Annotated in this window: 53 protein-coding genes and 2 pseudogenes (1 of these 55 only partly in view); 27 read left to right on the top strand and 28 right to left on the bottom strand. The window is 43.6% G+C overall.

The features are described 5' to 3' along the window. On the bottom strand, positions 1-286 hold the start of the coding sequence (mlaF, locus tag Xvie_RS04480) for a phospholipid ABC transporter ATP-binding protein MlaF (RefSeq protein ID WP_086108162.1). It extends 518 nt beyond the left edge of the window; only the first 286 of its 804 coding nucleotides appear in the window; it begins with the start codon at positions 284-286; its stop codon lies beyond the left edge, outside the window. Positions 287-519: 233 nt separating this feature from the next. On the opposite strand from mlaF, the gene Xvie_RS04475 reads away from it, so the two are divergent. The 15 genes from Xvie_RS04475 to rnk all read left to right on the top strand — a co-directional run bounded on the left by Xvie_RS04475 (position 520) and on the right by rnk (position 13,188). After that, a complete protein-coding gene (locus Xvie_RS04475) occupies positions 520-1,497 on the top strand; it encodes a calcium/sodium antiporter (protein ID WP_086108161.1) in 978 nt (325 codons plus the stop codon). A gap of 35 nt (positions 1,498-1,532) precedes the next feature. Beyond that, a complete protein-coding gene (gene kdsD, locus Xvie_RS04470; RefSeq protein WP_086108160.1) occupies positions 1,533-2,501 on the top strand; it encodes an arabinose-5-phosphate isomerase KdsD in 969 nt (322 codons plus the stop codon). A 60-nt stretch (positions 2,502-2,561) separates the two neighbouring features. Further along, entirely contained in the window at positions 2,562-3,125 is a 564-nt protein-coding gene (kdsC, locus tag Xvie_RS04465) for a 3-deoxy-manno-octulosonate-8-phosphatase KdsC (protein WP_086108159.1), read from the top strand. Between the two features lie 18 nt (positions 3,126-3,143). Further along, a complete protein-coding gene (gene lptC, locus Xvie_RS04460) occupies positions 3,144-3,737 on the top strand; it encodes an LPS export ABC transporter periplasmic protein LptC (RefSeq protein WP_086108158.1) in 594 nt (197 codons plus the stop codon). After that, positions 3,718-4,266, top strand: coding sequence for a lipopolysaccharide ABC transporter substrate-binding protein LptA (lptA, locus tag Xvie_RS04455; protein ID WP_086108157.1), 549 nt, complete (start codon positions 3,718-3,720; stop codon positions 4,264-4,266). The genes lptC and lptA overlap by 20 nt, the downstream gene beginning before the upstream one ends. Positions 4,267-4,300: 34 nt before the next feature. Beyond that, positions 4,301-5,026 carry an LPS export ABC transporter ATP-binding protein gene (gene lptB, locus Xvie_RS04450; protein ID WP_086108156.1) on the top strand — a complete coding sequence of 242 codons (726 nt, stop codon included), beginning with the start codon at positions 4,301-4,303 and terminating at the stop codon, positions 5,024-5,026. Between the two features lie 69 nt (positions 5,027-5,095). Next, on the top strand, positions 5,096-6,535 hold the full coding sequence (rpoN, locus tag Xvie_RS04445; protein WP_086108155.1) for an RNA polymerase factor sigma-54: 1,440 nt from the start codon (positions 5,096-5,098) through the stop codon (positions 6,533-6,535). Positions 6,536-6,558: 23 nt separating this feature from the next. After that, positions 6,559-6,846, top strand: a complete 288-nt coding sequence (gene hpf, locus Xvie_RS04440; RefSeq protein ID WP_086108154.1) for a ribosome hibernation promoting factor — start codon at positions 6,559-6,561, stop codon at positions 6,844-6,846. Positions 6,847-7,047: 201 nt separating this feature from the next. Continuing rightward, positions 7,048-7,515: a PTS IIA-like nitrogen regulatory protein PtsN gene (gene ptsN / locus Xvie_RS04435; protein WP_086108153.1), complete on the top strand. Its 468-nt coding sequence runs from the start codon at positions 7,048-7,050 to the stop codon at positions 7,513-7,515. 39 nt (positions 7,516-7,554) lie between these two features. Then, on the top strand, positions 7,555-8,406 hold the full coding sequence (rapZ, locus tag Xvie_RS04430) for an RNase adapter RapZ (RefSeq protein ID WP_086108152.1): 852 nt from the start codon (positions 7,555-7,557) through the stop codon (positions 8,404-8,406). Positions 8,407-8,477: 71 nt separating this feature from the next. Continuing rightward, complete coding sequence (gene npr / locus Xvie_RS04425) at positions 8,478-8,750, top strand: PTS phosphocarrier protein NPr (protein WP_086108151.1); 273 nt, start codon at positions 8,478-8,480, stop codon at positions 8,748-8,750. Positions 8,751-8,907: 157 nt separating this feature from the next. Beyond that, the gene (locus Xvie_RS04420) at positions 8,908-9,744 is read left to right on the top strand and encodes an adenylate/guanylate cyclase domain-containing protein (RefSeq protein WP_139838806.1); all 837 of its coding nucleotides are present in this window, start codon (positions 8,908-8,910) and stop codon (positions 9,742-9,744) included. A 30-nt stretch (positions 9,745-9,774) separates the two neighbouring features. After that, positions 9,775-11,073: an LLM class flavin-dependent oxidoreductase gene (locus Xvie_RS04415; RefSeq protein WP_086108149.1), complete on the top strand. Its 1,299-nt coding sequence runs from the start codon at positions 9,775-9,777 to the stop codon at positions 11,071-11,073. 266 nt (positions 11,074-11,339) lie between these two features. Then, positions 11,340-12,572 (top strand): alanine racemase, encoded by a 1,233-nt coding sequence (gene alr / locus Xvie_RS04410; protein WP_086108148.1) that lies wholly within the window; start codon positions 11,340-11,342, stop codon positions 12,570-12,572. 205 nt (positions 12,573-12,777) lie between these two features. Continuing rightward, entirely contained in the window at positions 12,778-13,188 is a 411-nt protein-coding gene (gene rnk, locus Xvie_RS04405) for a nucleoside diphosphate kinase regulator (RefSeq protein WP_086108147.1), read from the top strand. A 50-nt stretch (positions 13,189-13,238) separates the two neighbouring features. Here the strand turns inward: rnk and pmbA are convergent, their stop codons facing one another. Further along, positions 13,239-14,582, bottom strand: a complete 1,344-nt coding sequence (pmbA, locus tag Xvie_RS04400; RefSeq protein WP_086108146.1) for a metalloprotease PmbA — start codon at positions 14,580-14,582, stop codon at positions 13,239-13,241. A gap of 199 nt (positions 14,583-14,781) precedes the next feature. Here pmbA and yjgA point away from each other — a divergent pair, with 199 nt between their 5' ends. Further along, positions 14,782-15,318: a ribosome biogenesis factor YjgA gene (gene yjgA, locus Xvie_RS04395; protein WP_086108145.1), complete on the top strand. Its 537-nt coding sequence runs from the start codon at positions 14,782-14,784 to the stop codon at positions 15,316-15,318. 214 nt (positions 15,319-15,532) lie between these two features. Further along, a complete protein-coding gene (locus Xvie_RS04390) occupies positions 15,533-16,486 on the top strand; it encodes a D-2-hydroxyacid dehydrogenase family protein (protein WP_086108144.1) in 954 nt (317 codons plus the stop codon). Positions 16,487-16,833: 347 nt separating this feature from the next. Here the strand turns inward: Xvie_RS04390 and Xvie_RS04385 are convergent, their stop codons facing one another. The 10 genes from Xvie_RS04385 to mreB form a co-directional block, all read right to left on the bottom strand. Next, the gene (locus Xvie_RS04385) at positions 16,834-17,103 is read right to left on the bottom strand and encodes a barstar family protein (protein ID WP_086108143.1); all 270 of its coding nucleotides are present in this window, start codon (positions 17,101-17,103) and stop codon (positions 16,834-16,836) included. A 13-nt stretch (positions 17,104-17,116) separates the two neighbouring features. Further along, positions 17,117-17,920, bottom strand: coding sequence for a ribonuclease domain-containing protein (locus Xvie_RS25110; protein ID WP_086108142.1), 804 nt, complete (start codon positions 17,918-17,920; stop codon positions 17,117-17,119). Positions 17,921-17,962: 42 nt separating this feature from the next. Beyond that, positions 17,963-19,408 carry a metalloprotease TldD gene (tldD, locus tag Xvie_RS04375; RefSeq protein ID WP_086108141.1) on the bottom strand — a complete coding sequence of 482 codons (1,446 nt, stop codon included), beginning with the start codon at positions 19,406-19,408 and terminating at the stop codon, positions 17,963-17,965. Between the two features lie 18 nt (positions 19,409-19,426). Next, positions 19,427-20,275, bottom strand: coding sequence for a deaminated glutathione amidase (nit1, locus tag Xvie_RS04370; RefSeq protein ID WP_086108140.1), 849 nt, complete (start codon positions 20,273-20,275; stop codon positions 19,427-19,429). Next, the gene (gene yhdP / locus Xvie_RS04365) at positions 20,272-24,090 is read right to left on the bottom strand and encodes an AsmA2 domain-containing protein YhdP (protein ID WP_086108139.1); all 3,819 of its coding nucleotides are present in this window, start codon (positions 24,088-24,090) and stop codon (positions 20,272-20,274) included. Before yhdP ends, nit1 begins: the two co-directional genes overlap by 4 nt. A 147-nt stretch (positions 24,091-24,237) precedes the next feature. Beyond that, positions 24,238-25,707: a ribonuclease G gene (rng, locus tag Xvie_RS04360; protein ID WP_086108138.1), complete on the bottom strand. Its 1,470-nt coding sequence runs from the start codon at positions 25,705-25,707 to the stop codon at positions 24,238-24,240. After that, positions 25,704-26,291, bottom strand: coding sequence for a Maf family protein (locus Xvie_RS04355; protein ID WP_086108137.1), 588 nt, complete (start codon positions 26,289-26,291; stop codon positions 25,704-25,706). Before Xvie_RS04355 ends, rng begins: the two co-directional genes overlap by 4 nt. A gap of 181 nt (positions 26,292-26,472) precedes the next feature. After that, complete coding sequence (gene mreD, locus Xvie_RS04350) at positions 26,473-26,961, bottom strand: rod shape-determining protein MreD (protein WP_086108136.1); 489 nt, start codon at positions 26,959-26,961, stop codon at positions 26,473-26,475. Next, the gene (gene mreC, locus Xvie_RS04345; protein WP_086108135.1) at positions 26,958-28,004 is read right to left on the bottom strand and encodes a rod shape-determining protein MreC; all 1,047 of its coding nucleotides are present in this window, start codon (positions 28,002-28,004) and stop codon (positions 26,958-26,960) included. The genes mreD and mreC overlap by 4 nt, the downstream gene beginning before the upstream one ends. Positions 28,005-28,111: 107 nt before the next feature. Next, positions 28,112-29,155 (bottom strand): rod shape-determining protein MreB, encoded by a 1,044-nt coding sequence (gene mreB / locus Xvie_RS04340; protein WP_086108134.1) that lies wholly within the window; start codon positions 29,153-29,155, stop codon positions 28,112-28,114. A gap of 867 nt (positions 29,156-30,022) precedes the next feature. On the opposite strand from mreB, the gene acuI reads away from it, so the two are divergent. The 4 genes from acuI (at position 30,023) to accC (ending at position 33,449) form a co-directional block, all read left to right on the top strand. After that, complete coding sequence (gene acuI, locus Xvie_RS04335) at positions 30,023-30,997, top strand: acrylyl-CoA reductase (NADPH) (protein WP_086108299.1); 975 nt, start codon at positions 30,023-30,025, stop codon at positions 30,995-30,997. 154 nt (positions 30,998-31,151) lie between these two features. Continuing rightward, positions 31,152-31,604: a type II 3-dehydroquinate dehydratase gene (gene aroQ / locus Xvie_RS04330; RefSeq protein WP_086108133.1), complete on the top strand. Its 453-nt coding sequence runs from the start codon at positions 31,152-31,154 to the stop codon at positions 31,602-31,604. Positions 31,605-31,631: 27 nt separating this feature from the next. Beyond that, entirely contained in the window at positions 31,632-32,087 is a 456-nt protein-coding gene (accB, locus tag Xvie_RS04325) for an acetyl-CoA carboxylase biotin carboxyl carrier protein (RefSeq protein ID WP_086108132.1), read from the top strand. Between the two features lie 12 nt (positions 32,088-32,099). Further along, positions 32,100-33,449 carry an acetyl-CoA carboxylase biotin carboxylase subunit gene (accC, locus tag Xvie_RS04320; RefSeq protein WP_086108131.1) on the top strand — a complete coding sequence of 450 codons (1,350 nt, stop codon included), beginning with the start codon at positions 32,100-32,102 and terminating at the stop codon, positions 33,447-33,449. A 127-nt stretch (positions 33,450-33,576) separates the two neighbouring features. Here the strand turns inward: accC and Xvie_RS04315 are convergent, their stop codons facing one another. Further along, the gene (locus Xvie_RS04315; protein WP_086108130.1) at positions 33,577-37,995 is read right to left on the bottom strand and encodes an inverse autotransporter beta domain-containing protein; all 4,419 of its coding nucleotides are present in this window, start codon (positions 37,993-37,995) and stop codon (positions 33,577-33,579) included. 703 nt (positions 37,996-38,698) lie between these two features. On the opposite strand from Xvie_RS04315, the gene Xvie_RS04310 reads away from it, so the two are divergent. The 5 genes from Xvie_RS04310 (at position 38,699) to fis (ending at position 42,863) form a co-directional block, all read left to right on the top strand. Then, entirely contained in the window at positions 38,699-38,941 is a 243-nt protein-coding gene (locus Xvie_RS04310; protein ID WP_086108129.1) for a YhdT family protein, read from the top strand. After that, the gene (panF, locus tag Xvie_RS04305) at positions 38,931-40,376 is read left to right on the top strand and encodes a sodium/pantothenate symporter (RefSeq protein WP_086108128.1); all 1,446 of its coding nucleotides are present in this window, start codon (positions 38,931-38,933) and stop codon (positions 40,374-40,376) included. Before Xvie_RS04310 ends, panF begins: the two co-directional genes overlap by 11 nt. Positions 40,377-40,408: 32 nt before the next feature. Then, positions 40,409-41,290: a 50S ribosomal protein L11 methyltransferase gene (gene prmA / locus Xvie_RS04300; protein ID WP_086108127.1), complete on the top strand. Its 882-nt coding sequence runs from the start codon at positions 40,409-40,411 to the stop codon at positions 41,288-41,290. Between the two features lie 283 nt (positions 41,291-41,573). Beyond that, a complete protein-coding gene (gene dusB / locus Xvie_RS04295) occupies positions 41,574-42,536 on the top strand; it encodes a tRNA dihydrouridine synthase DusB (RefSeq protein ID WP_086108126.1) in 963 nt (320 codons plus the stop codon). 30 nt (positions 42,537-42,566) lie between these two features. After that, positions 42,567-42,863, top strand: coding sequence for a DNA-binding transcriptional regulator Fis (fis, locus tag Xvie_RS04290; protein WP_010847912.1), 297 nt, complete (start codon positions 42,567-42,569; stop codon positions 42,861-42,863). 314 nt (positions 42,864-43,177) lie between these two features. Here the strand turns inward: fis and Xvie_RS04285 are convergent, their stop codons facing one another. Beyond that, the gene (locus Xvie_RS04285; RefSeq protein WP_086108125.1) at positions 43,178-43,435 is read right to left on the bottom strand and encodes a helix-turn-helix domain-containing protein; all 258 of its coding nucleotides are present in this window, start codon (positions 43,433-43,435) and stop codon (positions 43,178-43,180) included. A gap of 451 nt (positions 43,436-43,886) precedes the next feature. Here Xvie_RS04285 and Xvie_RS04280 point away from each other — a divergent pair, with 451 nt between their 5' ends. Beyond that, positions 43,887-45,191 carry an SIR2 family protein gene (locus Xvie_RS04280; protein WP_244175464.1) on the top strand — a complete coding sequence of 435 codons (1,305 nt, stop codon included), beginning with the start codon at positions 43,887-43,889 and terminating at the stop codon, positions 45,189-45,191. Positions 45,192-45,537: 346 nt separating this feature from the next. Here the strand turns inward: Xvie_RS04280 and Xvie_RS04275 are convergent. From Xvie_RS04275 to Xvie_RS22485, 14 genes and pseudogenes are all read right to left on the bottom strand, one after another. Continuing rightward, positions 45,538-47,201: pseudogene (locus tag Xvie_RS04275) on the bottom strand (terminase large subunit). Continuing rightward, positions 47,198-47,551: a phage terminase small subunit P27 family gene (locus Xvie_RS04270; protein ID WP_086108298.1), complete on the bottom strand. Its 354-nt coding sequence runs from the start codon at positions 47,549-47,551 to the stop codon at positions 47,198-47,200. The pseudogene Xvie_RS04275 and the gene Xvie_RS04270 overlap by 4 nt, the downstream one beginning before the upstream one ends. Before the next feature lie 116 nt (positions 47,552-47,667). Then, the gene (locus Xvie_RS04265; protein ID WP_086108123.1) at positions 47,668-48,099 is read right to left on the bottom strand and encodes an HNH endonuclease; all 432 of its coding nucleotides are present in this window, start codon (positions 48,097-48,099) and stop codon (positions 47,668-47,670) included. Then, on the bottom strand, positions 48,099-48,401 hold the full coding sequence (locus Xvie_RS04260; RefSeq protein WP_086108122.1) for a head-tail connector protein: 303 nt from the start codon (positions 48,399-48,401) through the stop codon (positions 48,099-48,101). Before Xvie_RS04260 ends, Xvie_RS04265 begins: the two co-directional genes overlap by 1 nt. Beyond that, a complete protein-coding gene (locus Xvie_RS04255) occupies positions 48,398-48,733 on the bottom strand; it encodes a phage head closure protein (protein WP_086108121.1) in 336 nt (111 codons plus the stop codon). Before Xvie_RS04255 ends, Xvie_RS04260 begins: the two co-directional genes overlap by 4 nt. Next, positions 48,730-49,947, bottom strand: a complete 1,218-nt coding sequence (locus tag Xvie_RS04250) for a phage portal protein (RefSeq protein WP_086108120.1) — start codon at positions 49,945-49,947, stop codon at positions 48,730-48,732. Before Xvie_RS04250 ends, Xvie_RS04255 begins: the two co-directional genes overlap by 4 nt. Positions 49,948-49,949: 2 nt before the next feature. Beyond that, positions 49,950-50,498, bottom strand: a complete 549-nt coding sequence (locus Xvie_RS04245) for an HK97 family phage prohead protease (protein ID WP_086108119.1) — start codon at positions 50,496-50,498, stop codon at positions 49,950-49,952. Positions 50,499-50,541: 43 nt separating this feature from the next. Next, complete coding sequence (locus Xvie_RS04240; protein WP_086108118.1) at positions 50,542-51,696, bottom strand: phage major capsid protein; 1,155 nt, start codon at positions 51,694-51,696, stop codon at positions 50,542-50,544. Positions 51,697-51,860: 164 nt separating this feature from the next. Further along, the gene (locus Xvie_RS04235; RefSeq protein ID WP_086108117.1) at positions 51,861-52,244 is read right to left on the bottom strand and encodes a hypothetical protein; all 384 of its coding nucleotides are present in this window, start codon (positions 52,242-52,244) and stop codon (positions 51,861-51,863) included. Positions 52,245-52,246: 2 nt separating this feature from the next. Continuing rightward, positions 52,247-53,455 (bottom strand): hypothetical protein, encoded by a 1,209-nt coding sequence (locus Xvie_RS04230; RefSeq protein WP_086108116.1) that lies wholly within the window; start codon positions 53,453-53,455, stop codon positions 52,247-52,249. A 4-nt stretch (positions 53,456-53,459) separates the two neighbouring features. After that, positions 53,460-54,203: an Hcp family type VI secretion system effector gene (locus tag Xvie_RS04225; protein WP_244175452.1), complete on the bottom strand. Its 744-nt coding sequence runs from the start codon at positions 54,201-54,203 to the stop codon at positions 53,460-53,462. Positions 54,204-54,689: 486 nt separating this feature from the next. Further along, positions 54,690-57,104: a primase-like DNA-binding domain-containing protein gene (locus tag Xvie_RS04220; protein WP_086108115.1), complete on the bottom strand. Its 2,415-nt coding sequence runs from the start codon at positions 57,102-57,104 to the stop codon at positions 54,690-54,692. 2 nt (positions 57,105-57,106) lie between these two features. Continuing rightward, positions 57,107-57,325: a hypothetical protein gene (locus Xvie_RS04215; protein WP_086108297.1), complete on the bottom strand. Its 219-nt coding sequence runs from the start codon at positions 57,323-57,325 to the stop codon at positions 57,107-57,109. Positions 57,326-57,408: 83 nt separating this feature from the next. Beyond that, positions 57,409-57,671, bottom strand: a pseudogene (locus Xvie_RS22485) (hypothetical protein); the annotation flags it as partial.

Raw genomic sequence — 57,671 nt, 5'->3', positions numbered from 1 at the left:
AAGCACCTGACTGAAATAACATGCTCATTTTCTTACGGGCGGCGTAAAGGCGTGAGCGGGACAATGCCGGAATATTATCGCCATCAAACCAGATCTCACCGCGTTCAGGGCGAATTTGCCCCCCAATCAGACGCAGTAATGTGGTTTTTCCTATACCAGAAGGCCCCATAATGGCGGTAATTTTTCCTTTCGGAACGGTCAGATTAATATCAGCAAAAATTGAACGTTGGCCTCGGGTGAAATGCATTCCGCAGATTTCAATGAGATTTGCTGTTTGTTGACTCATTATTCATATCCCTTAACCGTTAATAGAACTGTCTTCATTTACTGTATTTAAACCATGAATAGTGCATACTACAAAAAAATTGCCCAATTTGCGTTAGCAAAATTGTGACAAATTTTACTTTTTATCTCTTGAGCGTCAGACTAAATAAGTTTAGCTGAACAAACGTTCCATGTTTAAAAAATCAACCATCATTAGCGTTATGCTCGGAATAAATTTTATTTAAGGGACACTCCATGTTTCTGACTATTGTATTGCTTATTACTGGGTTGATTTTACTGGTATATAGTTCCGATAGATTAGTTTATGGTGCGGCCGTTTTTGCCCGTGCCATGAAGATTCCCCCCTTTATTGTCGGCTTAGTCATCATAGGGATAGGCACTTCGCTACCAGAACTGATGGTGTCTGTCACAGCAATTTTAGACGGGCGGTCAAATATGGCCGTGGGCAATGCAATTGGTTCCAATATTACTAACTTGCTGCTAATTGTGGGAGCAGCAGCCATCATTAGGCCAATCAAGGTAAAATCAGAAATTCTACGACAAGAAGTTCCCCTGATGTTGGTGATTACCGCATTTGCAGGGTATCTGTTATCCAGTGGATACCTGAGCCGTCTGGATGGCATCCTTTTAGTGCTGTCAGCCCTTTTATTCCTTTCTGTGATGATAAAAAAGACCGCTTTATTACAATATAGTGGTGTTGATAGCTATACCCAAGAACGAAACTCAGAATTGCCTGTTGAAGGCAATAAAGGAATTGCACTTCTTTGGGTTGTCTTGGGCTTAATTATTCTTCCTATTTCCACCCGCATGGTCATTGACAATGCAACTGCCATTGCTCGTATTTATGGCATCAGTGAGCTGGTTATTGGCCTGACAATTCTTGCTGTAGGAACCAGCTTGCCTGAACTTGCCACCACCATTGCTGCGGCCATAAAAGGCGAGAATGACATGGCGATAGGCAATATTGTTGGCTCGAACGTATTCAATGCGACACTTGTTTTGGGTATTCCCGCCATACTTTCCCCTAGCACCGTTACGGATGCAGCATTTTATCGGGATTTTTGGGTCATGATGGCAGCTAGCATACTATTCACGGTATTTTGTCTGGGAAGAAAGCAGAGATTGAACCGATTGAACGGCATCTTGCTACTGGGCTGTTTTATCGCTTATTTTGTCGTACTTTTTGTTTTTAATTATCACGGTACTGAGTAATTACCGATTGAATGGGAAAAGAGTGGGAAGTGAAAATGCCTAAAATCGATTTTCAGCAAGCAGGTAAAAAAGTATTACACATTGAACTCGAAGGGCTGGTTGGCCTAGAGCAATATATTAATGACGATTTCAGCCAAGCTTGTGAATTAATGTTTAGCTGTGAAGGGAAAGTTATTGTAATGGGAATGGGCAAATCCGGCCATATTGGGCGAAAAATCGCTGCAACATTTGCCAGTACCGGTACGCCTTCTTTCTTTGTTCATCCTGGCGAGGCCAGCCATGGCGATCTCGGTATGGTAACATCAAAAGACATTGTTCTGGCTATTTCCAATTCGGGTGAATCGAATGAAATTCTGGCTTTAATTCCCGTTCTCAAGCGGCAGAAAGTCCCGCTTATCTGCATGACAAACAATCACGACAGCAACATGGGTAAAGCCTCAGACGTTCACTTATGCATTAAAACCCCACAAGAAGCCTGTCCGTTGGGGTTGGCTCCCACTACCAGCACCACCGCAACACTTGTCATGGGAGACGCATTAGCCCTTGCCCTTTTGCAAGCCCGCGGCTTTACTGCCGAAGATTTTGCCCTCTCTCATCCGGGTGGTGCACTCGGGCGTAAACTTCTGCTGTTGGCCAGCGATCTGATGACCACTGGTGATGACATTCCTCATGTTCCCCGCACAGCAACTCTGCGTGAAGCTTTGGTGGAAATCACCCGTAAAAAGCTGGGCATGACGGTTATCTGTGATGATGACATGCAAATCAGCGGTATTTTTACCGATGGTGATTTGCGCCGTGTTTTCGATATGGGCATCGATTTAAACAATGCAAAAATTTCTGATGTCATGACTGCGGGGGGCATCCGTATCAAACCGAATGCACTGGCAGTTGATGCCTTAAATCTAATGCAATCACGTCACATTACCTCATTATTAGTCACAAAAGATGACAGATTACTTGGTGTACTGCACATGCACGATCTTTTGCAGGCCGGGGTTGTATAAAGTCAGTAAACTAATAACTTATATAAGTAAGCATGATATAAATCTTAAGAGAATTTCTTAATGAGTCAAAAAGAGTATCTGGACACCTGTTATGGCCCAGTTAACAAAGCAATTATTGAAAAAGCCCGCCAAATCCGTCTTCTAATTTGTGATGTTGATGGTGTAATGTCTGACGGGCTTATCTATATGGGCAATGAAGGCGAAGAACTGAAAGCCTTTAACGTTCGTGATGGTTATGGCATCCGTTGTTTAATCACTTCTGGTATTGAAGTTGCCATCATTACTGGCCGCAAGGCAAAATTGCTGGAAAACCGAGCAGAAACACTGGGTATTACACACCTTTACCAAGGTCAAAACGATAAGGTTTTGGCGTATAAAGAACTGTTGGATAAACTAGCATTGCAGCCAGAACAAGTCGCCTATATTGGTGACGATCTTATTGACTGGCCTGTTATGGCAAAAGTTGGATTATCTGTTGCAGTTGCTGATGCCCATCCATTACTGTTGCCGAAAGCAGATTATGTAACTCAGATTGCCGGTGGTCGTGGCGCAGTCAGGGAACTTTGTGATTTGGTGCTCTTCGCTCAAAGTAAGCTAGAAGACGCCAAAGGGTTATCCATATAAACTTGAACTGAATAAACAATGAGCAAAATTCAACTCTGGCTGATCACAATACTGGCATTGATCGCGCTTGCGCTGATTGGCTGGAATTTATCGAATGTCAATGATGATGTTTCATCGCCTATTGTGGATGATGGCTATCCCACTTATCAAACCAAGGAAGCCGTTACTTTTGTCTATGATCCGGCAGGTAAACTGACTTACAAACTGGACGCTGACGATGTTAAAAACTATACGGAAACGAAACTGACTTGGTTTACCAATCCGGTGTTAACAACATTTGATCTAAATGCTCCCACTGGAACTCAGACAGCCACATGGATAGTGCGCGCCAATAAGGCCAAACTGACCAAAGATCAAATGCTCTATCTGTATGGGGATGTCCAAGTGAATAGCCAGATTGACGCATCGCAATTGCAGCAGATCATAACAGACAATGCGACCGTCAATCTCACAACACAAGATGTCGCATCCGATGACCAAGTTACTCTCACTGGCATTGATTTAAAATCTGTTGGCATGAAAATGCGTGGCAATCTGCGAAACAAAACTGCTGAACTGATTGAAAAAGTGTCCACTCGATATGAGATTCCACATGAACAAACTAATCCGTAATACCGTTATTGCCAGTACACTGTTTGCAGTCAGCCTGCCCGTACTGGCTTTGAAAGATGATACAAAAAAACCCATTACCATCGACTCAGCAAAACAGTCCCTGGATTTAACGGGAAACATTGCCACATTTACGGATAATGTTATCGTAAAACAAGGCTCAATCGATATTCATGCAGATAAAGTCGTTGTTACTCGCCCGGAAGGTGATTCTAACAAGACCGTCATTGAAGCTTACGGTAACCCAGCCACTTTTTACCAATTGCAAGATGATGGAAAGCCTATCAAAGGTCATGCATCAAAGATGCGCTATGAAATGGGTAAAGAGCTGATCACCTTGACAGGCAACGCCTATCTTGAACAACTAGACAGCAATATCAAAGGCGATAAAATTACTTATTTGGTACCGACACAACAGATGGAAGCCTTTAGTGATAAAGGTAAACGTGTCACCACTGTCCTGTTACCTGCCCAGCTACAGGAAAAAGGCCCGGGAGCTCACGGTGCTGATGCTCATAAAAAGAATAAATAACGACTGATGGCAATACAATTATGGCAATACTAATATGGCAATATTAAACGCAGAAAATCTGGCGAAAGCATATAAGGGCCGTAAGGTCGTTGAAAACGTCAGCCTGAACGTAAAGTCAGGGGAGATTGTTGGCTTACTTGGCCCTAATGGTGCAGGTAAAACTACCACTTTCTACATGGTTGTCGGCATTATTCCACGTGATGCTGGCTCTATCACCATTGATGAAGAAGACATCAGTCTTCTGCCCTTGCATGAACGTGCACGCCGCGGGATAGGTTACTTACCTCAGGAGGCCTCTATCTTCCGTCGCCTGAGTGTATTCGACAATTTGATGGCTGTACTGGAGATCCGCAAGGATCTGACCCAAGAACAGAGAAAAGAACGAGCAGAAGAGTTGATGGAGGAATTTCACATCTCTCACCTGCGTAATAGCCTTGGACAATCACTTTCCGGTGGTGAACGTCGTCGTGTGGAGATTGCTCGTGCACTAGCGGCCAATCCTAAATTCATCCTGTTGGATGAACCCTTTGCGGGTGTTGACCCAATTTCCGTACTGGATATTAAAAAAATCATTCAGCACCTACGGGATTGCGGATTGGGTGTACTGATTACCGACCATAATGTCCGTGAAACACTGGATGTCTGCGAACGTGCCTATATCGTCAGTCAAGGTCACTTGATTGCCCACGGTGCCCCGAATGACATCCTGAATAACGAGCAAGTCAAGCGCGTTTATCTGGGTGAAGGATTCCGCCTTTAACTTTCATCCTTCTGTCAGGCACGATTCAAGGAACCATTCAGGCTAGATTAAGGAGAAAGTGGTAACGCTATGAAGCAAAGTTTGCAACTCAGGCTCAGTCAGCAATTGACGATGACGCCACAACTCCAGCAAGCCATCCGTTTGTTGCAACTATCTACGCTTGAACTTCAACAGGAAATTCAGCAAGCTTTGGAAACTAACCCACTGCTTGAGCAAGATGACCCACTTCAGGAAGTGGAAAACCAGGCACTTTCTGATGCAGAAACTGACGTTATGGATACCCGCGAAGCGCTTGAACAGAAGGATATGCCTGAAGAGTTACCACTGGATGCCAGCTGGGATGAAATTTACACCGCTGGCACGCCCTCAGGAACCAGCAGTGATTACAGCGCTGATGATTTCCCTGTATATCAGGGGGAAACCACCCAAACACTGCAAGATTATTTAATGTGGCAGGCAGAATTGACACCATTTACCGAAACGGATGCTGCCATCGCAACTTCAATTATTGACGCAATTGATGACACTGGATATCTGACCATTTCCATCGAAGAAATCCTTGCCGGCATGGGTGATGATGAACTGACTTTGGAAGAAGTAGAAACTGTCCTCAAGCGCATACAGCATTTTGACCCGATTGGGGTTGCCGTCCGCGATTTACGTGAATGCTTGCTTATCCAACTTTCAATGCTGCCGTCAGAAACACCTCATCTGAATGAGGCCAGGCTTGTTGTCAGTAAATACCTTGAACTATTGGGCAACCGGGACTTCCGTAATTTATTACGTCAGAGCAAATTAAAAGAGAGTGCTCTGAAAGGAGCTATTGATATCATTCAATCACTGGAGCCAAAACCGGGCCTGGTAGTCAATGCAGGTGAATCCGAATATGTTATTCCGGATGTATTGGTACAGAAAGAAAATGAAAGCTGGCAAGTTAAGCTAAATATAGATAGCATCCCCCGTCTGCACATTAACCAACATTACGCAGCACTGGGGCAACAGGTCAATAGTGAAAGTGACAGCCTGTTCATACGCAATAACTTGCAAGAAGCCAAATGGCTGATCAAAAGCCTCGAAAGCCGTAATGAAACACTATTGAAAGTCTCCAGTTGTATTGTTGAGCGACAACAAGATTTTTTTGAGTATGGTGCGGAACACATGAAGCCACTGGTACTGGCTGATATCGCCTACCAAGTTGACATGCATGAATCCACCATTTCCCGAGTGACAACACAGAAGTACCTATATAGTTCACGAGGGATCTTTGAACTTAAATATTTTTTCTCCAGTCACGTCAATACCGATAGCGGAGGAGAAGCTTCTTCCACCGCGATACGTGCTCTGGTGAAAAAACTGGTTGCGGCAGAAAACCCGGGCAAGCCACTGAGTGACAGTAAATTGACCAGCATACTCGCTGAACAAGGTATCCAAGTGGCTCGTCGGACTGTCGCAAAATATAGAGAGTCGTTATCCATCCCGCCTTCAAACCAACGTAAAAAATTGGTTTGAACAACACAGAGAAGGAAAACACCATGCAACTCAATGTTACAGGCCACAATATTGAAATCACAGATGCACTTCGCAACGTTGTGAACACCAAATGCGGTAAATTGGATCAATATTTCGATAAAATTAACCTTATCCAGGTCATACTCCGAGTGGAAAAGGTGGAAAGAATCGCCGAAGCCACAGTTCATGTCAATGGAGGTGAGTTGCATGCAACCGCAGAGCATGAAGACATGTATGCAGCAATTGATTCACTGGTAGATAAGCTAGCGCGTCAATTGACTAAATACAAAAGTAAATTGAGACAACATTAATAGTTTTTAAGTAATGGGGTCATCATATAATGATCACTGTTCTATCTATTACACCTGCTATAGCGTCATAGTGCGATCTTTCAGCCTATTGTGATCTTTTGATCTGTATAGAACGAACTATAGTCCGGTTTTAGTGCAGTGCATCAATGCCAGGTGCCTAATCAGGCATCTGGCATAACAAGGCCCTAAGTGAATACAGAAATGAACAACGAAACAGATTTACCACTAAGATCAGTGCTTTCACCCACATGCACACGCAATAATGTACCTTGTTCGAGTAAAAAGCGCGCCTTAGAGATTATCAGTGAGCTAGCATCAAAGGAGCTTAAGGTACCGGAATACATAGTATTCGAGGCTATTCTTTCCCGCGAAAAAGTAGGCAAAACAGGAATCGGCAATGGGATTGCAATTCCGCATGGCAAAGTAGATGAAAAGTGTTCGAATAATGCGGTCGGAGTATTTTTGCGTCTGGAACAACCCATTACATTTGATGCCATCGATAATCAACCTGTTGACTTACTATTTGCTTTATTGGTGCCATCAAATCAGTGCCAAACTCATTTACATTCACTATCATTGATTGCAAAACGTTTTGCAGATAAAAATCTCTGCCGTCGTCTGCGCTCAGCACTGAGTGATGAAGAGTTATATAAAATCATTACTGGATAAATAGCGATTACAATTGTAAACATTTAGGAGAGCCACCTCATGGTGCTGATGATAGTCAGTGGTCGTTCAGGTTCAGGGAAATCCGTTGCTCTGCGTGCACTGGAAGACATGGGCTTCTATTGCGTGGATAACCTACCGGTTGTGTTGCTGCCAGAGCTGGCAAAAACACTGGCTGAACGTGATATTTCGGCGGCGATTAGCATTGATGTCAGAAATATGCCGGAATCGCCGGAAGTTTTTGAAGAAGCGCTGACGCAATTACCTGACAATTTTTCACCACAGCTACTGTTTCTTGATGCAGATCGCAATACCCTGATCCGTAGATACAGTGATACTCGCCGTTTGCATCCACTCTCCAGCAAAAACCTGTCACTGGAAAGTGCAATTGATCAAGAAAGTGATTTGCTTGAACCCCTGCGTTCACGCGCCGACTTAATCATCGACACATCTGAAATGTCCGTTCATGAACTGGCAGAAATGCTCAGGACACGTTTACTAGGCAAACGGGAACGTGAATTAACAATGGTATTTGAGTCTTTTGGCTTCAAACATGGCATCCCGATTGACGCAGATTATGTTTTCGATGTGCGTTTCCTGCCAAACCCTCACTGGGACCCGAAACTGCGCCCAATGACGGGTTTGGATCGTCCTGTAGCAGCGTTTTTGGATCGCCATACCGAAGTTCATAACTTCATTTACCAGACTCGTAGCTATCTTGAACTCTGGTTACCCATGCTGGAAACCAATAATCGTAGCTATCTGACTGTCGCTATTGGTTGCACAGGTGGTAAACACCGCTCAGTCTATGTTGCAGAGCAGTTGGCAGATTATTTCCGCTCTCGTGGCAAAAACGTGCAGTCACGTCATCGTACACTGGAAAAACGTAAATAATACAATTAGAAATCGTATAATCCATAGCAACCAACAATAGTAACCAACAATAGCAACTGACAAAGTGAAGCATGACAGTCAAACAACGGCTTGAAATTAAAAATCGGCTTGGAATGCATGCCCGACCTGCGATGAAACTGCATGACCTTGTGTTACAGTTTCAATCGCAGGTTATTTTGCGCAACAGCAATAATGTCCAAGCAGAAGCCCATAGTGTCATTGCCATGCTGATGCTGGATTCTGAACAAGGCAGCTATATTGATGTTGAAGTCAGTGGGCCAGATGAACATCAAGCACTGGCAGCTATTGTTAAGTTATTCAATTCCGGTTTTGACGAAGAATAAAATCTTTTCTTTTTTCACCTCCATTGAGAAAACAGCATTCATCAGAAATGATTCAGGAGATCTAATTAGTCGTATACTTTGTGAAAAAATACAAACAAAGTATATTATTTACTTATTTACATAATGTACTATCTGACTTATATTGATTTTGATTTACGTGGAAAACATAAAAAATAATGCCATGATCCAAAAATATCATATTAACAATAAGTTAATAGAGTACATTAACTTAACTCTAGACAATGCAGAAAAAGAATGGCAACAAGTCCAGAATGAATTAAATAAATGTAGAAATAAAATTAACACTTTAAAAACCATGTGTGGTGATATTCATCAACATGCCGATAATAATATTAATACCACGGAATTATTGCATTCCCATTACAATAATAAAAATTCCTTTACTTCAACGTTTGCATTAGAAAAAACACTGATCAAAACTTTCATACCAGGATATCCAGTTTTAGAAAATAACAAACCTGAGGTTGGTGAATTTGTTGTATTTATGGCAGACATGAGAAATTCCAGTTCTCATTTTCAACATTCTCCTGAATCCCCTATGATAGAGAGTGGATTACAGAGAGTTTTCTATGAGACATCAGCATTAATCCCCGCAATTGTTTATACAGCAGCACAAGAAGGTGGACAAGCTACAGAGCTACTTGGAGACGGAGTATTAATTTTATTTAATGTTGAACCTAAAAACCGAATTAATGTAATAAATAAGGCTTATAGAGCGGCTAAAAAATGCATTAATAATACGATTAAACATGTTAATGATATTTTATGGCAACGGTATAACTTACCTCCTTTAAAAATTGGCGTAGGTATTGCTTATGGGGAAACCATTATCAAAGTAATACAGCTAAATGGATACCACCCTAAAGTTATAGGGCAATGTGTTTGGGAAGCTGCAAAATTAAGTCACGGAGAAAATGCGATTGGCTTATCAAAAGATATCCAAGAAATATTAAAACTTAATGAAGTATATTGACATCCGTTCTAAAAAAAATGAAGAATCGTTATGTTTAATAAAAGAATGATGCATCTAAATTGCCATATCGTCGGAGTCGGTCAGCATCCGGCAGGATGGAGAACTCATAATGATACCCGCACATTCATAAACCCCCTTTTCTATCAAGAAGTTGCAAAATTAGCAGAACTCGGAAAATTTGACGCACTGTTTTTTTCAGATTCATTATCATTACATGGTCATGCCCATGGCCCTTCACAAATGTTAGATCCATTAATAGTGTCATCATCAATTCTCTCAGTAACAAAACACCTAGGGTTTATTTGTACTGCCTCTACCACCTTTAGCGATCCATTTATTTTAGCCCGACAACTTTTAACGCTGGATCACTTGAGTCACGGTCGGATAGGTTGGAATGCCGTTACTACCTATAATCCCGCCGCTGCAAAAAACTTTGGGCAAATGCCATTACCTAGTTCATCTGAACGCTATGCGCGAGCAGAAGAGTTCATTCAAGTCGCTACAAAACTATGGGAAAGTTGGGGAAAAAATGCACTCGTCGCAGATGCAGTAAGCGGCATATTCGCCGATCCCACACAAGTGAACAGCATTGACCATCGTGGACAATACTACACTGTTGCAGGGCCATTAAATATCCCTCGCAGTCCACAAGGTAAACCGTTATTGGTACAGTCTGGCTCATCGGAAGCGGGACTGAACCTAGCAGCAAAGTTTGCGGATGTTGTATTTACTGCACAAACATCTTTTGAAGGAGCAAAACTTTTTTATCAACGCCTGAAAGCAAAAGTTGTTGCAAAAAATCGCAGTGAAAATTCACTGAAAATATTGCCAGGCTTATACCCGATCATTGGTTCAACTCTTGCTGAGGCTCAGGAACGAAAAGCAAAGATGGACGAGTTAAGAGATGTGAATGAAGATATCATCATGTTATCCCGGCAACTGGGATTAGAACCTGATGATCTTAAATTACATGAACCATTACCTTATAGACTCATCGAAAAAACATCTAAGGATATTGTTTCCAAAGGTTTCTTATCCGAAATAGTCAATTTGGCTCGTACTAAAAACCTAACTGTTTATCAGCTTATTTTACAAAATCTGGGAATGCACCGAATGTTGTTAGGAACCCCGGAGATGATTGCTGATGATATGGAAAAATGGTTTTTGGCACATGCCGCAGATGGGTTTAATTTAGATTTTGATGTGTTTCCTGAGGCTCTTCAAATAATGATCGAACACGTTATCCCTTTATTACAACAAAAAAATCTCTTTCGCTTTGACTATACAGAACAGACACTCAGAGAACGCTTCGATGTTACGTGCCATTAACCTTTTATAACTGCTCTCCTGCCCAAATATCGCTCTGTATTTCTTTCATTCTTTCCTCAGTCAACAATCAGCGACAGAAGATCATTAACACCTTAACCAATAAATTTAGTTTATCATAAAATCTATTTACAAATAGTCTCACCATTATAATTAAAATTCCCCCACCAACACTTAACCATATGAAATTATTTGAAAAATATTTATCATTAAGGGGTATTTACATACAACTTTTTATATAAACAGATCCGAATCTGGAGACTTACTTCATGAATTTTAATAAGACCGCACTAGCTGTCATTCTTGGCCTGACCCTATGCCAAGGAGCAGCTCAAGCAGCACCAATTCTTTCTTTAGACAATACTCAAGCAGAACATGTTGCTGCCCACAACAATTCTTGGGTTGAAATTAATACCACGACTTTCGAAAACAATATCCACACACTGCAAAAAAAACTTAATAAAAACACCAAAATGTGTGCGATTCTGAAAGGTGATGCTTATGGTCATGGTATCGGCCTGCTAATGCCATCTATCATTAAAACTGACGTACCTTGCGTAGGAATCACCAGTAATGAAGAAGCCCGCATCGTACGTGAAAGCGGCTTTAAAGGACAACTGATGCGTGTCCGTACGGCTCATGTGACTGAAATCGAAAGCACTCTGGGCTATGATATGGAAGAGATGATCGGTGATCTGAATCACGCTAAAGCCATTGATGCCCTGGCCAAAAAGCACGGTAAAGAAATTCGCGTCCATCTGATGCTGAACACAGGTCTCATGAGCCGCAATGGGTTAGAAATGAAAACTGGGCAGGGCAAACAAGAAGCCCTGGAAATCACTCAGTTACCTAACCTGAAATTGGTCGGCATGATGAGCCACCATGCATTCACCGATTTGGATACAATCCGTGACAGTATTAAGAACTTCAAAGAACAAACTTCTTGGTTGATCAAAACAGCAGATCTGAAAAGAGATGAAATCACTCTGCACGCATCAAGCTCTTTTGCATCAATGAGCATCCCAGAAGCACAATTCGACATGGCACGCGTGGGTAGTGCGCTGTACGGTGTTCTGACCACCAGCCACCCAGAATTCAAGCCATTAATTCAAGTGAAAACTCGCGTTGCTTCCGTTAAATCATACCCTAAAGGTAATGGTATCGGCTATGACAACACTTTTATTCTGAAGCGTGATTCCAAACTCGCTAATTTGCCAGTTGGTTTCTCTGATGGCTTCAGCTCTGCCATGTCAAATAAAGCCTACGTCCTGATCAACGGTCACCGTGCACCAGTTGTCGGCAGCGTTTCCATGAACACCGTAATGGTCGATATTACCGACCTGCCTGATGTAAAGGCTGGCGATGAAGTTGTGATTTTCGGTAAACAAGGCAACGACGAAATTACTCAGTCTGATGTCCAGAAATGGAGCGATATGCACGTTGTTGAATTATCTTCCATTTGGGGAGAAACCAACCCCAAAATTGCTGTTACAGGACTCTAATCAGCAGCCCCAATGATATCTGGTTATTTCTTCTAACCAGTGTTAATGAACCTTATTTCATTAACAACACAAAACAGTTCGTGATCATGATCTCTTTATTTTCACGCCAGAACAGCCTAATATCATTTTAATCACTTTGAAAATAACACCCCCCTCCTTGCGATGCGGGGTGTTATTTTGTATTGAGTCTAATTTGGAGTGTGGTATGAAAAAACCTAAAATCATTATCAATGAACTAGATGCTGAACGTTTAGATTCTCTGTTGGAACAACCTGCATTTGCTAATACCAGTATTGCGGATGCTTTGAACGAAGAGTTGGATAGAGCCGAAATAGTGGCTCCAGTAGATATCCCAGCCAATGTTGTCACAATGAACAGTGAAATTCGATTTATTGATCTGGGCAGCAATGAAGAGCGTGTTCGTACACTGGTCTACCCTGCTTCCTTGCAAGACAGCACCAAACATTTGTCAGTCATGGCTCCCTTGGGTGCCGCTCTTCTGGGTCTGCGGGTGAATGATGAAATAACATGGAAATTGCCAAATGGAGAAAAAACCCGCATAAAAGTATTAGAAATACTTTATCAGCCAGAAGCCGCGGGTGAATACCACCGCTGATTTCCAGCCAGCTCAGTCGTACCGAACTGGCTGCTGTTGATTGAGTATCCCTATTGACCGGCGATACTCATTTCCGGCAGCAATACCGAACCACACTGAATATTGCTACGTGTTTCGATATCATTGCCAACTGTCACCATATTTGCCCACATATCTTTCAAATTGCCTGCAATGGTGATCTCACTAACCGGATATTGGATTTCGCCATTCTCAACCCAAAAACCGGATGCACCACGAGAATAATCACCAGTAATCGCGCTAACTCCCTGCCCCATCAGCTCAGTGACGATCAAGCCAGTCCCCATTTCACGCAACAAACCAGCAAAATCCAGACCTTGACCTGCAATGTGCCAATTGTGAATTCCGCCTGCATGACCCGTGTTCACCATTCCCAACTTACGGGCAGAATAGGAAGTCAGCAACCAAGTCTGTAAAACACCATCTTTAATAATATCACGTGGGGTTGTACGCACACCTTCACTGTCAAATGGTGTTGAGGCCAACCCACGCAGTAAATGAGGCTGCTCTTTAATCGTCAGCCATGAAGGCAAAATTTGTTTGCCCAGACTATCCAACAAGAAAGAAGACTTACGATAAATACTGCTACCACTGATCGCGCCAACCAAATGCCCGAACAACCCCGTGGCCACTTCCGCAGAAAAGATAACAGGTGCTTTCATCGTTGATAACTTACGCGCACCCAGACGGGAAAGCGTACGACGAGCACATTCTTGTCCAACCCATTCAGGTGATTTCAAATCGTCAAAATGGCGACTCACGGTATAGGCATAATCGCGTTCCATATTGCCATCCTGCTCAGCAATCACACAGCTCGACATAGAATGACGGCTTGAGCAATAGCTTTGCAGCATGCCATGACTATTACCAAATACCCGAATACCATAATGGCTGTTGAAACTTCCACCTTCAGTATTGGTAATACGTTCATCTGCCTGCAACGACACTTGTTCAGCACGGGCAGCCAACTCAATGGCTTTATCTGCATCCAAATCAGCGGGATGGAAAAGATCCAGTTCAGGTGCTTCAAATACCAATAACTCTTTATCCGCCGGGCCAGCATAAGGATCAGGAGAGGTATAACGAGCAATATCAATGGCGGCCTGTACAGTGCGGGCAATAGCCTCAGGGCTGAGATCCGTTGAGGAAGCGCTTCCCTTGCGCTGTTGGTGATAAACGGTGATCCCCAGTGCGCCATCGCTGTTAAACTCAACATTTTCGACTTCACTGAAACGGGTACTGACGCTAATTCCCGTGGTTTTATTAACCGCGACTTCCGCAGCATCACAACCTGCTTTCGCTAATTCCAGAGCATGGGCAACCGCATCTTCCAGCGCCTTACGTTGCTCTGCGATTTGTTGATTGGTAACTATCATTAATTAACCATAATCCAATGAATTAAAAAGAGAATTTGTCAGGAGAAATGCCTTATTTCGGTTCATGACACGAATGCCGAGTGGTAATCAGGCAATTTTCCCAGTTACAATACACAATATTAGGATGTTAACACCCCCCGGACGATAGGTCATGTTCCAAAACACACCTTTATCCGGCCTTTTTAGAAGGAAAACGATTATGGCAAAGCAGCCTGAAGATTGGCTCGACAATTATCCTGCTGAAGAGGAAGAAGAAGAGATAATCTGGGTCAGTAAAAGTGAAATCAAGCGGGATGCTGAAATACTGAAAAAATTGGGAGCTGAACTGGTTGAACTCAGTAACAACCAGTTGGAACGAATCCCTCTGGATGAAGATCTGCTGGCAGCCATTAAGCTGGCACAGAAAATCAGACGTGAAGGACGCCGTCGTCAATTGCAGTTAATTGGTAAATTGTTGCGTGCCCGCGATCCTGAACCAATTACCATTGCGTTGGATAAACTGAAAAACCGTCACAACCAGCAAGTCGTTATTTTACATAAACTGGAAGAACTGCGTGACAAACTGGTTGAATGCGATGATGCTCTTGAAGAAGTCGTAGCACTGTATCCACATACTGATCGCCAGCAACTTCGCTCGTTGATTCGTAATGCTAAAAAAGAGAAGGCAGCGAATAAGCCACCTAAATCCTACCGCCAAATTTTCCAATATTTGAAAGAACTATCGGAATCAGCTTAGCATTCCCTCACCGCCATTTCGTTAAGAATTGGCGGTAATTTCCCCTATTCCTTCTCTTTCCTTCCCTTTCCTTTCATTAACTTAACTGGATTAAGTTAACACTTTGAATCAAATGTTACGGATTGGTAACAAAAATTAAGGTAACCTAATTTTCTTTAATTATTTTCATCCTGTTTCCCTACATCATTAAGAATTTATCTAAAGGATATCTCAAATGCCGTTAATTGTTATTCCTGATGATTATCAACATGCTACAAAACAAATTCAGGCCTTATATCAGAACAATGACTTTGAGGTAGTTTGTCTCGGCGCCCTAGATCGGGAACCCAAGGCAGAAGAACTATTGTCCAAGGCTGATGCTCTAATATTGATTCGAGAAAGAACCTCCATTGATGAGAAATTCTTGTCTAAAACCCCTAACTTAAAACTCATCAGCCAGACAGGAAAAGTTGCTTATAATATCGATCTGGAATTATGCAAACAGCGGGGCATTGCCGTTGTTGAAGGTGTTGGTACTCCTGTTGCCGCAGCAGAATTAACATGGCTGTTAATTCAAAGTTCTATACGTCGGTTTGTGTCTTCTGTAGAAATGATGAAAAAAGGCCACTGGCAAACTGAATTTGGCGACACCGTAGCGGGAAAAACACTTGGAATAGTCGGTTATGGCAAGATAGGTCAACTTGTTGCCAAATACGCACAATCATTTAATATGAAAGTACAGATCTGGGGTTCAAACCGTGCCCAAGAACAAGCTCACCAAGAAGGATTAATCGTTCCAAACTCTCGTGAAGAATTTTTCCAGACTTCAGATGTCATCACTCTGCACCAACGATTAGTCAAGGAAACCACAGGAGGTATCACGTTTTCTGATTTAAGCAGAATGAAATCTACAGCAGTCTTAGTGAATACAGCTCGTTCCGGTTTGATAGAAACAGGTGCACTAGAAAAAGCTCTCGATTTAGGAACACCCGGCTTTGCTGCACTAGACGTTTTTGATATTGAACCTATCTGGAATCCTAATCACTCTTTATTAAAACGAAATAACGTACTTTGTAGCCCACATATCGGCTATGTTACTAAAAGCTGTTATAACATTTATTTAGAAAGCGCATTCAAAAATATTGAGAAATATTTTTCTGGTGATAAAAGCCATGTAGTTAATAAATAGAAATTTTTTATATGCCAAATAGACTTTAGTTTAGTTTTTCAAAACCAATAAAAATGAGATCTATAAATCCGAAAATCCATCTGCTATGCAGGTGGATCTCCATAAAAACCTATATTTGATACTAATCATTTATATTCTTAAAAAGAATTTATTATTAACTATTTTAATTATAATCAATATCTTTATTACCAAAGAGATCAGGAAGGTCAAAATAGACTAGGGTATACATCAATGGAAGGAAATTGCCTTGAAAGTAATAATAACAAACTCATGTGGAGTATTTAATGATTTTCCACAAAAGAGACTCCCCGTTTTTTTAAACGGGGAGTCTCAACATAGAGGAAAGTTCAATCGAATACATTAAATTGTAACTCCCCTTCCAGCTCTTCTTTAGCTTCTTCAAACAACGATATCAAATCCGTAAAGAGCGCTCGTTTTTGTGGTGTTAAGTGGATAAAATTAATTTCAACCGGTAACTGAATGTACCCAGTTACGGTATCCCACAGTGCATCCAAGTTGGCACCAAAATCATCCTCAAGCTCGAAATGCACTTTGAATTTATCATAGAAAGTATCCAGATCAGGGATTTGGTCAAAGTCAAATTCCACCTTTTTCATGTCATTACTCCAGTTAGAGAAAACTTTTAATTTGGGTAAAAGTTTTATAGTGATCGAGCGTTAGATAAATAAGGCCATCATTAGAATAGATCAATCTGGCTTTACCTCTGTGACCACAATGATAATTCACATCTGCTTCAAACCATTTACGACCAAACTTTTTCGGCAATTTATGCTCACGGTCAGCGTACCGATCACCGCCAATTGCCTTACCTGGCGCTACGTCACATAAATTGCCTTTACTAGAACGCCAACCAAGGCGACGAGCCTGTTTTTTCGTAATGTAATAGTCTGGTAATTTGTGATTTTTATGGATGGAGGACGCCACAAGAAGGTGTTTCGTCCGAGACTCAATTAGTTCAGAAGGCTTAGCTAAAGGAACAGTGCCTTGCGATGGCTTAGTTAAAGGAACTGTACCTTGTTGCGAAGGCTTAGCTAAAGGAACAGTACTTTGCGATGGCTTAGTTAAAGGAACTGTACCTTGTTGCGGAGGCTTAGCTAAAGGAACAGTACCTTGCGATGGCTTAGTTAAAGGAACTGTACCTTGTTGCGAAGGCTTATCTGAAGGAGTTGAAGAAGCTGTACCTTGCTTTGTTATATCGACGCCTACGCTATTTGTACCTGCGCTACTTGTACCTGTACCACTTGTACCTGTGCTACTTGTACTTTTGCCAGCTGTATTCAGTGTACTTATGCTACTGCTACCTGTTTTTATGGCATTTTTTGAAGTAAATCCCTTAAAGGCAACATACACTACAACCAAAACCAATAATACAACCAAAACCGATACTACTGAAACCGAGATGCTCTTCTTCATGATAACCTCCAGCTATAACTAACTCTATTGCTTAAAAAATCATCAGGCCGTCCCACCTACAGTCAGGTTGTCTAACTTCAAGGTTGGTTGCCCAACCCCAACTGGTACACTTTGTCCCTCTTTACCACAGACACCTACACCTTTGTCGAGAGCCAGATCATTTCCTACCATTGAAATTTGCTGCATGGCTTCAATACCAGAACCAATCAAGGTCGCACCTTTTACTGGCTTGGTGATTTTGCCGTTTTCGATTAAGTAAGCCTCAGATGTTGAAAAAACAAATTTACCCGACGTGATATCCACCTGCCCACCACCAAAATTTGGTGCATATATGCCACTATCAACACTAGCGATTATTTCACTTGATGTAAAGCTCCCTGCTAACATATAAGTATTGGTCATACGTGGCATCGGCAAATGCGCATAAGATTCACGACGACCGTTACCCGTCGGAGCCACACCCATCAAGCGGGCATTGAGTTTATCCTGCATGTAGCCTTTCAAAATGCCATTTTCAATCAGTACATTGTATTGTCCCGGAACACCTTCATCATCAATAGCCAGTGAACCACGGCGTCCTTCAATCGTGCCGTCATCGACCACAGTACACAATTCCGAAGCCACTTTTTGTCCAATCTGACCAGAAAAAACAGAAGTACCACGACGATTGAAGTCCCCTTCCAGACCATGCCCTACCGCTTCATGCAACAGAACGCCCGGCCATCCGGCTCCCAGTACAACTGGCATTGTACCCGCAGGTGCAGCAACAGCTGACAAGTTGATCAGTGCCATACGAACAGCTTCACGAGCAAACTGCTCTGCCAGAATCTGACCATCTTCAGTGCGCAGGAAGTATTCGTAACCATAACGAGCCCCGCCACCACTGCTACCATGTTCACGCTTACCATCCTCTTCTACCAATACACTTACAGAAAGACGCACCAATGGACGGATATCTGCTGCCAATGTACCATCTGTTGCGGCAATCAGTACCTGCTCATAAACGCCTGTTAAGCTGGCGTTTACTTCCTGAACCCTGGGATCTTCCGCTCGTGCAATTTGATCAACTCGGTGCAACAAGGCAATTTTTTCTTCCCGGCTCATGCTCTGCAAAGGATTAATTGCTGGATAAAGTGCTTTATGTGTCACTGCACCTAACGTATGCGAAATTCCATTACCAGCTTCCCGTACAATGCTGCGCGCAGCCTGAGCGCTTTGCTGTAACGCATTCATTGTTATTTGATCTGCGTAAGCAAAACCCGTTTTCTCTCCACTGATCGCGCGAACTCCCACACCCTGATCAATATTATAAGAACCATCTTTGATGATGCTGTCTTCCAATACCCATGCTTCATGATAGCTGGATTGGAAATAGAGATCGGCGTAGTCCAGACGGCGTTCCGACAATTGACCCAATACAGAAAATAAGTCTTGATGATTCAAATTATTAGCCGCCAGTAAATATTCACTGACATAAGTTAAACTCATATTAATTACTCTTTTATCTTAATTTGTATTCTTTTTTATCAAAGAAGTTAGTTGTGGACGGAAGCGATTATGTTTTACCACTTTGATCTGCTCACGCATGTGAACCAAACTATCCCTACGGATATTAAGCTGCAATGCGCTGACGGTCAGAGGATTTTTCTTGATAACTTCTCCCCAGCCACTCACCGCCATTGTGTACCCCCATGTTCTGCGTGTGCCGTGTACACCAACCTGTGCAGGCGCCAGAATAATGCACTGATTCTCAATGGCACGAGCTTTCAACAGTGGCTCCCAATGCGCTTTACCCGTTAATCGGGTGAAAGCAGCCGGAACAGAAATAAGCTCTGCACCCTGCTCACGCAATGCCTGAAAAAGCCCTGGGAAACGCAAATCATAACAGATAGTCATACCCAAACGGCCAACGGGTGTATCAACAACGGTAATATGTTCCCCACGCTGGTAAATAGTGGATTCATTATAGGCACCGTGTTCATCATTGATATTGACATCAAACATGTGGATTTTATCGTAACGTGCTCGGATTTCTCCTTGATCATCAAACAATAGACTACTGCTTGTGATACGAGTGGGATCTTCCCGACTGACCATCGGCATAGAACCAACCAGCAGCCAAACACCGTAACGTTGTGCCATTTCGCTTACTGCCTGTTGCAATGGCCCACTTCCCTGTGTCTCTGCATATTCACGGTAAGTATCAGCATCAGCGAACAACAGAGCATTTTCGGGTGTCAGAACCAGTTTTACAGTTTCTGGCAATTGCTTAATCTGTTGTTCAATTTGCGCTAAATTATGTTTAACATTTGTACCACTACATAATTGCAAAAGTGCAACATTAATGTTTTTCATGGCCTTTTATCCCCCTTAAGCTGACGTAAAACTTCATCAATTTTAGGCTGTTCGAGGCTGCCGGTTAACCGATAGCGAATTACCGATATCTTACTCCATAGAGGCCCCAGTACTTTTGTCGCGGCAAAAACTGCAGCACCAGCAACAGGGTTGACTGCAAAAGCTGTCGCAACTCCTACCGTTGTCGAAATTTCTGGCGTGATCACTAGTTCCATATTGATCTGGTGATGAACTAAATCTGTCTGCCCTGTAGCATTGATGTCTGCTGCCAATCCATCAATGAAAAAATCATCAATGTACATGACACCATTTTTTATGGCTGCATCACCACTGATGGAATCAAAGTTGAAATCATTATTGAATGTATCACTGAAATCCAATTGTAATTTACGCAACAATGCATCGAAACTGATAAGCCTTAATAACTGCCCGGCTCTGCCACCCCCCAATTTGGCAATAGCACCTTTTCCCATTTCTCCGGTCAGCGTCCCATTCAGTGTCTTGAGATCTGGCTGCCATGGCACACCCTGCCATTTCAAATCAAAATCAAATCCGAAAGGCGCATCAACAATCGGAACGATAAACCCCATATAGGCTGCCATATCATCGAATTTCTTTCCCGATAATTTCCCTTTGATATAGCTATGATTTCCGATATTGCTTTCATACCAACGACCCGATAACGTCAGATTTCCGACACTGTTCTCCATTCGCCCATCGGTCAAGACCAGAGAATCACCTTCCGGCATAATCGAGCCAGATATTTTGCCGAGTTTTAGTCCAGCAACCCAGCATTCTGCGCATTTTACATCCAGTGCCGGCCAACTGCCCAAAGAATAATGAGGTGTAGACTTCTTATCAGACGTTAAACTTGTGTCATCAATCGACGAATCTGTTACAAACAAAGGATCGAAATAAAGATAATTGATTGATGCCTGCATTGCTTTATTCTTTTGAACCAGAAGATTGCCATTAATCTCCTGCCCCTGTGCACTTACTTTTATTTCACCGTTTTGTTGAACAACATTGAATATCAATTGATTCCAACGCTGTCCGAGCAAATCCAGTGAAGGCAACGAAATTTCAAATATGCCCGGCCACAAAAAGCCATTGTCTTTCGATGAATTCCTACGCAAAGATCCAAGCAACGTCAATAACTTGTCACCGTCTATTGCAGGCAAGTTTAATGCCAATAGCGATTTTTTCGGCAACTCAGGAATTCCATTACCATCCGTGTGAAAAATTCCTCGCTGCAATCTGGTATGGTTTTTTTCCAGCATCCACTGAGTATTGAACGCATATTGCTTGCCAATGGCCCCTTTTATCTGGAGCTGATCCATATTGCCTTCGGCATGGATATTAAACTTATTCCATTCCCTCAGGGATTTTGTGTCCAAGACCGATAATTTACTGTTTAAATGTGATAAATCTGCATTAACTGCGACACGATATTTCACATCATTCTTTGCAGGTGAATTACCAGAAGGTATCGTAATATTCACGTCCCCCTGCCAATTCAGCATGCCAGACAGCTTGTTCCGAATTTCCGCAGGAAGCTCCGGCAATGTCTTCGCCGCCCAGCGTGAATCCAATTTCACATTAACCTGATAATGCCTTGGCAAATCTTGGGTAGCAAATCTCAGGAACAAGGGATTTCCCAGCCAGTGAGCCGATAGTGCCTTGCTTTTTAAGTTGCCATTGTCAAAGCGAAATTTTCCATTGAGATGCTCCATTTTACTGTTCAGTGGCTTGATAAACAGATGCGTATCTTTCAGTATCACTTCTCCACTCGCAGAAACTTGTCCATGTTCCAAAGGAATGTCCAGATGGAGGTTTCCATCCACCTTGCCATCAAGTTGCAAGCTTTCCAGAGCAGCGCCTATCGAGTCTGCCATCGGGCTTTGGTTGAAATAATCATGGATACTCTTTCCACTTCCAGATAATCCAGCGTCAATAAACAGTTTATGCTTGCCATAATCTGGAATTATTGCCGAAACTTGGGTGGCCTCCACTTTTCCCAAGCGAGCTTCCTGAGCCTCCATCCACAAGCCATTATTCTGGAAATTCAGATCGATATTTAGATCAAATAGAGCTGGCCAATCGGGTTGGTATTGAAAAGTCGCATGGCGCAGGGGGACAAACACCTGAAACTGGCCATTGTTCTGTTTAAACGGAAAGTCATGAGGATCACCATGGAAAACCAAGGTGGCATTCTCGACTTTTCCTTTAATCAAGGAGGAGGTCAAATAGTCTGTCAAAGATTCTCCCATCAGTGGCTTGGGAAAATAGCGCCAAGCTTCACCAAGGTCGTTAACTCGAATCCCTGCTAACATTGCCAAAACAGGCTGTTGATCGCGTGGTTTCAGATAATGAAAATTTCCATTGAGCCATAGCGATTTTGCCTGCAAATCCAGACCTTGGCTCCTTACCTCCATACCATTTTGATTATTTCTCCAGAAGATCTGACCTTCGCTACTGGTAATATCAAGTGGAGCCTGAAACATAGAGCCATAATCAATCATGCTGTTTTTCAATGCAAAATTGAGATTTCCCCACTGTTTATTACCATCCAACATACCACTGAAGTGGTTGATTGCAGGCAGTTCTTTCCAGCGTAACCAGCTTATATCCCGCCATTTCATGCGGATTCCCATATCATCAGGAAGCTCTGGCGTGATATCGAGGGCAAAATTGTCAATCATCCCTGTCGGCTGACGATGTTGCCAATCCTTGACGGTATCCGGTGTCACAAAGGAGAGTATCGGCAATATCCCATTCAAGTATTCAAGCTGGATATTTTCAGCACGAATACGCCAGTGATCTTTACCCTGATATTTGGATGCCTGCTTAACATACAGCGTCGAAATCTTTCCCTCTGGCCATTGCTGCTCATTAGTTTTCAGGCTTGCCAGATTCGGAATATCAAACAACCATCCTTCACCCTGACGGCGCATTTGCAAGAGGAAATCATTAACTGCAAGCTGATGCTTTTCATTTCCGACGTGCCAGTTTGCCCTACCTTTCCTGAGCTGCAAACGTCCACTATCAATTCGCCCGTCCTTTAAAGTAATCCAACTGGCTAAACTGAAATGGGCATTATCCAATCCTGTGCTATCCCTTAACCAACGACTTAACCACAGCCGCATATCGATTTCATCGGCCTGCAAATAAACAGTGCCACTATCCAAAGCCCCTTTGATATCTTTCAGGTCAAACTTCACCTGAACAACACCTTCTTGCCCATTAATCGAAGAGAGGTTTACGCTGCCCTGTGCCCGATGACGGTTATCTTTATTCAGCCATGTCAATTGTGGTAATAGCAGATTAACTTTTTCACCAGATGGCGCCAAAAAAGTTAAGCGACTGTCATGCAGGTCAAAATGATTGAATTGTTCAAGAAACAAGGTAGAAAAGCTATCTGGCTCAAAAATCCTATTTTCACCATCTTGCCCAAACAGAGTCTTATCGTAATTGACCTGAAGCTGGTAAAAAGACAGATCACGAAAATACCAGCGCCGTTGTAAAAGTGAACGCCAGACATCCAGAGAAAGTCTGATTTTTTTGGCATGAATATCGACATTTTCCGCTTTCGCACTGATATCACGGATTTCCAGACTGGGGCCGAAGGGTTCCCAACGACCTTTGATGTAGCCAATATTGATAGGAACATTCGTCACGTCAGCAATTTTCTCTATTAATTGCTGACGATATTCATTGATATGTGGCAGAAAGAAACGCAACCCACTGACAAGCAAAGCCACAATGATAATGGCTATTGCGGCTGTCGCTAATAATATCCCCGGCAGTCGCCTCACGCATTTCTCCTTGGTTGTCAGCACGATTTCTCTGCAAACCATTCTCTGCAAACCAGTCTTCTATAAATAAAACCTCACAAGCCAGCTCTTATAAACTGACCTTATCAGTGCATTTTTTTACATCATATTGATTTACATTATATTTATTTACATCATAACAACGTCAAATTGCTCTTGGCTGTATAGCTGTTCTGTCTGCACCTTGACCTGTTTGCCCACAAAAATTTCCACCTCTGCCAATGCGTGAGACTCATCCCCTTTCAAGGCTTCACTAACAGCTTGGGAGGCATAAACCAGAAAACGATCAGCATCTATTGCACGATTGACTCGTACAATTTCACGCAAGATTTCATAACATACGGTTTCGACGGATTTTACCGTGCCACGCCCCTGACAGGCTGGACAATTATCACAAAGGATATGTTCAATACTTTCTCGTGTACGCTTGCGCGTCATTTCAACCAAACCCAATTGTGAAAAACCATTGATGGTTGTTTTCACTCTATCTTTACTTAATGCCTGTTCCAAGGAAGCCAATACACGGCGGCGGTGCTCTTCATTATCCATATCAATAAAATCAATGATAATGATACCGCCCAAGTTACGAAGCCTTAATTGCCGGGCAATTGCCTGTGTTGCTTCGATATTGGTATTAAAGATAGTTTCATCCAAATTACGATGCCCAACAAAAGCACCGGTATTAATATCAATTGTTGTCATGGCTTCCGTCTGATCAATTATCAGATAGCCGCCTGACTTTAATTCCACTTTACGTTCCAACGCCCGCTGAATTTCATTTTCCACGCCATACAGATCGAATATTGGCTGATTTCCCTGATAATGTTCCAGTTTAGCGTTCATTTCAGGAATATATTCATCAATAAACTCCTGTAATTGTGTAAATGTTTGGCGGGAGTCGACCCGAATACGGTCGAGAGAAGCACCAACAAAATCACGCAAAATACGCTGGGCCAATGCCAATTCGCCATATACCTTGTTTTTGGTAATATTGCGTTTCTTACGTTCAATCACCTTACTCCAAAGGCGCTTCAAAAATGCTGCATCTTGTGTAATTTCTTCTGTTCCCACACCTTCAGCGGCCGTGCGGATAATAAACCCCCCATGTTCATCACAATAATCCATGACGATACTTTTCAGGCGCTCACGTTCTTCTTCACTCTCGATACGCTGTGAAACACCAACATGCGATGCTCCCGGCATAAATACCAAATAACGTGAAGGTAAGGTGATATCCGTCGTTAAGCGAGCACCTTTTGTTCCCAGAGGATCTTTTACTACCTGAACAATTAAATCCTGTCCCTGACGGACCAATTCGGCAATATCCCTGACATGGAAATTCTTTCGTTCTTCACCTGCAATACATTCAGTATGGGGCATAATATCCGAAGCATGCAAAAAAGCGGCTTTCTCCAGCCCAATATCCACAAAAGCCGCCTGCATTCCTGGCAAAACCCGGCTCACACGCCCTTTATAAATATTTCCGACAATGCCTCTTTTCGCTTCCCGTTCAATATGAATTTCTTGCAAGATACTGCCATCAATATAAGCAACCCGCGTTTCGGATGGTGTTACATTGACTAATAACTCTGCTGTCATGAATAGTCCTTCCCATCAGCTAACGCTAAAAATCGTGTGATTAATTCATACGTTTCCACCAGTGGCAAACCGACAACAGCATGGTAACTGCCATTAATTTTTCTGACAAAATAACCGCCCTTACCTTGAATGCCATAAGCACCGGCTTTATCCATTGGTTCCCCAGTTGCAATATATTCCTGTATTTCCTGTTGGGATAACTGGCGGAATATCACATCTGTAATGACTATCTCACTCAAAGTATGTTGACCGTTCGATAAAGCAACAGCTGTCATCACTTGATGGCACTGACCTGACAAAGCACTGAGCATTTCTGCTGCGTGTTGTTGATTTCGTGGTTTTTCCAAGATACGGTTATTCAATACAACAATGGTATCAGCTCCCAAAACGGGATAATCATGTGCCGCAATTGCTACGCCGGCTTGTGATTTCTCTTTGGCCAACCGAGTAACATATTGCTGTGGAGACTCCCCTTCACGCCATTTTTCTTCGACCTGAGGTGCCAGGATTTCAAAGTTAAAATCCAACAATTCCACTAGCTCACGCCGTCTTGGTGAACCAGAAGCTAAGTAAATGGTTTTCATCGTGAATTATCCTTAGGAGTCTATCCCATCAGCTATTTTATTTGTTATACACTTTCACCTTATACACCTTCATCTTTCAAGTTATTGCTCTTTGTTAGCCGTTTATTAACCGCTCTGTAACTCGAAATTTATTGGAGATAGGCTCTGGTAATTTGAATTCATTGAATACAGCAATTCGTCTTTAACGAACTGAAAATTGACGGCGGATTTTCCGCATTAATAAGAATAACCAAGGCCAGAGAATACCATTGACTAACCCATTCCAAAAAACCTCTGGATAAAAGACCGTCTTTGGTAACGAAGCATGGGCCAGAAAAACGCAGAAGTTCATTACGGTCGAAAGCCCGACCACAACCAAAGCTTGCTGCCAAAGCGCCATATTGCGGATAAGCTGAAATTTGAAAGCCACCAGAAAACTGATAATGCTAAATGCCAGAGCATTCGCCCCCAAAATACTGCCATGTAACAAGTCAATAATAATCCCCAATACAAAACCAGTCCCCACGCTGACGCGATGAGGAAGTGCAAGCAGCCAGTAAATCAAGCACAGCATTAATAAAGTGGGCCGAAACATAAAAAACTGCTCCGGCCACGGCATAATCTGTAGCACTATTGCAATCAGGAAAGATAACCAAATGATCCAGCCACCTTGGCGATGATATTGACTCATTGCTGATTCCCTGTAGCTGATAATGCCGGTTTGGATGTCGGTTTTGCTACCATTCTTGTTGTAGACAATACTTGGCGGCCATCTTTTGCTTCATCTGATTGTGTTGCCAGTTGCTGTGTTGCATTTAATGAATTTGGCGATGCTTTTGGTAACAGCGGTATCAAACGTTCATTGGCAGCTTCGGATACTTTTTCAGGTGGCAATGGGTTGGATGGGTTGTTATCAACACCCCACAATAGCAGTAAATAGCGCAAACGCTGCAATTCAGCAGATGCACGGGCATGAATCACCGCCTGAGCTCGCTGGTTATCAATTTTGACAGAAGAAACTACAGCCACAGGATAACCTTCTGGAAAACGCCCACCCAGCCCCGATGTTACCAGTACATCGCCAACGCGAATATCAACATTACTTTGCAAAGGCTCCAGCAGGAGATCATCCGTACATCCTGTGCCACCAGCGATAGCACGAATATCGTTGCGTAATACCTGCACAGGAAGTGCATGCGATGGATCACAAATCAACAATATCCGACTACTAAACTGGTTCACGGCAGTAACCTGCCCCACCACTCCTCGGTCGCTGATAACAGGCTGCCCTTCATACACGCCATCTTTGGCCCCTTTATCAAGGACAACTTGGGCGCGATAAGGCTCCATCATACCCCCCGAAATTACCTGCGATACCATCATGTGCTCATTATGAAGCAGAGGTGAAGCCAATAATTCACGTAAACGGGAGTTTTCTTGTTGCAGCTGTCCTAATAACAGTAACTTACTGTCTTGTATAAGTAATTTATTACGCAGGGATGTATTTGCCAGCTCGAGTTCACTGCGTCTGGACATAGATTCTGAGATGCTGTCCAACAGTTGACGAGGCCCGTTGGCAAGAAAATAAAAAGGACTCACAGCCGTATCCATATAACTACGGACTTTATGGAAAATACCAAGGCGACTGTCTACCACAATCAAAATAATGGCAATAACGATAGCAAAAAAGAGTCGTAGTTGCAGAGAGGGCCCTCTGCTGAAAATTGGCTTCATAAATGGTGTATTGCCAAGCTTATTATCTCATTAATAGTAAAAATTCTGAACAATCAGCAAGGAGGCTCCGATAAAACATGTCCACCTCCCAGCTCGCAGAGTTACTTTCAGTCTTCGCTAAACAGATCGCCACCATGCATATCGATCATTTCTAGCGCCTTACCACCACCACGGGCAACACAGGTCAGAGGGTCTTCAGCAACAATGACAGGAATGCCAGTCTCTTCCATCAGCAAACGATCAAGATTACGCAGCAATGCACCACCACCCGTCAGTACCATTCCTCGTTCAGAAATATCTGAGGCCAATTCTGGTGGGCACTGTTCCAGAGCGACCATGACAGCACTCACAATACCTGTTAATGGTTCTTGCAGGGCTTCAAGAATTTCATTGGAATTCAGAGTAAAACTGCGAGGGACACCTTCTGCCAGGTTACGGCCACGTACTTCAATTTCACGCACTTCATCCGTTGGATAGGCCGAGCCAATTTCATGCTTGATGCGCTCTGCCGTTGCTTCCCCGATCAGGGAGCCATAATTGCGACGAACATAATTGATGACGGCTTCATCAAAACGATCACCACCAATACGTACAGAAGATGAATAAACAACACCATTGAGGGAGATAACGGCAACTTCAGTGGTTCCCCCACCAATATCTACCACCATTGAGCCTGTTGCTTCGGAAACGGGTAAACCGGCACCGATCGCAGCCGCCATTGGCTCTTCAATTAAAAATACTTCCCGGGCTCCTGCACTTTGGGCAGATTCACGAATGGCACGACGCTCAACCTGAGTCGCACCAACAGGAACACAGACCAACACACGCGGGCTTGGGCGCATGAAACTGTTATTGTGAACCTGTTTGATAAAATGCTGCAGCATCTTTTCAGTGACATAAAAATCAGCGATAACCCCATCCTTCATAGGGCGGATAGCTGCGATATTACCCGGAGTACGTCCCAGCATTAGCTTTGCTTCCAGCCCTACTGCTGCAACGCTTTTTGTTGAACTGGCTCTGTCTTGGCGAATAGCAACAACAGAGGGTTGATCCAATACAATTCCTTGACCTTTGACATAAATAAGGGTATTGGCAGTACCCAAATCAATGGACAAATCGTTGGAAAACATGCCACGAAATTTCTTTAACATAACGAAAGGATAATCCTGCAAGCTGGGGACGGAGATTGTCCGTCTACTCTACCAACCACATGAAGCAGCGACAAGGCGCATAATTAACTACTTTTACTACTTCAATAAAAGTGGCTACGTTATTCACATCAGAAACATGATATTCTACGTTACTTTTCTCTAACGGAGCAGAAAAAAACTGCATAAAAATGGGCTAATTTCACCAATAACCTCATCAAGGCACCCCAAAAACACTTAATACACCAAAAAACCAACATTATAGTGCATATTGAGATACGGCTACCCCGCTTTTCACGATCCCATGTTGTCTTATAACAATTTCAGCAAATTCAACTAATATTCACATTTTCTTAAAGATTTTCTTCTCTCATGAGCTTGGTGGCAAATGGCACCATATCGATAATCTCAAGAAGATTCACAGTCTTGTCGTTATGTCATATTCGCGAATACGTTCTCGAAAGTAATAATCAGAAAATTAAGGTCCCAGGATGAAATAGTTCATTAATTATAAAAGCAATGGATGAATTTGGTGAGGTTAAGGAAAATATTTGAAAAAATATTGTTAACTTCAAAGGAAACTGACGAGAATAAAGATTATTCTGAGCCTATTCCAGAAATCACTCTCCGTATTGTTATCCTATATATTATTACCTTTTACAGTGCCATCCTGAACAAAAATAAGTAACCACAGTTTTACCACTCTCTATCACAATATTGTTGCTTTCCCGTTTCAGTACATCAGATTTTATCTATATTGTTGTGATGCCCAAAATTGCTGTGATGCCCAAAATCTCGGTAATAGCCAGAATTACAGTGAAATAAAACAGGCTATGGAGCCAGACAGATCCCGTACAAGAGAGAATGATCATGAAAGCCTTATTATTGGAACAACACGAAATATTATCCGCATCAATTCAAGATATTAACGTGTCTCACTTGCCATCAGGTAATGTGGTCGTCGATATCCATTGGTCAACACTCAATTACAAAGATGCCCTTGCCATCACCGGCAAAGGGAAGATTATCCGCCAATTTCCAATGGTGCCGGGAATCGATTTTTCTGGTGTTGTTCGTCATTCCGAAGATCCCCGTTTTCATGTAGGACAACATGTTTTACTGACTGGCTGGGGCGTGGGAGAAACTCACTGGGGGGGGCTGGCAGAACAAGCAAGAGTATCTGGTGAATGGTTAACGCCCTTGCCGCACGGATTAAGTCCCCGACAAGCAATGATCATCGGTACGGCAGGTTTTACTGCGATGTTATGTGTCATGGCGTTAGAACAAGGGGTCGTGACACCTGAAAGCGGAAAGATTGCCGTGACAGGTGCCAGTGGTGGTGTTGGTAGTACAGCAATAACCTTGCTGTCACAACTGGGCTATTCCGTCACTGCAATTAGCAGCAAACCCGATAATCAGGATTATTTGCTCTCACTGGGTGCAAAAGAAGTTTTACCTGTCAGTGACTTTAACCAGCCATCACGTCCACTGGAAAAACAACGGTGGGCCGGTGTAATAGATACGATTGGCGGAACTGTATTGGCGACCTTGCTGGCACAAGTGAATTACAACGGTACAGTGGCTGCCTGTGGTATGGCAAGTGACAGCCAGCTGCCCACAAGCGTAATGCCGTTTATCCTGCGTAATGTTCGCTTGCAGGGGGTGGAATCTGTAACTGTTCCGGCCTCGAAACGTCCCGCCATTTGGCAGCGGTTGCAAAAGCTGCTACCAGATTCCTTTTATCAAAAAACAGCCAATGAAATTACATTAGAACAAGTGATCGAACATGCCAATAAATTGATAGACAATCGAATTACTGGCAGAACCATCGTAAAAATACGCTGATAAGACCAGTATTTAGCTGCTAAATGCCACGATATGTTTATAATGTCGGGCTTTATCGCCAAATTTACAATTCTAGATATCAGAAGAGATGACAAACCGTTGACATCGAGTTATCTTGGTCGATTGTTGACAGATTGCCGGAGATACCCGCACAATGGCAGACAAGTTTCGCATTTTACTCTTGAATGGCCCCAACCTGAACATGCTGGGAGCACGAGAGCCAGAGACCTACGGCAAGTTAACCCTTGATGATATTGTTAACAAACTGTCACAAGAAGCTCACCAATCGGGAGCTGAATTATCCCATCTGCAATCCAACGCAGAATCTGAACTGATTGAAAGAATTCATTCAGCGTGGGGCAATACAGATTTTATTTTGATTAACCCCGCGGCATACACGCATACCAGCGTGGCATTGCGCGATGCACTTCTGGCGGTAGATATCCCATTTATTGAGATTCACCTTTCCAACGTGCATGCCCGCGAGCCATTCCGCCACCACTCATATCTTTCTGATATTGCAGTAGGCGTCATCTGCGGATTGGGAGCGGATGGTTATAGTTTTGCATTACAGGCAGCGGTCAACCGCTTGTCAACATCCAACTAATTGACTTAAAAGTACGGAACCACACTCATGGATATTCGTAAGATAAAAAAACTGATCGAGCTGGTTGAAGAATCTGGTATTTCTGAACTGGAAATTTCTGAAGGTGAAGAATCAGTACGCATCAGCCGCGCTACGGTAGCTCAGGCAATGCCTGTAGCCCAGCAATATATTTCTGCACCTGCTCAGCAACCTGCATTTGTACAGCAGCCAGCAGCACCTGCTATCGCTGATAAATCAGCAGAAATCAGCGGTCACACCGTTCGCTCTCCAATGGTTGGTACGTTCTACCGTTCACCAAGCCCAGATGCGAAACCTTTCATCGAAGTCGGCCAGCATGTAAGTCAGGGCGAAACCCTGTGTATCGTTGAAGCCATGAAAATGATGAACCAGATCGAAGCTGACAAAACTGGCGTAGTGAAAGCAATTCTGGTTCAGGATGGTCAACCTGTTGAATTCGACGAGCCACTGGTCATCATCGAATAACGAGGCGTCCCCATGCTTGAAAAAATTGTCATTGCCAACCGCGGTGAAATTGCACTGCGCATCCTGAGGGCCTGTAAGGAGCTTGGGATCAAAACGGTTGCTGTGCATTCTGCGGCTGACCGTGACCTGAAACACGTCCTGCTGGCGGATGAAACCGTCTGCATCGGCCCTGCGGCTTCGGCAAAAAGTTACCTGAATATTCCAGCCATTATCTCTGCGGCCGAAATCACCTGCGCACAGGCGATCCATCCGGGTTATGGCTTTTTGTCTGAAAACGCTGACTTTGCCGAGCAGGTCGAGCGCTCCGGCTTTATTTTCATTGGCCCTAAAGCGGACACCATCCGTTTGATGGGGGATAAAGTTTCTGCTATCAGTGCGATGAAAAAAGCGGGTGTTCCTTGTGTTCCCGGCTCTGATGGCCCATTGGGTGATGATGCGGAGAAAAACAGAACAGTTGCAAACCGTATCGGCTATCCGGTGATCATTAAGGCATCGGGCGGCGGCGGTGGTCGTGGTATGCGCGTTGTACGCAGCGATAAAGATCTGGAACAATCCATCGCCATGACCCGTGCAGAAGCTAAAGCAGCTTTCAACAACGACATGGTGTACATGGAGAAATTCCTTGAAAACCCACGTCATATTGAAATTCAGGTTTTGGCTGATGGTCAGGGCAACGCACTCTATCTGGCTGAACGTGACTGCTCCATGCAGCGCCGTCACCAGAAAGTGGTGGAAGAAGCACCTGCACCGGGCATCTCACCTGAACTGCGCCGCAGTATCGGTGAACGTTGTGCCACTGCCTGTATTGAAATCGGCTATCGCGGAGCGGGTACGTTTGAATTCCTGTACGAAAACGGTGAATTCTATTTTATCGAAATGAATACCCGTATTCAGGTTGAGCATCCAGTGACAGAAATGATCACTGGCGTTGACCTGATCAAAGAGCAGCTGCGAATTGCAGCGGGTATGCCGCTGTCCATCAAGCAGGAAGATGTAGAAATCAAAGGTCATGCGATCGAATGCCGTATCAATGCGGAAGATCCGAAAACCTTCCTGCCAAGCCCAGGCAAGATCACCCATTTCCACTCACCGGGTGGGTTTGGTGTGCGTTGGGAATCCCATATCTATGCGGGATATACCGTACCACCTTACTATGATTCCATGATCGGTAAATTGATCACTTATGGCGAAACCCGTGAAGTGGCAATTGCGCGTATGAAGAATGCGCTGGCCGAGTTGATCATTGATGGCATCAAGACCAACATCGATTTGCAACTGGCGATCATGAATGACGAGAACTTCCAGAAAGGCGGAACCAATATCCACTATCTGGAGAAGAAACTGGGCTTGCAGGAGAAGTAAAGTTTCTTTGTCTCTTATTCAGAGTTTGCTGATTTGAGTGAATAAAATCCCATCTTTTTAAGATGGGATTTCAGACCCTACAGAACCCACTTTTGATTCCACATGCAAGTAAATACTTTACGTTATTCTATTCTTTACATAGGGAAGAGTATTTATCTATCGATGTTTCGTGACGATCTTTCCTTCCATTATGCAAATTAACGCCAAACCATCTATCTGTAACACCACTTACGGGTTCATCAGACCATACAGTGAAACGCTCATTGACTGGCCAGCCATACTCATTGTATAGCGGCAATTTACTTAGCTCTTGTAGTTCACTTACAGTCGGCAATTTATTCTTACAACGTTGTTGTGCTTGACTTACCAGTGTGGCAGACCAAGCTTCGTTATTACTCCAACCATAATTTGCTGCACCTAACCACTCTTTATGTAATAAAGGCCGATAGTAATTTATCCCATTAAGACGGACTACATCTTTCATATGCCCCCAATAGTCCGCAACAGACACATCAGGGCTAGTAATCACCGTAAAGATAACATCACTTTTTTTCTCTATAGGCCCTGTGACACCATCTACAACAACTTTTAACGTTGTTCTTGCACCTATTCCATTCGGATCAGAAATCGTCTTAACCAGCTCACCAGTCTGGTCTGTATAACCAATATAATCTCCCTCCTTAGTATCCAACATTGTTTTGAAATCGTCTGGGGATAATGACCAATTTCGTCGATCAAAACCACTCATCTTAATCTCAAAAGGCACCCAAGCTACGGGTTTACCAAACTTTGTAATTTTAATCATCATGTTAATAGAGTCACCACCAGAATTTGGAAGATTATTTTTTCTCGCTTGAAGCTTAACAACAGGTTTTCCATTTACGCTTACTGTATCCTTCCCCTTATCAGCCAGCTTAACTTCAACAGCATCGGCAACATTTGCCACCCTACCCTCGCCAATTTTACTCTTTGTGTTATTGCCCTTATCTTGAGGATCGTTGGTCGTGAGCGTTAAAATATCTTTTGTACGAGCATCCAGCCCATTTCTTGCCAGTATTGAGAATTCAAGTACTTTACCAGCATGCTCTTCCACAATAAGGTAGCCCTGCGGTTTACCATTATTTACAACGCCTTTTAACACCCCTCCACTATTGCTCTGCGAACTAGAATCTGCCTTGCTGTCTTCTGAATTAGCTAAATCTTTCACGGCGGCTACTGTTTGCCCTTGTTCACCCCAAGCGTAAAAAGAGTTATCTTCCTTATTTCCGCCATTGTGTTCATATTTATAATTAACTTGCAGTGTTCTACCAACCACCAAAAACATATCTGGATTGTCTACTTTCAATTCCAGATCTTTGATAGTTGGCACTGGTGAATTAAACGTTACCTTAGTGGCTATTTGAGTGAGTGGCTTGCCATCAACTTGCAGCGTCACCATCCAGTCACCAATTTTCATGCCTGCGGTCACAGTGGCGGTATAAATGCCACTGCCTGCCGGCGTTTCCTGAATCATCCCTATCTTCGGCTCATCCCCGCTGCCGGACAGGGCACTGCCATCAAACCGGAGGCGCGGCTGCACATTGGTGATTGGCTGGTTCTGGCTGTCCTTCAGCACCAGCGTCAGTGTCGCCTGTTGCTGGTTATCAGCTTCCAGCGTATTAGGGCTGGCATTGAATGCGGAGTGAGTTTCACTCACCACGTCAGCCAGCGATGGATTAAACATTATCTTGGTGGCGATTTGACTCAACGCCTGACCGCCAACCTGTGGCGTTACCGTCCAGTCACCGACTTTCGTGCCCGCGGTCACGGTGGCGGTATAAATGCCACTGCCTGTCGGTGTTTCCTGAATCATCCCTATCTTCGGCTCATCCCCGCTGCCGGACAGGGCGTTGCCATCAAACCGGAGGCGCGGCTGCACATTGGCGATTGGCTGATTCTGGCTGTCCTTCAGCACCAGCGTCAGTGTCGCCTGCTGCTGGTTATCGGCTTCCAGCGTCTTAGGGCTGGCATTGAATGCGGAGTGAGTTTCACTCACCACATCAGCCAAAGGCGGATTAAACATTATTCTGGTAGCGATTTGACTCAACGCCTGATCGCCAACCTGTGGCGTCACCGTCCAGTCGCCGGTCTTCGTGCCCGCGGTCACGGTGGTGGTATAAATGCCACTGCCTGTCGGTGTTTCCTGAATCGTCCCTATCTTCGGATCATCCCCGCTGCCGGACAGGGTGTTGCCATCAAACCGGAGGCGCGGCTGCACATTGGCAATTGGCTGGTTCTGGCTGTCCTTCAGCACCAGCGTCAGTGTCGCCTGCTGCTGGTTATCGGCTTCCAGCGTATTAGGACTGGCATTGAATGTGGAGTGAGTTTCACTAATGATATCGGTTAATAGATTGCCAAAGATGACATTGATAGTTTTTATCTTCTGCCCATTTATTTTCGATGTAACAGATAATCTGCCTTCGGTCTCTTCCCCTTTAAAATGCCATTCATAACGACCGCTACCGAATGGCATCTCTTTCACTTTCCCTAAAGTCGGCTTCTGACCATTACCATATAGCTCGCTCCCATCTAGCTCCAAAGTAAGGTAATCGCTTACTCCCGCAATAATATGACCATCCTTATCACGCAAATCCAATTGAAAGAAACCTGACTCATTCGGTTCAACCTTACCTTCCTTCGATACCTTAAACAGGGATTTATCCGTATCCATTATTTCCGACAATGATGGATAAAAATCAACCATAGCAGAAGGCAACTCCTGACCATCCACTGCTACTTTGATTTTCCAATTGCCGTATTTAGTACCAGCCGTAGCAAGCACTTCATAAACACCATCCTCTCCTGAAACTTCATTGATTTCTTTAGACAACTCTGGATCTTGGCCTGCGTCTTTTAGTCCGCTAAGGTCAGACGTAAATGTAATATGACTCACCGCTCCACGGATTGGCTTACCATCCTTACCAATCAATTTCAACCGGAGCACGGTTTGGGTTTTTCCATCTGCCAGCATCGACTGTTTGGCAGGTTCAAAACCGGAGCCTTTCAGGTCGATCGCCAAAGCAATCACCTGTATCTGTGTTTCAGCCCGTTCAGAAGCATTGCCTTTATTATCATAGGCGATACCGGACAGGGTATAAACGTTGTGACCTTTTGCATGGTATGGTGGCAACACCAGCAAATAATGGGTTCCCTCACGAACCGAATAGGAAATTATGTTTTCTGTCGGCGTATCCCGTTTCTTCAACGTACCACCGCCAGCTTCCAAATTTGCCGTGTCCCAGACAATTTCCTTCAGACTATATTTGCTACTGACTCTGGCATTCAACGGAATAACCTCACCACCATATCCGCTGATTCGATTTTCCATCATCAGGCGTATCAGCTCTTTTTTGCGATATTCCAGTACGATTTGATTATTACGCTCGACCAAATCATAACGTCCACCTTGTAGGCTGCGTTTAAAGGCCACTTCATCAGGGTCAATTTGTTTTGACCACGGCATCCCCAGTTCATAGTTCAGGCCGAAATTAAACTGAGTTTCGCCGTGTCCCTGCGCACTCTGCTTGCGATCAATACCCAACGTCACCAATGGGATCGGAGTATAATTAGCACCCATAGTAAAAACTGATGGATTTTTCTGACGGCGTTCCTCACTCAACAAGCCGACTTCATTACCAAAGTATTGTTCATAGATCAGCTTGCCACCCAACTGCGGATAATCGGGAATATAACCTTCCGCCCGCAGATCAAAGCCATTGGCCGGGCGTTCTTCGTAATCGTTCAGTTTCTTGCCATCTTTCCAGCCACTGGCACGAAAATAACCATTCATCCCGAATTTCATAAAATCACGGGCGTACTCGGCTCCAATACCAAAACGGGTATGGTCACGGGTAATGTCGTGGTCAAGGAAAGCGTTATAGCCAAACATGCCGGTATCGTAGAAATGCCGCTGCCCCAAACCAAAATTGGCAGTGGTCCGACTGTCAATACGACGCAAGCCAAACTGGGTAAAGGCTATCTGTTTTTCGTGGTCATAGAACGGCAACAGCATATCAAACTGGCTACCTTCTAAGCGTCCATGTTTATCCACATTAGCCTGCAATTTGACCGTACCGTACCGTTGTAACCAGTTTTGCAAAGTCTTATTGGCTTCACTGACCGCCATGCCATGTAACTGGCTTTTGACATTGTCTATAATATTGCCATTTTTCAGCATCCCCACCGCACGAGAAGCTGTACTTGCCAGCCAGCGTTCGGTATTTTTTTCAGAGGATTCAATGGCAGAGGATTGTCTCAGATTTTCTGCCAGCAGTTGACCAGAAAGAGACTTTGGGTCGTCAGTTAGATTCTTCTTTTCTTGTTGTATAAAAGGTTGGTCAAGGGAGGGCGCTTCCTGTGCAACAGTGAATGTTTGAGCAATTACCAATAAAGGAGTAAAAGCACCCGCTATCGGAAAAGCAATCTGGGCAAAAATATTCGCCCAAGTCACCAATTTAATCCAATGGCGTTGTTTATCTGTCCACTGTCTACTTTGTTCTTTTAGCATGTTTACCAACCTGTATGATTAACACTATTGACCTCAAGCGATATATTTGGTTGATAACATTCATGCCTACCTTCTATATAGAATAGAGTTCAAATGAAGGTAAATGAATCAGATAATTTTCCATCTATGAGGCCAAGTCATTTACTACGCAAGGAAAAAATTCATTAAGCACTCTAAAAAATAAAAGCTATTTAATTAGATGACAAAAAGTCAAATAAATATAAAAAACGCTTTCATTCACACAATAACATTTAATTAAAAATACAATAAAAATCAAGCCACGGATTAAAAAATAATAAAACCCATTTCAATAATATAAATAAAAATAAAATTAACCATTAATAATCAATGTGATATGAAAAAATACAAACAAAGGATAATTTTCACAATCCATATTAATACAGGGATTCACAATTAACATTTAGTATCTAAATGTAATCTTGATCTTGTTTAAATATACAGAAAAAATGGAGAATGAAAAAAATTATAAAAACACCAAAAACCAACTGCAATTAAATTTAATTACCCATTATTAACAAAAAGACAAAATACATTCAGTCTTCTATCAGATATTATTTTTTTGAAAATTTAGCCAGTATTTTGATTTTATTCTAATTTACACAGCACATTTTCCCCTGAACAAATCAATACATTACCGTACAATTCCCCGCATATTGTTTCATGTAAGTTACCCGGAGAACGGATGGACGGACGATTTGTTCAATCCCACAAAGAAGCAGGCTGGGCAGTATTCCTGACGTTGGCTTATCTTGTTGGTTGGCTGCTGTGTGCCTATTTACCCAGTGATGACAGCGGATTAACTGGATTGCCACGCTGGTTTGAACTGGCTTGCCTGCTGCTACCCGCCTTATTTATCATCCTCTGCTGGTTGATGGTGAAGTGTATATTCAAGGACATTCCGCTGGAGGATGATAATGCAAAGTGAAGTGATTCTGCCTCTCGTAGGATATCTGGCATTGGTTTTTCTACTGTCAATCTATGCCTATCGTCGTCGGCAAACAGGCGAATTCTTGAATGAATATTTTCTCGGCAACCGCTCAATGGGTGGTTTTGTACTGGCAATGACCATTACAGCAACCTATATCAGTGCCAGTTCATTTATTGGCGGCCCTGGTGCAGCGTATAAATACGGTATCGGTTGGGTGTTGCTATCACTGATCCAGCTCCCCGCAATATGGCTTTCCCTTAGCGTACTGGGTAAAAAATTTGCCATCCTTGCCCGTCGTTACAACGCGGTCACACTCAATGATATGCTTTACGCGCGCTACCAGAGCCGATTTTTGGTCTGGTTTGCCAGTATAAGCCTGTTGGTCGCCTTTATCGGCGCAATGACAGTACAGTTCATTGGCGGGGCGCGTTTGCTGGAGACAGCAGCAGGTATTCCTTATGATACCGGATTGCTGATTTTTGGAATCTCGATTGCCCTTTACACTGCATTTGGCGGATTCAGGGCCAGTGTCCTCAATGATGCTTTACAGGGTCTGGTGATGCTGCTAGGTACAGTGTTATTGCTGGCAGGAATTATCTACAAAGCCGGTGGGTTATCAGCAGCAGTTACGACACTGCGCGCCATTGACCCGAATCTGGTTTCGCCTCACGGTGCTGATAATATCCTCACCGGGCCATTTATGGCGTCTTTCTGGATATTGGTCTGTTTTGGTGTCATTGGATTGCCACACACCGCTGTGCGCTGTATCTCTTATAAAGACAGCAAGGCGGTTCATCACGGTATTATTCTTGGCACAATCGTAATGGCAATCCTGATGTTCGGTATGCATCTTGCTGGTGCTCTTGGCCGGGCCATCATTCCTGATCTGACTATCCCTGATCAAGTGATCCCAACCTTGATGATCACCGTACTGCCTCCCATTGCCGCCGGGATTTTTCTGGCAGCACCAATGGCTGCGATTATGTCCACCATTAATGCCCAACTGCTGCAATCTTCGGCTACTATCGTCAAAGACCTCTATTTAAATTTGTTCCCACAACAAATCAAGCAAGAGAAAAAGCTATCGCGCATCTCCAGCTATTCCACCCTGTTTTTAGGCGCATTATTACTGCTGGCTGCATGGCGCCCACCTGAGATGATTATCTGGCTGAATCTGCTGGCATTTGGTGGGCTTCAAGCCGTTTTCCTCTGGCCTCTGGTTTTGGGGTTATACTGGGAAAAAGCCAATGCCTGCGGAGCAATCAGCTCAATGCTGACAGGTGCTGCAAGTTATACTTTGCTGGCAACCTTCAATATCCAGCTTCTTGGTTTCCATCCTATCGTACCATCCCTATTGTTGAGTTTACTGGCATTTGGGATAGGAAATATGATGGGTAATAAACACACACAACAAACCGCTGCACCTCAATAATTACAGCGTTATTCACAAAAAGAGAATTTTTTATGCCTTGGATACAATTAAGATTAAACACCACAGGACAACAAGCTGAGGCCTTGGGCGATGAGCTTATGGAAAGTGGAGCAGTATCTGTTACCTTTCAGGATAGCCACGATACCCCCATTTTTGAGCCTCTGCCGGGAGAAACCCGTTTATGGGGCGATACCGATGTTATCGGCCTGTACGATGCTGAAATGGATATGAAAGCGGTTGTCAGCCAACTGGAACAAGTTCCACAACTGGGTAAGGGTTTTATCCACAAAATTGAGCAGCTGGAAGATAAGGATTGGGAGCGTGAGTGGATGGACAACTTCCACCCAATGCGCTTTGGCAAACGTCTGTGGATTTGCCCTAGCTGGCGCGAAGTGCCAGAGCCAGAAGCCGTTAATGTTATGCTTGATCCCGGTCTTGCCTTTGGCACCGGTACTCACCCAACCACATCCCTTTGCCTGCAATGGTTAGATGGTATTGATATAACAGGTAAAACTGTGATCGACTTCGGTTGCGGCTCAGGCATATTGGCTATCGCAGCCCTAAAACTGGGAGCGAAACATGCTATCGGCATTGATATCGACCCACAAGCAATTCAAGCCAGTCGAGATAACGCTGAACGCAACGGTGTATCTGACCAATTAACTCTTTATCTATCTAAAGATCAACCTAAAGACCTTGAATGCGATATCGTGATTGCCAATATCTTGGCTGGCCCACTACGCGAATTGGCACCTGTTATTGGCTCATTACCTAGATCTGGTGGATTATTAGGCTTGTCCGGTGTTCTGGCAAGTCAGGCTGAAGGAGTTGCTCAAGCCTATGACAGTGAATTCATTATCGATCCTATAGCTGAACAAGAAGAATGGTGCCGCATCACAGGGATTAAAAAATAATCATTTAATACCTATTGAAAAGCGAGATTATCCACTAAAATGATTCCCTAGGGGGTCAATTGGTTTTAATCCATTCTCTTTATGATCAGAAATGTAAATATTAACAAATTCCATCAATAGAATGTAACCATATGTTATTTAAGAATAATTAACCAAGTTTAAAAAAATAAACTGCAAAAATCCGTTATAAATGCCTATTCGCTCAAAGTTTGGCCTTTCATATCTTGTGAAAAATGCGTAATATACGCGCCCTTAGTCACAGTTTGCCACTCTTTCTTCGTTTATGCGTATCGGACAATACCAGTTGAAAAACTGTCTGATTGCGGCCCCTATGGCAGGCATAACAGATCGCCCGTTTCGATCTCTTTGCTACCACATGGGAGCTGGAATGGCAGTCTCAGAAATGCTTTCTTCCAATCCACAGGTTTGGAAGACAGATAAATCCCGGCTGCGTATGGTTCATAGCGACGAACCCGGAGTACGTTCTGTACAAATTGCCGGTAGTGATCCCGATGAAATGGCAGCAGCAGCGAAAATTAACGTCGCTAATGGCGCTCAAATCATCGATATCAATATGGGGTGCCCAGCTAAAAAGGTGAATCGTAAGCTGGCAGGCTCTGCATTACTGCGTTATCCAGAATTGGTTGAGAAAATCCTTTCTGCGGTAGTCAATGCGGTTGATGTACCTGTCACTTTGAAGATCCGCACAGGGTGGTCACCGGAAGAACGTAACTGTGTAGAAATTGCCCAATTGGCTGAGCGTTGTGGTATTCAGGCTCTTACGATACATGGCAGGACACGAGCCTGCCTGTTTAACGGTGAAGCCGAGTACGACAATATTCGGACAGTTAAGCAGACTGTTGCCATTCCAATTATTGCTAATGGCGACATTACTGACCCGCTAAAAGCCAGAGCAGTGCTTGAATACACTGGGGCTGATGCCCTGATGATAGGCCGCGCTGCTCAGGGAAGACCTTGGATCTTTCGGGAAATCCAGCATTATCTGGAAACAGGGAAAGTGTTGCCACCGATGCCTCTTGGCGACGTGCAGCACTTAATAAGCGAACATGTACGAGAGCTGCATGACTTTTACGGTCAAGGCAAAGGAGTTCGTATTGCACGCAAGCATGTGTCTTGGTATCTCAAGGAACATGCCCCTGCTGACCAGTTTCGGCGCACATTCAACGCCATTGAGGATGCCAGCGAACAGCTGGAGGCGTTGGAGGCATACTTCGAAAATTTTTGAGTAAACTATAAATAAAGAGCTAACAGAACTATGTTCGAACAACGCGTAAATTCTGATGTACTAACCGTTGCTACTGTAAATTCACAAGATCAGGTAACTCAAAAACCTCTGCGTGATTCGGTTAAACAAGCACTGAAGAACTATTTTGCTCAACTGAACGGTCAAGACGTTAATGACCTGTATGAGCTGGTATTGGCTGAAGTAGAACAGCCACTGTTGGACATGGTGATGCAATACACCCGTGGCAACCAGACCCGCGCAGCACTGATGATGGGAATCAACCGTGGTACTCTGCGTAAGAAACTGAAAAAATACGGCATGAACTGATCCTAGTCTAGTAACATGTTGTTAAATCGGCACTTTTTACTATGTAGAAAGTGCCTTTTTACTTAGAATTACCCCACCGATTACCCCACCGAAAAATCCTCAGCACAAAAACTCACAGAACAACATGAGTACCAAAGAAAAATAAGAATTAGATGTGTTATAGAGGTCAGTACACCAAACGTTCCAACCTTGTGAAAAGTTACGACGTATTTCGTCTGGAAGCATTGAGATGAAAGTTACAGATGTTTCTACCAGTGAGAAGATACCCCGTTACGGCTATCTTCCCGATGATTTTCAAATGGAACTAATTATTTTTATGATTTATCCCGAACCTTGCGCTCAATCAATTCACCATACGAATCAAAATAGCGGCTGGGCCAGATTTCAGAGGGATGTATTTCGAGATAGTTAGCAATAATCCATTCGCCTTTCGGCCACGGTCTACTGAGAGTATTTGCCAGTGTAGATGAGCTGAGACCAGATTCACGAGAAACAGCCGCTAAGGTAGTGCCACGCTTACGTAATGCAGCAATAATATCAGCCTGATGCCAGTCGTTTTTTGTTTTGAACATTCCTGCTACCCCTTCCATTAATTAATATTGATGGTGGCGATTCAAGACAGGGTTCTCACAACTGGGAACTATCTTCCAGCGAGGCCGAAGCCTCCCCCGTCTGAACCGCCATTGAAAGGGCGATCGCAGACACACTGGCAGAAACTTCCTACCAGTGGATAGTTCTTTACAAGGGTGAGAATCCTTGACCACTAGATTTTGCTAATGGCGGGGCTACTTTAACTGATTGGTTTATCGGACTCAATAAGCGAATCAGTATAAACGCTTAACTTTTTGCGTTATATGCTATTAAATAGCCCATGCTAACTGACATCCTTACTACTCTGAATTCAAGCAAATGTAACAGTCAGGCTTAGCGCCAAGAGCAGACGGTTAAATATTGAAATGACGGTGTGTCAGCAGTATTTTGGTATTCACAGAAATAATTTAAAAGGAGAGTGAGGTGAGTGAAATGTTTGAAATTGCATATGCAGCAGCCACAAATAGGCTTTGCTTATTTACTGGAACCGGTTTTTCAAAAGCGATTTCTGATGGTGATGCACCTACTTGGCAAGGTCTTCTTGAAAAACTGTGTGACTTTTTACCTAATGATGCAGAAAAATTAAAAGTGTCACTTTTCCCGAAAGATAAACCGCAACTTCTGAGCCTAGAGGAAGCAGCACAAATAATTTCTATAAAGCTTGCGGCTCAAGATAAAAGTATTCATGAAGAAACTGCAAAAATTATTTCTGAAATTAAGCTTGGTGATGATAATGAGGAAGTCGAGAAATTTTTTTCTAAACGTTCTTTTCGGATTGTAACAACAAACTACGATAAACTTGCTGAAAAATTAACGACTAGTAATAGCTTTCAATCAATTACACCTGGATTGCCTATTCCAAAATCTTCTGCGAATGTGAAAATTTACCATGTGCATGGTTCTGTGGATTCACCAATGAATATGGTTATTACATCAGAAGATTATTTTCGGTTTATAAATAGCGATTCATATTTTTCTCGTAAATTAAGTACCATTCTACATGAAAATACTATAGTAATCCTAGGATATTCTCTTGGAGACACAAATCTAAAAGCAATTATTAGTGACTACAAAGGATTCTCAAAAAGCCATGTGGTAGGGTCTAATATATTTCTGGTTTCGAGATCCTCAATCGACCAAAGCATAAAAGACTACTATTTTTATTGTTATGGAATAAGAGTTTTAGACTCTCTTAATATTGAGGGATTTTTCAAGATCCTTAATGAAAAAATTCCGGAAGCAGAAAAGATTGCTGAAAGATCTTTGGAATCAATTAGAAAAGTAGTATATGAACAACATTCGTTCAATAAAGAATATTTAAAATTAGAGGATTCCTTCTATCAAATCATTTCTTCAATTTCCGCCGAAGGTTTGAGCTGGAATGACCGTAGAGTAGTGAAAATGATCGGTAATGTTATTGAGTCAAAGACGATGTTAACGTATGAGCATAATGCCTGGGAACAATATGAGCATCTAGCTAGATGGCTTGTTTATCTCGGAGCTATTTTTGAGGTTAGTAGAACATCAATAGAAAAAAAGTATCTTGATGCGGTTCTGAGTTCGATGAATACTATGAAAAAAGAGTATTACATTGGCTATTCTTGGCATGCATATAGATCTTGGAAAAATCGCTGGTCATCAATAATTGCCTCAAATCGTATACTAATTAAGAAACACATCGAAGCAAATACCACATGGCCCGATGCATTAACCATTGTAAACGACATTGATTCGTAATGTTATATTTCATTAATGTCCACATTCAGGTAATGGGTACTGCATCGTGATTTAGAAAAATTATCAAACGTTATATGACTGACTTGAAAATTTAAAAATTAAGATACTACTATTCGGGTTAATTGTGTGTAGTAATTACCTCAGCAATGCTGAGGTTTTGACATTGTGCCACTCATTTTTTAATCGGCGATAACGTCCGCTTTCGTTCATAGCTGACTGTCAGGTTGAGTCGCACTTTGCTAAAGAACATCGCCAGATAAAATAGCGACCAATCTAAAAAAGTGTAATATCTAACCTTCTGAGAATTCGATTTCAATCACAATAATTAAAAAAATCAATTAGTTACCTATATTCCATCAAAGTTAACCAGCCTCTGTTGCTGCTCCTCACTGAGCGTAAACGCAAAATCTTCATGTTCTACTTGCCATGTGCCAAATCTCATCAGGAACGCAATTGCAGGGTCGATTTTGTTCGCTGATTTCTTCTTGTTCGGCTTGATATTGGCATTCGCATCGGTTTCCATCACTACATTGGACATCGCCCATGCCAGCACCGGATCGTCGTTGTGACGAATGACCTTGCGATTAACGAACACCTCGGCAGATTTGGACACCGGGCTAAAGCGCATATAGGTTTGCGGGAAGGGTTCAACACATCCAGCCCCGCGCCTTGTAACTGGGTGCGTAAGTGTGTGGCGCTCCATGTGTCAAAACCCACCAGCTTGATATCAAAGTGCTGGCTGTCTTTGAGAATATCATCACGGATACGATCATAATCAATGCAATCGCCTACGGTGGTGCGTATCCAGCCTGCCTGTACCCATTGACGATAAACAGCCCGATTCTTGTTGGCGGGGTTCTGTAGCTGGGCTTCGGGCAGATAATGACGGGTCAGTAACAACAGCTCGTTGTCCACGGGGAACGTGTAACAAATACTGGTGATATCGCCTGTTGAGGATAAATCTAATCCGGCGTAACACTCCAGTCCTTTCAGGTCGTTTTCGTCATAGTCGAGTTGGCAGGCTTTCCATGCGCCTTCCCCCATCCACAGTGTTTCACCCTGACACCAGATATTAAAGCGTTTGGTGAGCATTTCCGTCCATTGTGACGGAATGCCCCGTGATTTCTGGATAGTGTCATGCAAAGCTGCGCTATCCACGGAGATATTCAGATTGGGATTGGCTTTAATCCAAAGAGCTTCATTATCAATCTCGTGCTCGTCGTCCAGCTCGTAAATCAGGGCAAACAACGATGCGTTATACTCTTCGCCATCCAGAATCTGACAGCAATAATCATAGTGCTGTTTACAGGCTGAAATAACGTTACTACCTGCTGTCGTGATGGCAAACAGAATGCCTTCGGGACGTGCGCCCATACCTAATTCAAGGGCAGAGTAGACTGCATTATCCGGGTGTAAATGGTACTCATCGACAATCGCCAGACTGGGGTTAGTACCTTCGATGGTAGCAGCTTTGGCTGCCAGTGGTTTTAGCAGACTGTTACTCTTCGGGTAGGTTATTTTGTGTTGCTGAATAGATACCCGTTTTTTCAGCGGTTTTGATAACAAGCACATCTGGCGGGCATCATCGAATACAATACGTGCCTGATCGCGACTCACGGCGGCGGTGTAGATATCCTGCTGGCCTGATTCCATCACTAGAAACCAGTTAGCCAGTATTGCAGCAACGGTAGATTTGGCATTTTTGCGTGGTACTTGAATGTAAGCACTGCGGTATTTCCGTCGTCCGGTTGCCTTCACTTTGAAGCCGAACAGATTCGCAAAGGCGAACTGTTGCCACGACTCCAGCATAATCGGTTTACCGCGCAAATGGCCTTTGACGTGCGGACAGTGACGGGAAAATACAATAAACCGCTCCACCACTTCCGAATCAAACACATAAAGTGGGTTATTCAGGTCGTTAAAATAGCGTTTCACCGCCTGTTTTACCCGCTTACAGGCCGGAATTGTGCCATTTTCGATATCAAAAGCGTACTGCTCCCATGCGTTCATAGTCGGTCTAGCTCGTCCTCTTCTTCCGTTTCTACCGGATTTTTCCGCCGTGATACCGGATCAAAGCCCAGTAACGCCGACATTTTTATCATGATTTTTTCGGCATCAGCTTTGGCACTCAATGACGGATTACGGCTTTCACTGCCTTGGCTGTTCACAATGCTAAAGCCTCGGATATCAAGGTCTGCCACGGCTTTTCGGTAAATGGCATAGTTGACGCAATACAGCTCTAAGTTGTTCCAGTCGGCGGCGTTCAGGTCTTCCCTCTCGTTTAAGATTTTACCTTTGGCTTTCCATTGACTGGCGGCAATCTCGTTTAAATAAGCAGGCGGTTTGGGTGCTCTTGCCATAATGTTCTCTGTTCCTTGTGATTTATTTTCAAAAAAATTGCCGTGCGTAAAAATTGAAGGAGGGGCGGTTCTGCTCAGAGGGGGATTTGTCATTTTTGATACCCCCACCCGTTATTTCAGTTTGTTATTATTCCGAATTTTAACAATCGTGCCACTTCTGCCTCCTGCTCCCGATAAGCACCTTGTTTGCGCTTGGCTTTGGTGAGTGGGTCTGTCTGTACCGTCTTACGGTTGTGGCAGGCATGGCATAGTGCTTGATGATTGGATATAGGCCAAAACAGCACATCACTATCACTATCACTATTGATTGGGATAATGTGATCTACAATGGTGGCGGGTGTGTAACTGTTCTGCTTGAGGCAATGCACACATAAGGGATGCGTTTTGAGATACATCAATCTGTATCTGCTCCATCGGTTACTGTAGCCACGTTCGGTACGTGTACCGCGCTGCCTGTTCTGTTCCCGCCGATGTGCCTCACATCGACCGGACTTCACCCGTTGCTTACAACTCGGATAGCTACAACGTCTTAACGGTTGCCACGGCATCAGTAGATCCCCACATCACGATAGACAGACCACAATGATTTGATGGTGAAAGGCACTTCTTTCAGTTCAACATCCGTTGCCATTTCCCGATTTTCATACAGCAAGCCGATATAGAGCAGGCAACCGACTTTAATCGCCGGGGTAAAATCCAGACCATCACCGAACCGCTTACCAATATGTTGCTGGCAGACTTCCAGCGCTGCGGCGGCATAACCCGTTAATAGGGCATCATCAAGGGTGTGATCTTCTTCCAGTCGGCAATGCTGTTTAATTTCATTCAGGGGAATTCCAATCCGGCTCATCGGAATATCCCTCCCTTGCAAAGTAGCTCTAGGCGGGTGTATTTCGCATCGGGAATGACTGCCATAATGCTAAAAGCTGTGCCCGTCGTGTTCGCTCCGTGATAGGTAATGCTGTTAGCTGTAGTCACATCAGCACGATAACGCAGCCAGATACGCACGATGGCTTCTGAGAACACTGCGCCGGATGCCACCAGTTCCCGCCCGCTAATCGCTTTGACTTCTGCCCAGACAGTGGCTAAATCTACCCAGTTGTTGAGTACTTCACCAAATTTACCCCGACTGGCTTCATTTTTTCGAATAGTCACCCGATGCCGTAATCTGCCTGCTCTCATTTTTTGGCCTCCGACTGTTGTTTGATTTCCACGGTTTGTTTCCATGCCTGACTGAATTCATCGCCACCGGCACGGGGTGATAATCCCTCGCGTTCGCGGGCTTCATTCGGACACATCACGCCGGATTTAATCGCTGTTTCATAACTCTGGAAACGTTCTTTCGGATTGGCGCGAAGCAGGTCGGCGGTATCAAACTCCACCTGATAACGAATGCCCCGTTTGGGTGAATTCATCAGCAAGGCGGATTTGATTTGCTGCTCAAAATTGGCCAGCCACGGACGCATGGTAATAGTCAGAAAAGCGCGTGACGCTTCGCTAAAGTTACTGTAGGTGCTGTTCGAATATTCTTGCAGAAAGATCGGACTAACGTTGAACATCCGGGCGATATCTTCAATGGTGAAACGGCGGGAGGCCAGCCACTCCGCATCCTGATTGCTCATGCCTAATTGCTGGTACTCCATTCCACCTTCAAGGATCGGTGTTTTTCCGGCATTACGTGCACCCTTGTAGCGTTCGAGGGCTTCCAGCGCCTTATTGCCCTTGATGCCATCCAGCCAGTCAGCGGCTTTAATCACACCCGCTGCCATCATGCCCTCTTTCATAATGCTTGCCCCGTGGCGCTGCTGTGCCAGCCCCAAACCCAGCGTTTCACGGCAAATCGTGACTGGTGAGCGACCAAGAAAGCCGTCTTCCGTGGCATAGCGCAAATGCAACACTTCTTCTTGCAGATAGGTTTTGACCTTGCCGCTATAGGGTTCGGTGATGGTGTAAGCAAATCGATGATCGGATAATCGTTGCGCTACCACGGCTGACGGCGGGTAAGGATGTAATGATCGTGGCTGTCCGTCTTTTCCCCAGACTATGACTGCATACGCATTGCCATTTAACAGGCAATGACGCATCAGCGTTCGCTTAAACTGAAACGGTGTCTGGCAGTCGTTCGGGCATTCATTGAGCAGGTAATCAACTGGATGATCACTTAACCACTCACGGGACTCTGTGCCGTGACTATTTTTCACTCGATAGAGATAACAGGGCATTGTTGCTACTGCTTCACTAATGACGGTAACAGCATTCATCACAGCAGGCAGACTTTCAGCGGTTGAGGGTGAAACATGCTCACCGGATTTCGTATTGGGAATGCCTGCCAGAGAAAGAAACTCATCAATACTGATACTACGAGTCTCAGCGGCTTTACGCTTAAAAGGCCACATAATCACACCTCGGACAGTTGCAGCCAGTAATGGCGCAAATCCACATAACAAGGCTTAACCAGATTCAGGGAGCGTTTGGCAATCTCAACACCACTTTCAGGATAAGCGGGTAAACTGGTGATAGTAATTTCCCGCAGTTCAACTTCTAAAACAGTTCTGATATACGGTGTTTGACTTGTATCCCATTGATCTTTTATTGCTCTGAATCCAAAACTCATTCCGGCAATATCACCCCGCTCAACCAGTGTCAGCACATCGCGTCCTAGCTGCGTATCAGGCGGGGTGAGTTCGAAACGTAATCCGGTGGTATCTTCGCTAAGTTGCAATGTACCGGACGTAGTGCGGCCTAACAGGTTCATGTGATCATGTTCATACAGTGCTCTGATATCTGCACCCGCTGTTAAGTTGGCACTGAACGCATTCGGGGCGAACTGTTCGACAAACTCATCCCACAGAACTTGTGATCGGCTGTTCCACTTAATAACATAGCCTGTCAGTTTCTTATCACTGGCAGATAGCGAGGCAGTACGGATTTCAAAATCATTCTTCATTCGATAGACTCCATGACTTTAAGAGGCATCGCGCCCCTTATCGTTAACCCGCTTTCGTGCCTTTGATTTCCAGCACTTTGATCGCGTTGGAGTCCACCAGCCCACCGCCTAAATACTTATCAGTGTGAACCTTATAAAATCCCGGTTCGGTGATATTGTCAGGACGAGTACGGATGCCTGTTTGATGGTCAACGATGAAGTAACCGCGCTTGAAGTCCCCCAGAGCAATGGTGTTATCCGGTATAAATTCAAGGTAATAAACAGGCAAGCCCAGCAACATATCAGGATCACCCGCTTGCAGACGTTCGCGCCAGATATAATCCCCGTTACCGTTTTTCAGCTTCTGCACTTGGGCGGCCGTCGTGGAGTTCATTACCCACACCGCATTTTTACGGTATTTGTTCTTAAGCAGGAATTTCAGGTCAATCAGGATATCTGCTTCCAGTTTGGCAGCTTCCAGCTTTTGTAACGTACCGAATGCGCGGGCTTTATCGGCTTGGGTGTCACGGGAATAAGACAGGAAGCCTTTCGCTTTTTTGCTACCGTCACCGCTCACGAGATCCGTTTCTTCGGTATCCACGAAGGTGTCAGCGATTTCTGAGGTCAGCCAGCCCAGAATATCGACATCACTAAAATCGATGATTTCTTGTGTGGTTTTGGGATAAGCATAGATAGGAAATAGCTTGATGCTGACTTCTTCCATTTTTGGCGTGGCAGTCTCACCGCGTGCCTTACCTTCTTCCCCGTGGACTACGGCTGCGCCACCGACCGAAGCAAGCTGTTTATACTCGTTGGTGCGGGTGGTCTTGATGGTACAGATTCGGCGCATGACTGATTCATCAGCCAGTTGCTGCATGATCTGTTTGTTCAGCTCAGGGATAACGGTATGGCCGCCATCTGAGGGGATGCTTGTAGACAAGGAACGGGCTTCGCCAGTCAGAATATAGTGGCGTAGTTCATCATTATTGAGTTTTTCACTGGTTAGCTGCTTCTTGGCCTGATTGCGTTCTTCATCAGATAAAGCCTCATAACGGGCAATTTCGGTATTCAAAGAATCAGACTGACTGCGCAGCTCGTCGAACTGTTTGGCTTCTTCGAGATTCAGTGAACGTTTTTCGTCTTCGGCTTTAGTAAGCAACGAACGCATTTGATGAGTTAAATCGGCTTTTTGCTGGCGTAATTCGAGTAGTTTTTTCATGGTGATTTTGCGTTATTTGTTTATTTAAATACTATTTAACACGATGAAAAATAATAAAGAATCCTCTGGAATTCAGAGTCTAAACAAGAGAAAACATGAAGACAAAATATTTACAAAAAAAATAATTTTAAATGGCGATTTCACTCGCCATTTTTCATTAATACCTATTTACTCACTTTTATAATGTATATTTTTTCAAAATCATCTGCTCCATTTAGCATTGTCCCGTAAATTGCCCCTGCTACCTTTATTCGTATTTCTCCAGCATGTGTAGGAGTGCCTTGTATTTTTATACGGCTGTAATCCTTTGCTGTTACTGGTTTTACAGGGACAGTATAATCACTAGGACTCCATGTTAAACCCGAGTTTTCAGGTGTTATTTCTGCACCAAAACTCTTATCTATAACACCAGGTATTCTTATTAATTCATTATATGGTGTACCAATCTTAGCATCTGTTAGATAATTTCCATCAGGATAGATATGAACAGCTTGTTTTGAACAAGCAGAAATAAACAAAAAAGATATAATTAAAATAAATCTACTCATGCTTATTTTATTGGCTTGAAAACCAACCCTCCAAATGTATGTTTAAGAAAATAATTCAAATTATTACCCCCTTTAACTTGTTGATAAATCTTACCCCAAGAAAACATATTTAAATTAACCATATTGTCATTATTTATATCATTTAAATTTATTGGCATCCCTTTTGAACTAACTTCGCCTTCCCATACAACCCAATGATTTTTCATTGAAGTATCACCAGTGATACTATCTAGCATTCCGGCTGATATTAAACTTACAACTCTATATCCTTTTTTTATATATTGATTTAAATTTATTATATCGTTCACATTACTATGTGAGAATACACTTATGTTGTCAAAAACCTTTTCATATCCAGCTTTTTCAAACCACTCTGTTAATTTTTCCCACATGGTAATACCAGCCACTTGATCTGAAATTTCATCGTAGTTCATAATCGTATTTTCTGAATCTCTTAAACTGGCTAATGTCAACCAATCTAATCCTGAGATTCTTTCACCATACTGATTATAAAAAGCTCCTTTCGGATGGCGACAACCATCACCCGGCTTAATCTCTAATTGACCAATTTTAGTTCTGCCATGTTCCCATAACTCACGAGCAGCTTGTTCATAAATATCTGGTCTGTCCATTTGTAAGCAATAAAAAAATGCCGCAGGACCACATAAACTTGCTCCATTTTGATCCGGGTAAGTTCTTTTCGATAACCTATCCTGAATTTGTGATTCGACTTTATTCTTCTCAAATGGATCATCAGGATGACCAATTGGATATTCTTCCGCAATAAATACCCTTTCAGGAACAGTAAGTTTTAATTCAACGGTATTATCCCCATCGCTAACAGGTTTTGTTTCAATCGTACTTTCAAAATAACAGGCATTTTCTCGTTTTTTATCCGAGCAGGCTTTACCTTCTACGAATTCCCCCAGTGTATACATTTTTTTAAAAGGGGCTTGCAATGCCTGAATTGTATTTGAACCATGTTTGCGGTAAAGCATGATTTGCATAATATACGTCACGGAAAGTTCATCGTCTGTTTCTTCAGTGACATGCTGTTGAGTTTCATAATTGCTCTGTAATTGTGCCTGAAAAACATCAAGCAATATATGATGATTTCCTTTTGCGTCTTTGCGATAAATAATTAAATCATACAGCAAGTTTTCGGCAGGTACATTCGATTCTATTTTGGTGTAAACGGTATAGGTCGGCATGGTATTAATCCTTTAAAATATGAAAACTCAGGTTCTTTTTGTCATCCGTGAGATGCCATTGGGTATAACCTTGTTTATCCGTCTTTCCTTCTTTTATCTGTCCATCCGGCAGGCAAACCCGATACTTGCATTCGGTTAAAAGATTGCCGTCATCATCCACACAACGATAGCGGGCATGATGTTTAGCGGGTTTTACCGGAGTTTCTTCAACCAGCGGCTTCTTAAGTGTCTTCACATTCGAGAATCCAGACAACAACGGCTTGCCTTCTTCACGCCCGGCTAATTGTGTAATGCTGTAGCCCGAAGTCCCCGCTGCAATGTGGTTACACGCGATAGATTTGTAATCGAGCATCACCACTTCATGGGGGATTGCGCCGTTATCATTAATGGAATGGGGATAATTATAGGCAAGATCAACGATTGTCGCGCCTGTCAGTTTAATTTCGTAAAAGAGTTCCAGTTGTCCCATCGGGCTTGTCCGGTAGTGCATAAAGCGCGCTTCCAGCAATTCGTTTCCATCGATTGCCATTGCTAACAAAGGTGAGGATTTATCAATGGGTTTGGTAAAGCTGACTGGGTGATGATGCGCGTTCTGGTCGCGGCTCACTGAATGGCTGACACTCAGTACCTGTATTTCGTCTTCCCGGCCTATCTGATAGCGGTTTCCGATGGATTCTGGCGTTGAACAGCCCGCTGAAATTAATCCCTGCTTCTTGCCTTTTAGTGATAAGTAGATAACGTGTGACATCTTGTCTCCTGTGATCTGACTTTCGATAAAATCGAATGAATGACACAGGATACAGCAGGAATATTTATCTATTCTAGCATGAAGAAAAATTCAGCAGTAAATTTGTGATTAATCTCTGTTCTTAAATAAAATCAGAATATTACATCGTTTAAATTTCTGGTAATACCAAATCAGGCTGATACCTTATTTTACTGTCTCCTATCATCCGACTTTTATTTACCTGCCAGAGATAGCCCCTATAAATCTTTTTCACCCTCTCAGTTATGCACCCTCTGCACATTCTTCTCAAAGCCTTGCCACATCTGGGTTTGCAGTAATTAATATGATATTCACTGACTGTATCCCCTGTTCACCCTTTTTTTATCCTCATGAAGAGAATGTATATTTGATGTATAGCTAAGAAATAACTATACATCTATTATTTTCTTTTAAATACAGATAGATATTTAAAATGATGTATGGAATGCAGACTTAAACCTAAAAAGTTTACAGTGGGGATTTAAAATCCCGGCACTCAGGCAATGACGGTAACCATTCTTCGGCTTCTCCCGACAACTCAACATTATAAGAGTAACCTTTTTTGGTTCTCACTTTCCGATACTCCTTTTTGTACTCCAGCATAATTTTGGGGAGCGATTCGCCGAACTTGGTCAGTGTTAGCGGGCGTTCAAAACCGTGCGCTTCCATAAAAGAAAGATAAGCATGATATAAATACATTCTCGGTGCCCGTGGGCTGATATTCTTAGTGCCCATCTTCATCCCAGTTGCATCATGGACAGAGACCAGATAACCGCAAAAGCGATACAATGGATCGGAATTGCTTTTCACCGTTAATGCTTCGTTAGAATCGCGTTGTGCCTGTAGCAGCTTTTTAGCTTTGTTCTGGTCGGCAAATTCGTTTAATAAATGGCGAATAATAACGGGCAGTTCCCGACTGATTTTCTCCGGCAAGTGTGGATCTTTCTCTGACTCTTTGACCGGAATGTTAAACGGGAATATCACCCGCCGCCGTGCAATACCGCCATTACGTTCTGTAAAGCTCATTGGTTCGTTATTGGTGGCTAATACCACGGCCTTAATGACCGTAGAAAATTGCTTCTCATATTTCCCGTCAACTTCGATTAAATCACCGCCAGTAATCGCCTTAATGCCCGCGCCTTCACCGACATATTTAACCTGATCGGGCAGCGTAATCAGGCTTTTCCCGACAAACTGATAACGGCCTCTCGCTTCATCCAGTGCTCGCATGTTGCCACTGGCCGTATTGTGTTCTCCCGCTAATAAAGTGGCGATATACGTAAAGATACTTTTGCCGCTGCCCCCTTCGCCTGTGACTTCAATAAATAGCTGCCAGTCATAACGGTTTGCCAAAATCATAAACAGGGCGGCTTTAATACGATTCATCTTGTTTTCATTGCTTCCCGCCGCATGGGATAACCAGCGATAAAAATCTGGGGCATGGTCTGGTAAATTTTCACCGGCAGCAGGCGGGGTGAATTCAATGCCGTTATAGTTCATTAACCAGTGTTCCGGCTGGTGCGGGGTAAACTGTTGAGCCGATAAATCATACACACCATTACGGAACCCGATTAAATCCTGCCGTTGTTCGCCGATAACTGGCACTTGTAATTTCATGGCATAGATAGCGTTATTGATCCCGTTCGGGCTGTAAGGGGTTTCGTGCTGGTCAAAGATGGCCACCATTGCCCGGCGCAATACGTTATCCGATACGGGTTCCCATATCGTACTGTTATAGTGGTATACCATTTCACTATCAGGGTTTACTGCAACCTTGCCGTAGCGTTCCACCAACAACGCGCCGCGCTGACTGGCTGCCATTTGTGCTAGATTGTTATTGGCCTTTTTGGGCTTCGCTTCTTGGAGCACAACCGCTTCTGTTTCCATTTGTTTTTTCTCGCCTACCTGATATAACCCGTTGCTGAATGCCTGCTTTGCTGCCTCAATGCCGTGATGCTGGCGATAATCGTCCCAATCAGATTTTAATTCCGTAGGCGGTAACGTTACCCAGCCGTTAATCGCTATAGAGGCTTTTTCTGCCGCTATCTTGCCGACATTCTTTTTTAACCTGCCGTTTTTGTCCCGCTCTTCCGGTTTGTGCCAATCGTTATCAGCAGCAAGGATAATTTTTGCGTTAGGCCATTGGGTTCTGACCAGCTCGGCAATAGTGGGTAAATTACTTTCATCAATGGCTGCCAGTACTACGCCTTTATGTAACTGTCTGACCGTTAACGCCGTAGCGTAACCCTCGGTAATGATGAAAGTGTCCGGCGTTCCGGTAATCTCTGAGACGGGAATAAAACCACCTTTCTTCTGAGTTCCTGATACAAGGCGTTTTTCACCGTTCGGCTTGATGGTCTGCGCGCCCGTGATTTTGCCGTCCAGAGTCTGAATCACCAGCAATAAAGAGCCATCTTTCAGTAACCGCTGATTGGGGCATTGCAGCCCCTTTTTAGTCAGATACTGAGATTCACCCATGACAGAAGTTGCAACCAGCGCAGCGATGCGTTCTGTAATCGGTTTTACTGTTCGGGGCTGCTCTTTAGCGGGTTTGGGTTCAGGCAAGGGAAGTGCCAGCGCATCGGCTACCAACTTAGCGGCAGCAAAGACCGTGATCCCTTTGGTTCTTGCCACTAAATCCAGCCCATCACCATGATTCGGCTTATCGCACTGGCGACAATGCCAGTCGCCATGATGGTTATCATCGATAAAGTGAAAGCGGTCAGTACCGCCGCAAATCGGGCAAGCGCCGTGTTTGCCTTTTGCCGGAACATCAACACCACAAGCAGGCAACAGGCTTTGCCAGTGATTGATGGCTGATGTTTTCACTGTTCGAATCACATCTAATGGGCGGCTGTTCTGGTTATTCTTTCCTTGACTCATGATCACTCATCCTCGCCATTAACTGCTGCATAAAGCGAATAGTAGACTTCCTGATTGATATCACAGGCCAGAGAAAGCAAATCATGTAATTCTTCCGAACAGTGTTGGCTGGCCTGTTCAAGAATGACCTCATATAAAGAGGTACATAAACCCGCCCGAAATGAAGCCTGACCTAATGGATCGGATTTCCTGTATACAATGCAATTTAATAATTTATTCATCGGTGGCTGCGGAGCATATTTCAACAGGGCGCGGTGAACCTCCTGATGAATGCCGTGCGCCAATGCAATCAGATTATTTAACCTCAGCTTTGTTTAAGCATTGCAATTTCATAGTCACGTAAACCTAAGCTCGGCTTTTTGGGTTGGAATGTATAAGCAATTAGCCCTGATACAACCTCCAGTAAAAAACCGACTACACTCCGATGTCTTGAATGTTCTATCTGAGAAATATTTTTCAATTGGTCATTCACTGGTTGAGTAGACCGCGGGAACTGCCCCCGCAGCCTCTCGCAGAACGGTACGTGAGCCTCTCGACTCATACCGCTCCCATCAAGCAAACGTGCCT

Origin of the sequence: Xenorhabdus vietnamensis (genome assembly GCF_002127535.1) — a bacterium.
GTDB classification, from domain to species: Bacteria; Pseudomonadota; Gammaproteobacteria; order Enterobacterales; family Enterobacteriaceae; genus Xenorhabdus; species Xenorhabdus vietnamensis.
This window is presented reverse-complemented; position numbering and strand designations above follow the sequence as displayed.

What these genes read in the sequence shown, in the direction of transcription:
- Xvie_RS25110 (WP_086108142.1), bottom strand. Translation starts at nt 17,920, where the DNA reads ATGAAGAAGAGCATCTCGGTTTCAGTAGTATCGGTTTTGGTTGTATTA.
- alr (WP_086108148.1), top strand. Translation starts at nt 11,340, where the DNA reads ATGAATTTTAATAAGACCGCACTAGCTGTCATTCTTGGCCTGACCCTA.
- mreB (WP_086108134.1), bottom strand. Translation starts at nt 29,155, where the DNA reads ATGTTAAAGAAATTTCGTGGCATGTTTTCCAACGATTTGTCCATTGAT.
- rpoN (WP_086108155.1), top strand. Translation starts at nt 5,096, where the DNA reads ATGAAGCAAAGTTTGCAACTCAGGCTCAGTCAGCAATTGACGATGACG.
- hpf (WP_086108154.1), top strand. Translation starts at nt 6,559, where the DNA reads ATGCAACTCAATGTTACAGGCCACAATATTGAAATCACAGATGCACTT.
- lptC (WP_086108158.1), top strand. Translation starts at nt 3,144, where the DNA reads ATGAGCAAAATTCAACTCTGGCTGATCACAATACTGGCATTGATCGCG.
- accB (WP_086108132.1), top strand. Translation starts at nt 31,632, where the DNA reads ATGGATATTCGTAAGATAAAAAAACTGATCGAGCTGGTTGAAGAATCT.
- kdsD (WP_086108160.1), top strand. Translation starts at nt 1,533, where the DNA reads ATGCCTAAAATCGATTTTCAGCAAGCAGGTAAAAAAGTATTACACATT.
- rng (WP_086108138.1), bottom strand. Translation starts at nt 25,707, where the DNA reads ATGACAGCAGAGTTATTAGTCAATGTAACACCATCCGAAACGCGGGTT.
- Xvie_RS04315 (WP_086108130.1), bottom strand. Translation starts at nt 37,995, where the DNA reads ATGCTAAAAGAACAAAGTAGACAGTGGACAGATAAACAACGCCATTGG.
- Xvie_RS04215 (WP_086108297.1), bottom strand. Translation starts at nt 57,325, where the DNA reads ATGAATAAATTATTAAATTGCATTGTATACAGGAAATCCGATCCATTA.
- fis (WP_010847912.1), top strand. Translation starts at nt 42,567, where the DNA reads ATGTTCGAACAACGCGTAAATTCTGATGTACTAACCGTTGCTACTGTA.
- Xvie_RS04220 (WP_086108115.1), bottom strand. Translation starts at nt 57,104, where the DNA reads ATGAGTCAAGGAAAGAATAACCAGAACAGCCGCCCATTAGATGTGATT.
- ptsN (WP_086108153.1), top strand. Translation starts at nt 7,048, where the DNA reads ATGAACAACGAAACAGATTTACCACTAAGATCAGTGCTTTCACCCACA.
- dusB (WP_086108126.1), top strand. Translation starts at nt 41,574, where the DNA reads ATGCGTATCGGACAATACCAGTTGAAAAACTGTCTGATTGCGGCCCCT.
- Xvie_RS04250 (WP_086108120.1), bottom strand. Translation starts at nt 49,947, where the DNA reads ATGTGGCCTTTTAAGCGTAAAGCCGCTGAGACTCGTAGTATCAGTATT.
- lptB (WP_086108156.1), top strand. Translation starts at nt 4,301, where the DNA reads ATGGCAATATTAAACGCAGAAAATCTGGCGAAAGCATATAAGGGCCGT.
- Xvie_RS04240 (WP_086108118.1), bottom strand. Translation starts at nt 51,696, where the DNA reads ATGAAAAAACTACTCGAATTACGCCAGCAAAAAGCCGATTTAACTCAT.
- Xvie_RS04415 (WP_086108149.1), top strand. Translation starts at nt 9,775, where the DNA reads ATGTTTAATAAAAGAATGATGCATCTAAATTGCCATATCGTCGGAGTC.
- lptA (WP_086108157.1), top strand. Translation starts at nt 3,718, where the DNA reads ATGAACAAACTAATCCGTAATACCGTTATTGCCAGTACACTGTTTGCA.
- Xvie_RS04280 (WP_244175464.1), top strand. Translation starts at nt 43,887, where the DNA reads ATGTTTGAAATTGCATATGCAGCAGCCACAAATAGGCTTTGCTTATTT.
- Xvie_RS04245 (WP_086108119.1), bottom strand. Translation starts at nt 50,498, where the DNA reads ATGAAGAATGATTTTGAAATCCGTACTGCCTCGCTATCTGCCAGTGAT.
- Xvie_RS04355 (WP_086108137.1), bottom strand. Translation starts at nt 26,291, where the DNA reads ATGAAAACCATTTACTTAGCTTCTGGTTCACCAAGACGGCGTGAGCTA.
- Xvie_RS04475 (WP_086108161.1), top strand. Translation starts at nt 520, where the DNA reads ATGTTTCTGACTATTGTATTGCTTATTACTGGGTTGATTTTACTGGTA.
- prmA (WP_086108127.1), top strand. Translation starts at nt 40,409, where the DNA reads ATGCCTTGGATACAATTAAGATTAAACACCACAGGACAACAAGCTGAG.
- Xvie_RS04265 (WP_086108123.1), bottom strand. Translation starts at nt 48,099, where the DNA reads ATGCCGTGGCAACCGTTAAGACGTTGTAGCTATCCGAGTTGTAAGCAA.
- Xvie_RS04385 (WP_086108143.1), bottom strand. Translation starts at nt 17,103, where the DNA reads ATGAAAAAGGTGGAATTTGACTTTGACCAAATCCCTGATCTGGATACT.
- Xvie_RS04225 (WP_244175452.1), bottom strand. Translation starts at nt 54,203, where the DNA reads ATGTCACACGTTATCTACTTATCACTAAAAGGCAAGAAGCAGGGATTA.
- acuI (WP_086108299.1), top strand. Translation starts at nt 30,023, where the DNA reads ATGAAAGCCTTATTATTGGAACAACACGAAATATTATCCGCATCAATT.
- Xvie_RS04390 (WP_086108144.1), top strand. Translation starts at nt 15,533, where the DNA reads ATGCCGTTAATTGTTATTCCTGATGATTATCAACATGCTACAAAACAA.
- Xvie_RS04260 (WP_086108122.1), bottom strand. Translation starts at nt 48,401, where the DNA reads ATGAGCCGGATTGGAATTCCCCTGAATGAAATTAAACAGCATTGCCGA.
- npr (WP_086108151.1), top strand. Translation starts at nt 8,478, where the DNA reads ATGACAGTCAAACAACGGCTTGAAATTAAAAATCGGCTTGGAATGCAT.
- Xvie_RS04235 (WP_086108117.1), bottom strand. Translation starts at nt 52,244, where the DNA reads ATGAGTAGATTTATTTTAATTATATCTTTTTTGTTTATTTCTGCTTGT.
- panF (WP_086108128.1), top strand. Translation starts at nt 38,931, where the DNA reads ATGCAAAGTGAAGTGATTCTGCCTCTCGTAGGATATCTGGCATTGGTT.
- kdsC (WP_086108159.1), top strand. Translation starts at nt 2,562, where the DNA reads ATGAGTCAAAAAGAGTATCTGGACACCTGTTATGGCCCAGTTAACAAA.
- Xvie_RS04255 (WP_086108121.1), bottom strand. Translation starts at nt 48,733, where the DNA reads ATGAGAGCAGGCAGATTACGGCATCGGGTGACTATTCGAAAAAATGAA.
- tldD (WP_086108141.1), bottom strand. Translation starts at nt 19,408, where the DNA reads ATGAGTTTAACTTATGTCAGTGAATATTTACTGGCGGCTAATAATTTG.
- yjgA (WP_086108145.1), top strand. Translation starts at nt 14,782, where the DNA reads ATGGCAAAGCAGCCTGAAGATTGGCTCGACAATTATCCTGCTGAAGAG.
- Xvie_RS04230 (WP_086108116.1), bottom strand. Translation starts at nt 53,455, where the DNA reads ATGCCGACCTATACCGTTTACACCAAAATAGAATCGAATGTACCTGCC.
- mreC (WP_086108135.1), bottom strand. Translation starts at nt 28,004, where the DNA reads ATGAAGCCAATTTTCAGCAGAGGGCCCTCTCTGCAACTACGACTCTTT.
- mreD (WP_086108136.1), bottom strand. Translation starts at nt 26,961, where the DNA reads ATGAGTCAATATCATCGCCAAGGTGGCTGGATCATTTGGTTATCTTTC.
- accC (WP_086108131.1), top strand. Translation starts at nt 32,100, where the DNA reads ATGCTTGAAAAAATTGTCATTGCCAACCGCGGTGAAATTGCACTGCGC.
- aroQ (WP_086108133.1), top strand. Translation starts at nt 31,152, where the DNA reads ATGGCAGACAAGTTTCGCATTTTACTCTTGAATGGCCCCAACCTGAAC.
- Xvie_RS04310 (WP_086108129.1), top strand. Translation starts at nt 38,699, where the DNA reads ATGGACGGACGATTTGTTCAATCCCACAAAGAAGCAGGCTGGGCAGTA.
- Xvie_RS04285 (WP_086108125.1), bottom strand. Translation starts at nt 43,435, where the DNA reads ATGTTCAAAACAAAAAACGACTGGCATCAGGCTGATATTATTGCTGCA.
- nit1 (WP_086108140.1), bottom strand. Translation starts at nt 20,275, where the DNA reads ATGAAAAACATTAATGTTGCACTTTTGCAATTATGTAGTGGTACAAAT.
- rnk (WP_086108147.1), top strand. Translation starts at nt 12,778, where the DNA reads ATGAAAAAACCTAAAATCATTATCAATGAACTAGATGCTGAACGTTTA.
- Xvie_RS04270 (WP_086108298.1), bottom strand. Translation starts at nt 47,551, where the DNA reads ATGGCAAGAGCACCCAAACCGCCTGCTTATTTAAACGAGATTGCCGCC.
- rapZ (WP_086108152.1), top strand. Translation starts at nt 7,555, where the DNA reads ATGGTGCTGATGATAGTCAGTGGTCGTTCAGGTTCAGGGAAATCCGTT.
- pmbA (WP_086108146.1), bottom strand. Translation starts at nt 14,582, where the DNA reads ATGATAGTTACCAATCAACAAATCGCAGAGCAACGTAAGGCGCTGGAA.